The 55173-nt window shown below is 68.2% G+C and carries 62 protein-coding genes and 1 tRNA gene (2 of these 63 running past the window's edge); 47 read left to right on the top strand and 16 right to left on the bottom strand.

The genetic code is table 11. From position 1 onward, the window contains the following. Positions 1 to 59, top strand: the final stretch of a protein-coding gene (locus K3U94_RS12165) for a DUF2567 domain-containing protein (RefSeq protein ID WP_047317918.1). Its footprint begins 604 nt before the window's first position; the window shows 59 of its 663 coding nt (coding positions 605–663); its start codon lies off the left edge, out of view; its stop codon occupies positions 57 to 59. Here K3U94_RS12165 and K3U94_RS12160 read toward each other — a convergent pair. Further along, positions 25 to 1362, bottom strand: a complete 1338-nt coding sequence (locus tag K3U94_RS12160; protein ID WP_047317917.1) for a lipase family protein — start codon at positions 1360 to 1362, stop codon at positions 25 to 27. The genes K3U94_RS12165 and K3U94_RS12160 overlap by 35 nt on opposite strands. 42 nt (positions 1363 to 1404) lie before the next feature. Then, entirely contained in the window at positions 1405 to 2097 is a 693-nt protein-coding gene (locus K3U94_RS12155) for an NUDIX hydrolase (protein WP_220693883.1), read from the bottom strand. A 45-nt stretch (positions 2098 to 2142) separates the two neighbouring features. On the opposite strand from K3U94_RS12155, the gene nadA reads away from it, so the two are divergent. From nadA to nadC, 3 genes are read left to right on the top strand one after another with little or no spacing between them, the layout of a single operon-like run. Then, the gene (gene nadA / locus K3U94_RS12150; RefSeq protein WP_047317915.1) at positions 2143 to 3195 is read left to right on the top strand and encodes a quinolinate synthase NadA; all 1053 of its coding nucleotides are present in this window, start codon (positions 2143 to 2145) and stop codon (positions 3193 to 3195) included. After that, the gene (locus K3U94_RS12145; RefSeq protein ID WP_220693882.1) at positions 3192 to 4781 is read left to right on the top strand and encodes an L-aspartate oxidase; all 1590 of its coding nucleotides are present in this window, start codon (positions 3192 to 3194) and stop codon (positions 4779 to 4781) included. The genes nadA and K3U94_RS12145 overlap by 4 nt, the downstream gene beginning before the upstream one ends. Further along, entirely contained in the window at positions 4781 to 5635 is an 855-nt protein-coding gene (gene nadC / locus K3U94_RS12140; RefSeq protein ID WP_047317913.1) for a carboxylating nicotinate-nucleotide diphosphorylase, read from the top strand. Before K3U94_RS12145 ends, nadC begins: the two co-directional genes overlap by 1 nt. A gap of 8 nt (positions 5636 to 5643) precedes the next feature. Here nadC and K3U94_RS12135 read toward each other — a convergent pair whose 3' ends face one another. After that, on the bottom strand, positions 5644 to 6036 hold the full coding sequence (locus K3U94_RS12135) for a nitroreductase family deazaflavin-dependent oxidoreductase (protein WP_047317912.1): 393 nt from the start codon (positions 6034 to 6036) through the stop codon (positions 5644 to 5646). Positions 6037 to 6118: 82 nt separating this feature from the next. On the opposite strand from K3U94_RS12135, the gene hisD reads away from it, so the two are divergent. The 12 genes from hisD to K3U94_RS12075 all read left to right on the top strand — a co-directional run bounded on the left by hisD (position 6119) and on the right by K3U94_RS12075 (position 16822). After that, positions 6119 to 7465 carry a histidinol dehydrogenase gene (gene hisD / locus K3U94_RS12130; protein ID WP_220693881.1) on the top strand — a complete coding sequence of 449 codons (1347 nt, stop codon included), beginning with the start codon at positions 6119 to 6121 and terminating at the stop codon, positions 7463 to 7465. Next, positions 7462 to 8607 carry a histidinol-phosphate transaminase gene (locus K3U94_RS12125; protein ID WP_220693880.1) on the top strand — a complete coding sequence of 382 codons (1146 nt, stop codon included), beginning with the start codon at positions 7462 to 7464 and terminating at the stop codon, positions 8605 to 8607. The genes hisD and K3U94_RS12125 overlap by 4 nt, the downstream gene beginning before the upstream one ends. Continuing rightward, positions 8604 to 9212, top strand: a complete 609-nt coding sequence (hisB, locus tag K3U94_RS12120; RefSeq protein WP_220693879.1) for an imidazoleglycerol-phosphate dehydratase HisB — start codon at positions 8604 to 8606, stop codon at positions 9210 to 9212. The genes K3U94_RS12125 and hisB overlap by 4 nt, the downstream gene beginning before the upstream one ends. After that, positions 9209 to 9832, top strand: coding sequence for an imidazole glycerol phosphate synthase subunit HisH (gene hisH, locus K3U94_RS12115; RefSeq protein WP_220693878.1), 624 nt, complete (start codon positions 9209 to 9211; stop codon positions 9830 to 9832). The genes hisB and hisH overlap by 4 nt, the downstream gene beginning before the upstream one ends. 8 nt (positions 9833 to 9840) lie before the next feature. Beyond that, complete coding sequence (gene priA, locus K3U94_RS12110; RefSeq protein WP_220696776.1) at positions 9841 to 10593, top strand: bifunctional 1-(5-phosphoribosyl)-5-((5-phosphoribosylamino)methylideneamino)imidazole-4-carboxamide isomerase/phosphoribosylanthranilate isomerase PriA; 753 nt, start codon at positions 9841 to 9843, stop codon at positions 10591 to 10593. Positions 10594 to 10599: 6 nt separating this feature from the next. Further along, positions 10600 to 11415, top strand: coding sequence for an inositol monophosphatase family protein (locus K3U94_RS12105; protein ID WP_220693877.1), 816 nt, complete (start codon positions 10600 to 10602; stop codon positions 11413 to 11415). A gap of 61 nt (positions 11416 to 11476) precedes the next feature. Then, positions 11477 to 12262, top strand: coding sequence for an imidazole glycerol phosphate synthase subunit HisF (hisF, locus tag K3U94_RS12100; RefSeq protein ID WP_220693876.1), 786 nt, complete (start codon positions 11477 to 11479; stop codon positions 12260 to 12262). A 5-nt stretch (positions 12263 to 12267) separates the two neighbouring features. Further along, positions 12268 to 12618 (top strand): phosphoribosyl-AMP cyclohydrolase, encoded by a 351-nt coding sequence (hisI, locus tag K3U94_RS12095; protein ID WP_047318110.1) that lies wholly within the window; start codon positions 12268 to 12270, stop codon positions 12616 to 12618. 36 nt (positions 12619 to 12654) lie between these two features. Next, positions 12655 to 13434, top strand: coding sequence for a hypothetical protein (locus K3U94_RS12090; RefSeq protein ID WP_047317906.1), 780 nt, complete (start codon positions 12655 to 12657; stop codon positions 13432 to 13434). A 178-nt stretch (positions 13435 to 13612) separates the two neighbouring features. Continuing rightward, positions 13613 to 14587: a coiled-coil domain-containing protein gene (locus K3U94_RS12085; RefSeq protein WP_230987605.1), complete on the top strand. Its 975-nt coding sequence runs from the start codon at positions 13613 to 13615 to the stop codon at positions 14585 to 14587. A 269-nt stretch (positions 14588 to 14856) separates the two neighbouring features. After that, the gene (locus K3U94_RS12080; protein ID WP_230987092.1) at positions 14857 to 15900 is read left to right on the top strand and encodes a coiled-coil domain-containing protein; all 1044 of its coding nucleotides are present in this window, start codon (positions 14857 to 14859) and stop codon (positions 15898 to 15900) included. A gap of 88 nt (positions 15901 to 15988) precedes the next feature. Then, a complete protein-coding gene (locus K3U94_RS12075) occupies positions 15989 to 16822 on the top strand; it encodes a class I SAM-dependent methyltransferase (RefSeq protein WP_220693874.1) in 834 nt (277 codons plus the stop codon). Positions 16823 to 16847: 25 nt separating this feature from the next. Here K3U94_RS12075 and K3U94_RS12070 read toward each other — a convergent pair whose 3' ends face one another. Then, positions 16848 to 17312, bottom strand: a complete 465-nt coding sequence (locus tag K3U94_RS12070; RefSeq protein WP_220693873.1) for a peroxiredoxin — start codon at positions 17310 to 17312, stop codon at positions 16848 to 16850. 77 nt (positions 17313 to 17389) lie between these two features. Between K3U94_RS12070 and K3U94_RS12065 the strand changes: the two genes are divergently transcribed. The 9 genes from K3U94_RS12065 to K3U94_RS12025 all read left to right on the top strand — a co-directional run bounded on the left by K3U94_RS12065 (position 17390) and on the right by K3U94_RS12025 (position 26864). Continuing rightward, on the top strand, positions 17390 to 18931 hold the full coding sequence (locus K3U94_RS12065) for an anthranilate synthase component I (RefSeq protein ID WP_220693872.1): 1542 nt from the start codon (positions 17390 to 17392) through the stop codon (positions 18929 to 18931). After that, positions 18924 to 19595 carry a TIGR02234 family membrane protein gene (locus tag K3U94_RS12060; RefSeq protein ID WP_220693871.1) on the top strand — a complete coding sequence of 224 codons (672 nt, stop codon included), beginning with the start codon at positions 18924 to 18926 and terminating at the stop codon, positions 19593 to 19595. The genes K3U94_RS12065 and K3U94_RS12060 overlap by 8 nt, the downstream gene beginning before the upstream one ends. Before the next feature lie 83 nt (positions 19596 to 19678). After that, positions 19679 to 20497: an indole-3-glycerol phosphate synthase TrpC gene (trpC, locus tag K3U94_RS12055; protein WP_046286467.1), complete on the top strand. Its 819-nt coding sequence runs from the start codon at positions 19679 to 19681 to the stop codon at positions 20495 to 20497. Next, a complete protein-coding gene (gene trpB, locus K3U94_RS12050; RefSeq protein WP_220693870.1) occupies positions 20498 to 21766 on the top strand; it encodes a tryptophan synthase subunit beta in 1269 nt (422 codons plus the stop codon). Further along, entirely contained in the window at positions 21763 to 22569 is an 807-nt protein-coding gene (gene trpA, locus K3U94_RS12045; protein WP_220693869.1) for a tryptophan synthase subunit alpha, read from the top strand. Before trpB ends, trpA begins: the two co-directional genes overlap by 4 nt. Beyond that, complete coding sequence (lgt, locus tag K3U94_RS12040) at positions 22566 to 24035, top strand: prolipoprotein diacylglyceryl transferase (RefSeq protein WP_220693868.1); 1470 nt, start codon at positions 22566 to 22568, stop codon at positions 24033 to 24035. The genes trpA and lgt overlap by 4 nt, the downstream gene beginning before the upstream one ends. 45 nt (positions 24036 to 24080) lie before the next feature. Next, a complete protein-coding gene (locus tag K3U94_RS12035; RefSeq protein WP_220693867.1) occupies positions 24081 to 24476 on the top strand; it encodes an NINE protein in 396 nt (131 codons plus the stop codon). A 91-nt stretch (positions 24477 to 24567) separates the two neighbouring features. After that, positions 24568 to 25986 (top strand): pyruvate kinase, encoded by a 1419-nt coding sequence (gene pyk, locus K3U94_RS12030; RefSeq protein ID WP_047317896.1) that lies wholly within the window; start codon positions 24568 to 24570, stop codon positions 25984 to 25986. Next, entirely contained in the window at positions 25986 to 26864 is an 879-nt protein-coding gene (locus K3U94_RS12025) for an acyl-CoA thioesterase II (RefSeq protein WP_047317895.1), read from the top strand. The genes pyk and K3U94_RS12025 overlap by 1 nt, the downstream gene beginning before the upstream one ends. On the opposite strand, the gene K3U94_RS12020 is transcribed toward K3U94_RS12025, so the two are convergent. The 4 genes from K3U94_RS12020 to K3U94_RS12005 form a co-directional block, all read right to left on the bottom strand. After that, positions 26861 to 27424 carry a DUF4190 domain-containing protein gene (locus K3U94_RS12020; RefSeq protein ID WP_047317894.1) on the bottom strand — a complete coding sequence of 188 codons (564 nt, stop codon included), beginning with the start codon at positions 27422 to 27424 and terminating at the stop codon, positions 26861 to 26863. The two genes, K3U94_RS12025 and K3U94_RS12020, sit on opposite strands and share 4 nt — an antisense overlap. Positions 27425 to 27526: 102 nt before the next feature. Then, a complete protein-coding gene (locus K3U94_RS12015; RefSeq protein ID WP_047318108.1) occupies positions 27527 to 28135 on the bottom strand; it encodes an HdeD family acid-resistance protein in 609 nt (202 codons plus the stop codon). A 32-nt stretch (positions 28136 to 28167) separates the two neighbouring features. Continuing rightward, the gene (locus tag K3U94_RS12010; RefSeq protein ID WP_220693866.1) at positions 28168 to 29436 is read right to left on the bottom strand and encodes an alpha/beta hydrolase; all 1269 of its coding nucleotides are present in this window, start codon (positions 29434 to 29436) and stop codon (positions 28168 to 28170) included. 107 nt (positions 29437 to 29543) lie between these two features. Continuing rightward, entirely contained in the window at positions 29544 to 30854 is a 1311-nt protein-coding gene (locus tag K3U94_RS12005; protein ID WP_052956787.1) for an adenylate/guanylate cyclase domain-containing protein, read from the bottom strand. A 77-nt stretch (positions 30855 to 30931) separates the two neighbouring features. On the opposite strand from K3U94_RS12005, the gene K3U94_RS12000 reads away from it, so the two are divergent. Beyond that, complete coding sequence (locus tag K3U94_RS12000; RefSeq protein WP_220693865.1) at positions 30932 to 31258, top strand: YnfA family protein; 327 nt, start codon at positions 30932 to 30934, stop codon at positions 31256 to 31258. A 7-nt stretch (positions 31259 to 31265) separates the two neighbouring features. Here the strand turns inward: K3U94_RS12000 and K3U94_RS11995 are convergent, their stop codons facing one another. The 3 genes from K3U94_RS11995 to K3U94_RS11985 all read right to left on the bottom strand — a co-directional run bounded on the left by K3U94_RS11995 (position 31266) and on the right by K3U94_RS11985 (position 32452). Next, positions 31266 to 31829: a hypothetical protein gene (locus K3U94_RS11995; RefSeq protein ID WP_220693864.1), complete on the bottom strand. Its 564-nt coding sequence runs from the start codon at positions 31827 to 31829 to the stop codon at positions 31266 to 31268. 97 nt (positions 31830 to 31926) lie between these two features. Continuing rightward, complete coding sequence (locus K3U94_RS11990; RefSeq protein WP_220693863.1) at positions 31927 to 32250, bottom strand: hypothetical protein; 324 nt, start codon at positions 32248 to 32250, stop codon at positions 31927 to 31929. A gap of 125 nt (positions 32251 to 32375) precedes the next feature. Then, a tRNA-Leu gene (locus tag K3U94_RS11985) sits at positions 32376 to 32452 on the bottom strand. A gap of 80 nt (positions 32453 to 32532) precedes the next feature. Here K3U94_RS11985 and K3U94_RS11980 point away from each other — a divergent pair. The 10 genes from K3U94_RS11980 (at position 32533) to K3U94_RS11935 (ending at position 42355) form a co-directional block, all read left to right on the top strand. Then, positions 32533 to 33168, top strand: a complete 636-nt coding sequence (locus tag K3U94_RS11980) for a two-component system response regulator PdtaR (RefSeq protein WP_220693862.1) — start codon at positions 32533 to 32535, stop codon at positions 33166 to 33168. 61 nt (positions 33169 to 33229) lie between these two features. Then, positions 33230 to 34588, top strand: coding sequence for a Pup--protein ligase (pafA, locus tag K3U94_RS11975; protein ID WP_109519475.1), 1359 nt, complete (start codon positions 33230 to 33232; stop codon positions 34586 to 34588). A gap of 10 nt (positions 34589 to 34598) precedes the next feature. Then, positions 34599 to 35090, top strand: coding sequence for a hypothetical protein (locus K3U94_RS11970; RefSeq protein WP_220693861.1), 492 nt, complete (start codon positions 34599 to 34601; stop codon positions 35088 to 35090). Positions 35091 to 35127: 37 nt separating this feature from the next. After that, positions 35128 to 36123, top strand: a complete 996-nt coding sequence (locus K3U94_RS11965) for a helix-turn-helix transcriptional regulator (RefSeq protein ID WP_220693860.1) — start codon at positions 35128 to 35130, stop codon at positions 36121 to 36123. Beyond that, positions 36120 to 37085, top strand: a complete 966-nt coding sequence (locus K3U94_RS11960) for a helix-turn-helix transcriptional regulator (RefSeq protein ID WP_047317883.1) — start codon at positions 36120 to 36122, stop codon at positions 37083 to 37085. Before K3U94_RS11965 ends, K3U94_RS11960 begins: the two co-directional genes overlap by 4 nt. Then, positions 37082 to 37312, top strand: a complete 231-nt coding sequence (locus tag K3U94_RS11955; RefSeq protein WP_220693859.1) for a DUF2510 domain-containing protein — start codon at positions 37082 to 37084, stop codon at positions 37310 to 37312. The genes K3U94_RS11960 and K3U94_RS11955 overlap by 4 nt, the downstream gene beginning before the upstream one ends. Before the next feature lie 156 nt (positions 37313 to 37468). Next, positions 37469 to 37699, top strand: coding sequence for a Sec-independent protein translocase subunit TatA (gene tatA / locus K3U94_RS11950; RefSeq protein ID WP_046300863.1), 231 nt, complete (start codon positions 37469 to 37471; stop codon positions 37697 to 37699). A gap of 39 nt (positions 37700 to 37738) precedes the next feature. Further along, positions 37739 to 38647 (top strand): twin-arginine translocase subunit TatC, encoded by a 909-nt coding sequence (gene tatC / locus K3U94_RS11945; protein ID WP_047317882.1) that lies wholly within the window; start codon positions 37739 to 37741, stop codon positions 38645 to 38647. Positions 38648 to 38802: 155 nt separating this feature from the next. Further along, positions 38803 to 41562 carry a DEAD/DEAH box helicase gene (locus K3U94_RS11940; RefSeq protein WP_220693858.1) on the top strand — a complete coding sequence of 920 codons (2760 nt, stop codon included), beginning with the start codon at positions 38803 to 38805 and terminating at the stop codon, positions 41560 to 41562. A gap of 73 nt (positions 41563 to 41635) precedes the next feature. Next, positions 41636 to 42355: a DUF4333 domain-containing protein gene (locus tag K3U94_RS11935; RefSeq protein WP_220693857.1), complete on the top strand. Its 720-nt coding sequence runs from the start codon at positions 41636 to 41638 to the stop codon at positions 42353 to 42355. Between the two features lie 25 nt (positions 42356 to 42380). Here K3U94_RS11935 and K3U94_RS11930 read toward each other — a convergent pair whose 3' ends face one another. Continuing rightward, the gene (locus tag K3U94_RS11930; RefSeq protein ID WP_220693856.1) at positions 42381 to 43343 is read right to left on the bottom strand and encodes a 5'-3' exonuclease; all 963 of its coding nucleotides are present in this window, start codon (positions 43341 to 43343) and stop codon (positions 42381 to 42383) included. 32 nt (positions 43344 to 43375) lie between these two features. Here K3U94_RS11930 and K3U94_RS11925 point away from each other — a divergent pair, with 32 nt between their 5' ends. Beyond that, positions 43376 to 44521, top strand: a complete 1146-nt coding sequence (locus K3U94_RS11925; RefSeq protein ID WP_220693855.1) for a M24 family metallopeptidase — start codon at positions 43376 to 43378, stop codon at positions 44519 to 44521. Here K3U94_RS11925 and K3U94_RS11920 read toward each other — a convergent pair. Further along, positions 44518 to 44931 (bottom strand): F420-dependent biliverdin reductase, encoded by a 414-nt coding sequence (locus K3U94_RS11920; protein WP_047317878.1) that lies wholly within the window; start codon positions 44929 to 44931, stop codon positions 44518 to 44520. The two genes, K3U94_RS11925 and K3U94_RS11920, sit on opposite strands and share 4 nt — an antisense overlap. A 35-nt stretch (positions 44932 to 44966) precedes the next feature. Between K3U94_RS11920 and K3U94_RS11915 the strand changes: the two genes are divergently transcribed. The 4 genes from K3U94_RS11915 (at position 44967) to ric (ending at position 47422) form a co-directional block, all read left to right on the top strand. Further along, a complete protein-coding gene (locus K3U94_RS11915) occupies positions 44967 to 45716 on the top strand; it encodes an SDR family NAD(P)-dependent oxidoreductase (protein WP_220696601.1) in 750 nt (249 codons plus the stop codon). 144 nt (positions 45717 to 45860) lie between these two features. After that, the gene (locus K3U94_RS11910) at positions 45861 to 46193 is read left to right on the top strand and encodes a hypothetical protein (RefSeq protein ID WP_047317876.1); all 333 of its coding nucleotides are present in this window, start codon (positions 45861 to 45863) and stop codon (positions 46191 to 46193) included. A gap of 61 nt (positions 46194 to 46254) precedes the next feature. Then, positions 46255 to 46644 carry a PPOX class F420-dependent oxidoreductase gene (locus tag K3U94_RS11905; protein WP_220696600.1) on the top strand — a complete coding sequence of 130 codons (390 nt, stop codon included), beginning with the start codon at positions 46255 to 46257 and terminating at the stop codon, positions 46642 to 46644. Positions 46645 to 46723: 79 nt separating this feature from the next. After that, a complete protein-coding gene (gene ric / locus K3U94_RS11900) occupies positions 46724 to 47422 on the top strand; it encodes an iron-sulfur cluster repair di-iron protein (protein WP_220696599.1) in 699 nt (232 codons plus the stop codon). A gap of 4 nt (positions 47423 to 47426) precedes the next feature. On the opposite strand, the gene K3U94_RS11895 is transcribed toward ric, so the two are convergent. After that, on the bottom strand, positions 47427 to 48128 hold the full coding sequence (locus tag K3U94_RS11895) for a dienelactone hydrolase family protein (protein WP_047318104.1): 702 nt from the start codon (positions 48126 to 48128) through the stop codon (positions 47427 to 47429). Between the two features lie 78 nt (positions 48129 to 48206). Between K3U94_RS11895 and K3U94_RS11890 the strand changes: the two genes are divergently transcribed. The 4 genes from K3U94_RS11890 to K3U94_RS11875 all read left to right on the top strand — a co-directional run bounded on the left by K3U94_RS11890 (position 48207) and on the right by K3U94_RS11875 (position 52862). Next, complete coding sequence (locus K3U94_RS11890; protein WP_230987555.1) at positions 48207 to 48695, top strand: FxsA family protein; 489 nt, start codon at positions 48207 to 48209, stop codon at positions 48693 to 48695. Between the two features lie 115 nt (positions 48696 to 48810). Next, a complete protein-coding gene (locus tag K3U94_RS11885; RefSeq protein WP_220696775.1) occupies positions 48811 to 50343 on the top strand; it encodes an amidohydrolase in 1533 nt (510 codons plus the stop codon). Next, a complete protein-coding gene (gene lnt / locus K3U94_RS11880; RefSeq protein WP_220696597.1) occupies positions 50336 to 52117 on the top strand; it encodes an apolipoprotein N-acyltransferase in 1782 nt (593 codons plus the stop codon). Before K3U94_RS11885 ends, lnt begins: the two co-directional genes overlap by 8 nt. Next, positions 52110 to 52862, top strand: coding sequence for a polyprenol monophosphomannose synthase (locus K3U94_RS11875; protein WP_220696596.1), 753 nt, complete (start codon positions 52110 to 52112; stop codon positions 52860 to 52862). Before lnt ends, K3U94_RS11875 begins: the two co-directional genes overlap by 8 nt. 43 nt (positions 52863 to 52905) lie before the next feature. On the opposite strand, the gene K3U94_RS11870 is transcribed toward K3U94_RS11875, so the two are convergent. Beyond that, complete coding sequence (locus K3U94_RS11870) at positions 52906 to 53241, bottom strand: RNA polymerase-binding protein RbpA (protein ID WP_046284032.1); 336 nt, start codon at positions 53239 to 53241, stop codon at positions 52906 to 52908. A gap of 140 nt (positions 53242 to 53381) precedes the next feature. Between K3U94_RS11870 and K3U94_RS11865 the strand changes: the two genes are divergently transcribed. Next, complete coding sequence (locus tag K3U94_RS11865) at positions 53382 to 53720, top strand: hypothetical protein (protein WP_047317871.1); 339 nt, start codon at positions 53382 to 53384, stop codon at positions 53718 to 53720. Positions 53721 to 53723: 3 nt separating this feature from the next. On the opposite strand, the gene K3U94_RS11860 is transcribed toward K3U94_RS11865, so the two are convergent. After that, complete coding sequence (locus K3U94_RS11860; RefSeq protein ID WP_220696595.1) at positions 53724 to 54431, bottom strand: hypothetical protein; 708 nt, start codon at positions 54429 to 54431, stop codon at positions 53724 to 53726. Positions 54432 to 54584: 153 nt separating this feature from the next. On the opposite strand from K3U94_RS11860, the gene K3U94_RS11855 reads away from it, so the two are divergent. After that, positions 54585 to 55173, top strand: partial view of a carboxylesterase/lipase family protein gene (locus tag K3U94_RS11855; protein WP_220696594.1) — the beginning only. 920 nt of this gene lie beyond the right edge of the window; 589 of the gene's 1509 nt are visible here — the first part of the coding sequence; it begins with the start codon at positions 54585 to 54587; its stop codon lies beyond the right edge, outside the window.

The raw sequence follows: 55173 nt of genomic DNA, 5'->3' as shown, positions 1-55173 counted from the left end.
CCGTCCGGCGACCGCAACCGGCCGTCACAGCGGAAGTCGGCGCACCGCCCCGCCGGTGATCACCCGGGTCGCTATCACGCCCAGGCGCACCAGCCCGAGGTAGGTCTTGGGGTTCAGCAGCGCCGGCCACGCGCTGCTCACCTGTGCTTGCGGCAGCGGCCGGTTGGCGAACCGATCGCGCAGCCACTCCAGCACCATCGGTGCCGACAGCGGGTGCAACAGGATGTGCTCGCTGAGCAGGTCGCGGTGGTAGGTCAGCCGTGCGCCGCCGGCCGCGTAGGTCTCGGCGAGCGCGTCGATGTCGTCGACGGAGATCACCTGGTCGTGGATGGCCTGCAGCATCAGCACCGGCGGCGTCGGCACGGCGCCGCCCAGCCTGGTGTCATTGAAGACATGCTGTACCACCGGGGTCTCCACCAGTTCGTTCAGCGGCTTGTCGATGTAGGAGCTCAGGGAACGGTGGTGTAGCCGCAGTACCGCGGCCGCGGTACTGGTCGACTCCAGCTTGCGCATCAGCGCACGTCCGTCGGCGGTGGCGTGTTCCTCGACGAACGTGTCGAGTTCGGGGTAGACCCGCCTCAGGGCGGCGATCATGAGTGCCGGCAGGCCCGACCAGAACGATCCGTTCAGTCGTAACAGGGTGTTGCCCAGGTCGCCCACCGGTGAGCCGAGCGCAACGCCGACGATGTCGAGGTCGGGGGCGTAGTCGGCGCAGACCTCGGCCGCCCATGCCGTGGACAGGCCGCCGCCGGAATAGCCCCACAGGCCCACCGGGGCGTCGGGGGACAAGTCCAGCTGGTCGGTGCTCAGCGCGGCGCGTAGCCCGTCGAGCACGTAGTAGCCGGGTTCATACGGTGCTCCCCAGTGGCCGAATCGGCCCTCATGGTCGGGGATCGACACCGCCCACCCCTGCGACAGGATGGCCGCGATCAGCACGAATTCCAGCTGCGTGAAAGACCCGTGCGCCCGGGCGCGGCGGCGCAGCGCAAAGGACGGGAAACACCGGCCGTCGACCGCGTCGATCGCGCACTGATACGACACGATCGGACACGGCCGGGTCCGATCCCGATCGGTGGGCACCACCACGGTCGTCACCGTCACCTGCGGGACGTCGTTCCGGTCGACGGTGCGGTAGAGCAGCTGGGTGGCCTGCAGCTGCTGCGGGATCAGGCCCAGAAAGGCCAGCTCGACGTCGCGGGAGCGCAGCACGGTGCCCGGCACGGCGTGCTGGAAGCCCGCCGGTGGCTCATAGAACGGATCCTCGGCCGGCTGCAGGGGGCGTTCGCCGGATTGCAGCGGCTGATGCGGGGCCTGCCCGATCCACTCGACAGATGTTTCGCGGGCCAGACTGTCGACGTCCATCCCGGCATTGTTGCTTAAGAGGGCGTTAAGATTCCAGTCGACTCACCCGGGCGGCCGCAATGCGGCGAATTCGTCGGTGACGCGAAGTTCGGAGTCGGTGAACCGGTATCGGGCCGCCGGCCGGCCCCCGCTACGCCCCGAACGGGCGGTGGTACCGGTGCGGGTGATCACTCCGCGGCGCACCAGCACCCGCTGCAGGTTGGTGGCATCGACCTGGTAGCCCAATACGACGCTGTAGATATCCCGCAGTGTCGAGAGGATGAATTCCGTTGGCGCCAAGCCGAATCCAATGTTCGTATACGACATCTTGGCGACCAGGCGACTATGCGCGTGTGCCACCATCGGCCCGTGGTCGAACGCCATCGGCGGCAAGTCGTCGACGGGATGCCAGTGGGTGTCGCTCGGTAGCTCGGGGTCGGCAGGGGAGGGCACCAAGCCCAGAAACGTCGACGCGATGGTGCGCACGCCGGGCACCCGGCCTGGGTCGGAGAACACAGCCAGCTGCTCAAGGTGGGCGATCTCACGCAGGTCGACCTTTTCGGCCAGCTGGCGGCGGGCCGATGCCGTGACATCCTCGTCATTGCGCAGGATGCCACCGGGCAGCGACCACCGGCCAGACTGCGGTTCGCGCGCACGTTCCCACAGCAGCACGTTGAGTCGGGGTCGGCGCTGGTCAAGGCCGCCAACCTGGAAGACCACCGTGAGCACTTCGTGCGCGGTGCTAGTATGGACCATGTTTTCGATTATAAGTCGAAAACCTGTTTTGAGAAGGAGTCACTCATGACCACCCTCACCGACAGCGGTGTGCGGGCAAGCAGCCTGGCCGACCGCATCGTGAACTCGCCGGCGGGCTACAGCGGTATCGAACCCGACGAGGAGTGGGTGGACGAGGTTCTCCGACTCAAAAAGGAACGCAACGCGACGATCCTGGCCCACAACTACCAACTGCCGGCGATCCAGGACATCGCCGACCACGTCGGGGACTCCCTGGCGCTGGCCCGCATCGCGGCCACCGCCGCCGAGGACACCATCGTGTTCTGCGGTGTGCACTTCATGGCCGAGACGGCCAAGATCCTGTCACCGGACAAGACGGTGCTGCTGCCCGACACCCGGGCGGGTTGTTCGCTGGCCGACTCGATCACCGCCGAGGAACTGCAGACCTGGCGCAATGAATACCCAGACGCGGTCGTGGTGTCCTACGTGAACACCACCGCGGCGGTCAAGGCACTGACCGACTACTGCTGCACCTCGTCGAATGCCGTCGATGTGGTCAACGCGATCGATCCGGACCGTGAGGTGCTGTTTCTTCCCGACCAGTTCCTGGGCCAGCACGTCAAACGGGTCACCGGCCGTGACAACATCCACATCTGGGCCGGCGAATGCCACGTGCACGCCGCCATCAACGGCGACGAGCTCGAGGAGAAGGCGCGGGCCAACCCGGACGCCGAACTGTTCGTGCACCCCGAGTGCGGCTGCGCGACGTCGTCGCTGTACCTGGTCGGCGAGGGTCATTTCCCCGAGGAGCAGGTCAAGATCCTGTCGACCGGCGGGATGCTCGAGGAGGCGGCGCGGACCGGCGCCCGCAAGGTGTTGGTGGCCACCGAGGTCGGCATGATCCACCAGCTGCGCAAGGCTGCGCCGCAGGTCGACTTCGAAGCGGTCAACCGCAAGGCGGCCTGCAAGTACATGAAGATGATCACCCCGGCGGCCCTGCTGCGCAGCCTGACCGAAGGCGCCGACGAGATCCACGTCGACCCCGAGACGGCCCGCCTGGCCGCCCGCAGCGTGCAGCGGATGATCGCGATCGGACACTCCGTCCCGGTCAGCAAGTGACCGCTGGTCCCAGCTGGCAGCAGCGGGCCGATGTCGTCGTCATCGGCACCGGCGTCGGCGGGCTGGCGGCGGCGCGGGCCGCGCACCGTGCCGGGCGCGAGGTCGTGGTGCTCAGTAAATCCGCCGCGGGCTCGGCGGCGACGGCAACGCACTACGCCCAGGGCGGGATCGCGGTGGTACTGCCGGGCAACGACGACTCGGTGGCCGCCCACGTCGCCGACACGCTGGCCGCCGGTGGCGGATTGTGTGACCGCGACGCGGTGACCTCGATCGTGGCCGACGGCTACCGTGCGGTCTCCGACCTCGCCGCTGCGGGTGCGGTGTTCGACCGGGATTCGGACGGAAACTGGGCGCTGACCCGCGAGGGCGGGCACTCACGGCGTCGCATCATTCATGCCGGCGGCGACGCGACCGGAGCCGAGGTGCAACGTGCCCTGGACCACGCCGCGGCCGCGCTGGATGTGCGCTGCGGTCAGGTGGTGTGTGAGATCCTGCGCGACGCCGATCGGGTCACCGGTGTGCTGGTGGCCAACGCCGACGGGATCGGCGTGATCCACGCTCCGTCGGTGGTGCTGGCCACCGGCGGTCTGGGCCACCTGTACCGGGCGACCACCAATCCCGGTGGGGCGACGGGCGACGGGGTGGCGCTGGCGCTGTGGGCCGGAGTCGCGGTCAGTGACCTGGAATTCATCCAGTTTCACCCGACGATGCTGTTCTCGGGGGCCGGCAACGGCAGCGCCACCGGTGGGCGCCGGCCGCTGATCACCGAGGCGGTACGCGGGGAAGGCGCCAAGCTGATCGACGCCCGCGGCGCCTCGATCACCGAAGGGGTGCACCCGATGGGGGACCTGGCTCCGCGCGACGTGGTTGCGGGGGCCATCGACGCTCGCCTGCGCGAGACCGGCGACGACTGTGCGTATCTCGACGCTCGCGGGATCGACGGCTTCGCGGAGCGCTTCCCGACCGTCACCGCGGCCTGCCGGAACGCCGGTATCGACCCTGTGCGCCAACCGATTCCGGTGGTGCCGGGAGCGCATTACAGCTGTGGTGGCGTGATCACCGACGTCACCGGCCGCACCGAGTTGCCCGGCTTGTTCGCCGCCGGCGAGGTGGGCCGAACCGGCATGCACGGCGCCAACCGGCTGGCTTCCAACAGCCTGCTGGAAGGGCTGGTGGTCGGTGACCGCGCCGGCGCTGCGGCCGCGGCGCACTCGGCGTCCGTGGGCCGGACCGAGGCCGTGCTGCCCGAGACCGCCGGGCACGCCGTGGTGAACCGGCAGACCCTGCAGGACGCGATGTCACGCGACGCCTCGGTGGTCCGCGACGCGCACGGGCTCGCGCGGCTACAGGAGCTGCTGGCGGGCGCCGAAGCACGCCACGTCACCGACCGGGCCGGAGTCGAGGACGCCGCACTGACCCTGGCCGCCCGGGTGGTCGCAGCGGCGGCGTCGGCTCGCACCGAGAGCCGGGGCTGCCACCACCGGGCCGAATACCCGGCCGCCGACCCCGCTCAGGCCCGCAGTTCCACCATCCGGCTGCGCGACGGAGTAGTCGCGCTCGAGACACCCGCGGGAGTCGCATCGTGATGCTGTCCGAGACCGAACTCGACGAGGCGCGCCACGTCATCGCCCGCGCGCTCGACGAGGATCTGCGCTACGGGCCCGATGTCACCACCGCCGCGACGGTCCCCGCCGGCGTGACAGCCGAAGCGGCCATGGTCACCCGCGTGCCCGGGGTGATCGCCGGGGTCGACCTGGCCCTGCTGGTGCTCGACGAGGTTCTCGGAGCCGACGGCTACCGAGTATTGGACAAGGTGGCCGACGGCGCCCGGCTTCCGGCCGGCGCATCGGTGCTGAGCTTGCAGGCGGACACCCGCGGCCTGCTGACCGCCGAACGCACCATGCTCAACCTGGTCTGCCATCTGTCCGGGGTCGCCACCGCCACCGCGGCCTGGGTCGACGCCGTAGACGGCACGTCGGCGCGCATCCGCGACACCCGCAAGACGTTGCCCGGCCTGCGGGTGCTGCAGAAGTACGCGGTGCGTGTCGGTGGCGGGGTGAATCACCGGATGGGTCTGGGCGATGCCGCGCTGATCAAGGACAACCATGTTGCCGCGGCGGGTTCGGTGGCCGCGGCGCTGCGGGCGGTCCGGGCGGCCGCCCCCGACGTGCCCTGCGAGGTCGAGGTGGACTCGCTCGAGCAGTTCGACGAGGTGCTCGCCGAGGCACCCGAGCTGGTGCTGCTGGACAACTTCGAGGTCTGGCAGACGCAGATGGCGGTGCAGCGGCGCGATTCGCGCGCACCGGGTGTGCTGCTGGAGTCATCTGGTGGGCTGACCCTGGACAGCGCGGCTGCCTACGCCGCCACCGGAGTCGACTACCTGGCCGTGGGAGGCCTCACCCATTCGGTGCAGGTGCTCGACATCGGGTTGGACATGTAGGGCTGGTCTCAGCTGATATCGGTGACGAGCACCGCGACCTTGCGGTTCTGCAGGCGCACGGCCAACGGCAGCGAGGTGTCACCCGAGCCGGCCGGCAGGATGCGTGGGTTGGTGACGTGCAGTTCACTGCGGAACAGCCGGACATCGGCTTCGCCGGCGGCCAGCACATTCTTGGCCCAGTCCGTCTTGCCGTGGCCCAGCGCGATCGACAGTTGGTTGCCCTTGCGGTAGGTCGTCACCACGGTCTCGTAAGGCTTTCCGGACTTGCGTCCCCGATGGGTGATCACCGACATGCCGGGAAGAAACCGGGACAGCGGTTTCACCACCGGATTCATGTATTTGATCTGCAACCTGTCGCTCCAGCGCGGGAATACTCGCGGCAACTCTTGGTCCTGTGCCATGGCGGCTCCATTCGATCGGTCAATGAGGCGTGATCCCACTGTAATGACGCGCGGCGAAAACCGGTTGGGCTGCTCTGGGACAATGGACGACGTGAACACCGGCCTGATGGCACGCATCGATCTGCGCGGCACCGAACAGTCGGACCTTTCCAGGACCCGACTGCGCGCCGTGCTGCCGCGCGGCGGCGTGGACGTGGAGGCGGTGCTGCCCCAGGTGCGCCCGATCGTCGAGGCGGTCGCCGAACGCGGAGCGCAGGCGGCCCTGGAGTTCGGCGAATCGTTCGACCGGGTCCGGCCGGCCAGCATCCGGGTGCCGGGCGCGGCGCTGGAGCGCGCCTTGGCCGAGCTGGATCCGGCCGTGCGCGCCGCCTTGGAGGTGGCGATCAGCCGAGCCCGTGCGGTCCACTCCGACCAGCGGCGCACCGACACCACCACCACGCTGGCCCCGGGCGCCACCGTCACCGAACGCTGGCTTCCGGTCGAGCGGGTGGGCCTGTACGTGCCGGGCGGTAACGCGGTCTACCCGTCCAGCGTGGTGATGAACGTCGTCCCGGCCCAGATCGCCGGTGTCGACTCGCTGGTGATCGCCAGCCCACCCCAGGCCGCCTTCGGCGGTCTGCCACACCCCACGATCCTGGCCGCGGCCCGGCTGCTCGGCGTCGACGAGGTCTGGGCGGTCGGGGGCGCGCAGGCGGTGGCGTTGCTGGCCTACGGCGGAACCGACACCGACCAGGGCGAGCTGGCGCCGGTCGACATGATCACCGGTCCGGGCAACATCTACGTCACCGCTGCCAAGCGGTTGTGCCGGTCGCAGGTGGGGATCGACGCCGAAGCCGGGCCCACTGAGATCGCCATCCTCGCCGACAACACCGCGAATCCGGCGCACCTGGCCGCGGACCTGATCAGTCAGGCCGAGCACGACGAAATGGCCGCCAGTGTGCTGGTGACCACCAGCCCCGAGTTGGCCGATGCCACCGACCGCGAGGTGACTGCGCAGCTGCAGACCACCGTGCACCGCGAGCGGGTGACCACGGCACTGTCTGGACCGCAGTCGGCGGTCGTGCTGGTCGACGACCTGGACGCCGGCGTGCGCGTGGTGAACGCCTACGCCGCCGAGCACCTGGAGATCCAGACCGCCGACCCCGCGGCCGTGGCAAACCGAATCCGTTCGGCCGGTGCGATTTTCGTCGGTCCGTATGCACCAGTCAGCCTCGGTGACTACTGCGCCGGCTCCAACCACGTGCTGCCCACCGCGGGCAGTGCCCGGCACTCCAGTGGACTGTCGGTGCAGACCTTCCTGCGCGGCATCCACGTCGTCGACTACACCGAGGCCGCACTCAAGGACGTCAGCGGGCACGTGATCGCGCTGGCCGACGCCGAGGATCTTCCCTCGCACGGCGAAGCGGTGCGGCGGAGGTTCGAGCAGTGAGCGGCGCACCGGCCCGGCCGGGCGCTGAGATCACCCTGGCGGATCTGCCGTTGCGCGACGACCTGCGCGGCAAGTCGCCTTATGGTGCACCGCAACTGGAGGTTCCGGTGCGGCTTAACACCAACGAGAATCCGCACCCGCCGAGCGCTGCTCTCATCGACGACGTGGCACGTTCGGTGCGAGAGGCCGCGGCCGAGCTGCACCGCTATCCCGATCGCGATGCGGTGGCGCTGCGGACCGACCTGGCCGCCTATCTGACGACTCAGACCGGCGTCGAGGTGGGGCCGGAGAATGTGTGGGCGGCCAACGGCTCCAATGAGATCCTGCAACAGTTGCTGCAGGCATTCGGCGGCCCGGGCCGCAGCGCCATCGGATTCGTTCCGTCGTATTCGATGCACCCGATCATCTCCGACGGCACCCAGACGCGGTGGCTGGCCGCCAACCGTACCTCGGACTTCGGGCTCGACGTCGGTGTGGCCTGCGCCGCCATCGCCGAGCACCACCCCGACGTGGTGTTCGTCGCGTCCCCGAACAACCCTTCCGGGCAGAGCATTTCGCTCGAGGATCTGCGTGGCCTGCTCGATGCCGCGCCGGGGGTCGTGATCGTCGACGAGGCCTACGGCGAATTCTCGTCGCAGCCCAGCGCGATCGCGCTGATCGACGACTACCCGGCGAAGCTGATCGTCAGCCGCACGATGAGCAAGGCGTTCGCATTCGCCGGCGGCCGGCTCGGCTACCTGATCGCCGCCCCCGCGGTGATCGACGCCATGCTGCTGGTGCGCCTGCCCTATCACCTGTCGGTGGTGACGCAGGCGGCCGCCCGGGCCGCGCTCCGTCACGCCGACGACACCCTGGGCAGCGTCGCACAGTTGATTGCGGAGCGGGAACGCGTCTGTGCGGCGCTGAGCGCCATGGGGTTTCGGGTCATCCCCAGCGACGCCAACTTCGTGCTGTTCGGCCAGTTCGCCGACGCACCGGCTACCTGGCAGCGCTACCTCGACGCCGGCATCCTGATCCGCGACGTCGGTATCCCCGGATATCTGCGAGCCACCACCGGATTGCCGGAGGAGAATGACGCGTTGCTCGCGGCCAGCCAACGACTTGCGGCCACCGAACTGGCCCAAAGATTAGGAGCATCATGACCCGCCGCGCCCGGGTGGAACGCGCCACCCGCGAATCCGACATCACGGTCGAACTCGACCTAGACGGCACCGGCATCGTTGACATCGACACCGGTGTGCCGTTCTTCGACCACATGCTGACCGCACTGGGCAGCCACGCCAGCTTCGATCTGACCGTGCGCGCCCGCGGCGACGTGGAGATCGAGGCCCACCACACCGTGGAGGACACCGCGATCGTGCTCGGGCAGGCACTGGGGGAGGCGCTCGGCGACAAGAAGGGCATTCGCCGATTCGGCGACGCGTTCATCCCGATGGACGAGACTCTGGCCCACGCTGCCGTCGATGTGTCGGGCCGGCCCTACTGCGTGCACACCGGGGAACCGGATCACTTGATGCACACTACGATTGCCGGGACACAGGCGCCCTATCACACCGTGATCAACCGGCACGTGTTCGAGACGCTGGCGTCGAACGCGCGCATCGCGTTGCACGTGCGGGTGCTCTACGGGCGTGACCCGCACCACATCACCGAGGCCCAGTACAAGGCCGTCGCGCGTGCGCTGCGCCAGGCAGTGGAGCTCGATCCCCGCGTGACCGGCGTGCCGTCCACCAAAGGCGCCCTGTGAGCAGTTCAGCCAGGGTGGTGATCCTGGACTACGGTTCTGGGAACCTGCGCTCAGCCCAGCGGGCGCTGCAACGGGTCGGCGCCCAGGTCGAGGTGACCGCCGATGCCGACGCCGCCGCCGGCGCCGACGGACTGCTGGTGCCGGGAGTCGGGGCGTACGCGGCGTGCATGGCCGGACTGCGCAAGGTCAACGGCGACAAGATCATCGCCGAGCGAGTGCAGGCCGGCCGCCCGGTGCTCGGAGTGTGCGTCGGCATGCAGATCCTGTTCGCGCATGGCGTCGAGTTCGGGGTGGACACCGCCGGCTGCGGCCAGTGGCCGGGTGCGGTCACCCGACTGGACGCCCCGGTGATCCCGCACATGGGCTGGAACGTCGTCGATGCCCGACCCGGCAGCACGCTGTTCGCCGGACTGGACGCCGACACCCGGTTCTACTTCGTGCACTCTTATGCCGCACAGCGTTGGGACGGCCGTCCGGAGGCTTTGGTGACCTGGGCTACCCATCAGGTACCGTTCGTGGCGGCTGTCGAGGATGGGCCGTTGGCCGCCACCCAGTTTCACCCCGAAAAGAGTGGGGATGCCGGGGCGACACTGTTGAGCAACTGGGTGGAGGCACTGTGAGTACTGCTGTGAACAAGGCACTGGTTCTGTTGCCCGCCGTCGACGTGGTCGACGGGCGCGCGGTGCGCCTGGTGCAGGGCAAGGCCGGCAGCGAGACCGAGTACGGTTCGGCGCTGGACGCCGCGCTGGGTTGGCAGCGCGACGGCGCGGAATGGATCCACCTGGTCGACCTGGACGCCGCGTTCGGGCGTGGGTCGAACCGCGAGCTGCTCGCCGATGTCGTTGGGCGCCTTGATGTGAAGGTCGAACTGTCCGGTGGCATCCGCGATGACGAGTCGCTGGCGGCGGCGCTGGCCACCGGCTGCGCCCGGGTGAACCTGGGCACGGCTGCCTTGGAAAACCCACAGTGGTGCGCGCGTGCGATCGCTGAACACGGTGAGAAGGTCGCGGTCGGGCTGGACGTGCAGATCGACCCCGATCATCCCGACGGCATCCACCGGCTGCGGGGCCGCGGCTGGGAGACCGACGGCGGTGATCTCTGGCCGGTACTGGAACGTCTTGACGCCGAAGGCTGTTCACGCTACGTGGTCACCGATGTGACCAAGGACGGCACGCTGGGCGGACCCAACTTGGAGCTGCTCGGCGCAGTCGCCGACCGCACAGACGCTCCGGTGATCGCGTCTGGGGGAGTGTCGAGTCTGGAAGACCTGAGGGCGATCGCCACGCTGGTCGGCCGCGGCGTGGAGGGCGCGATCGTCGGCAAAGCCCTCTACGCCGGCCGGTTCACTCTGCCCGAGGCGCTGTCCACGGTGCAGGAGTAGCCCGACATGGCGCTGGACACCGCGGATCTGGATGCGCTGGTCGCAGCGGCATCAGAGATCCTCGATGTCGCCGCCGAGCCCTTCCTGGCCGGCCACCGGGCCGACTCCGCGGTCCGCAAGGGCGCCAACGACTTCGCCACCGAGGTCGACCTCGCCTTGGAACGCCAGATCACCGAGGCGTTGGTGGCGGCCACCGGAATCGGGGTGCACGGCGAGGAATTCGGTGGGCCGCCGATCGATTCGCCGATGGTGTGGGTGCTGGATCCCATCGACGGGACCTTCAACTACGCCGCGGGATCGCCGATGTCCGCGATCCTGCTGGGGCTGCTGCGCGACGGCGAGCCGGTCGCGGGATTGACCTGGCTGCCGTTCGCCGACCAGCGCTACACCGCGGTCGCAGGCGGCCCGCTGATGCGCAACGGGGTGACGCAGCCGAAACTGAAACCCGTCGACCTGGCCGACTCGTTGGTCGGCATCGGCACCTTCAACGTCGAGTGGCGGGGCCGGTTCCCCGGCCGCTACCGGCTTGCGGTGCTCGAAGGCCTGACCCGGGTGACCTCGCGGACCAGGATGCACGGCGCCACCGGAATCGACCTGGCCTACGTCGCCGATGGAACTCTCGGTGGTGCGATCAGCTTCGGTGACCACATCTGGGACCACGCCGCGGGCGTGGCCATGGTGCGGGCGGCCGGCGGTGTCGTCACCGACCTGGCCGGCGCACCGTGGACGTCCCAGTCGGACTCGGCGCTGGTCGCCGCGCCGGGGGCGCACGATCAGATTCTCGACATCCTCAAGCGAGTCGGCGCACCGGGGGACTACTGACATGGAACAACAACGCAGCGGTTCAGCGAGGCTCGACGCAGGAGAGGCGAAGCTGGGACCGATGCATAAGCACAGTGATGTGGCGGTACGGGTCATTCCGTGTCTGGACGTCGACGGCGGCCGGGTCGTCAAGGGCGTCAACTTCGCGAACCTGCGCGATGCCGGCGACCCGGTCGAACTGGCCGCGGCCTATGACGCCGAGGGCGCCGACGAGCTGACCTTCCTCGACGTGACGGCGTCGTCGTCGGGCCGGGCCACCATGCTCGAAGTCGTCGCGCGCACCGCCGATCAGGTGTTCATCCCGCTCACCGTCGGCGGCGGAGTGCGCACGGTCGCCGACGTCGACGTGTTGCTGCGGGCCGGCGCGGACAAGGTGTCGGTGAACACCGCCGCGATAGCCCGCCCGGAACTGTTGGCGGAGTTGTCCCGCCAATTCGGCTCCCAGTGCATCGTGCTGTCGGTGGACGCCCGCACCGTCCCGGCCGGTTCGCCGCCTACCGCGTCCGGATGGGAGGTCACCACCCACGGCGGCCGGCAGGGCACCGGTATCGATGCGGTCGAATGGGCAGTCCGCGGAGTGGAGCTCGGCGTCGGGGAGATCCTGCTGAACTCGATGGATGCCGACGGCACCAAAGCCGGATTCGACCTGTCAATGCTGCGCGCGGTCCGGGCCGCGGTGAGCGTACCGGTGATCGCCAGTGGGGGAGCCGGTGCGGCGGAGCATTTCGCCCCGGCGGTCGCCGCGGGTGCCGATGCGGTTCTGGCGGCCAGCGTGTTTCACTTCCGGGAACTGACCATCGGCCAGGTCAAAGCGGCGATGGCGGCGGAGGGGATCACAGTGAGATGAGTGCGATGAGCGGATTGGATCCGGCGATCGCGGCCCGGCTCAAGCGAAACGCCGAGGGGTTGATCGCAGCAGTGGTTCAAGAGCGGGGCAGCGGCGACGTGCTCATGGTCGCCTGGATGGACGATGACGCTTTGGCGCGCACTCTGGCAACCCGTGAGGCGACGTATTTTTCGCGATCACGAAACGAGCAGTGGATCAAGGGCGCGACCTCCGGCCACACCCAGCATGTGCATTCGGTGCGGCTGGACTGCGACGGTGACACGGTGCTGCTGACGGTCGATCAGACCGGCGGGGCCTGTCATACCGGTGATCACAGCTGTTTCGATGCGGACGTGTTGCTCGGTCCCGCAGATTGATTCGCTGATAGCGGCGGAGCGGTATGCTGGCGGACTGTGAACTCCGACGAGCCTGATGACTGGTACCGGTTGGAGCACGAGCAGCGCTCCAGGGGTTTGGAGCTGGAGCGGCTGTCGCTTCAGATCGATTCGCACTACGCGCAAGGCACCGTCAGTGACATCGAGGCGCATATGCCGCGCGATGGATCGCGGATAGTCGCGCTGACAAACCAGCTCAGTGAATCGCAAGCGAACCTGGAATCCGCCTCTGCGAAGTTCAACGCATTGGCCTCAGCGATTCCGGGCGACATTGTCGATCTAAGTGATCGACTGTCCGGAATCCTCAACGGCGCGGTTGCCGAAGCAGACGATATTCGCGCGGAGGCGCAACGCTTTGCCGACGAATTGCGGGCCGCTGCCGAGAATGAGGCGGCGGCGGTCCTTGCCGACGCTGAGGCGCAGCGCCGCGAGGCGGCTGAGCTGCGGGCCGAGCTGGAAACCCAGCACAAACACCTGCGGGCGCAGGCCGCGCACCTGCGGCGGCAGGCCGTGCTGAGCGCGGCCGAAATCATGAAGGAGGCCGAGAGTCACGCCTCGGCGATATTGACCGAAATGAACCAAGCGATCACCAGCCACGTCGCAGACGCCCAACGCCGCCTGGCCGAACTCATCGATGCGCGCGCGAAAATCGTCGACCAGATAGAACGCTCGACCACCCAAGCTCATCGGCCGACGCAAGTTAATCCCGAAACTCACGTTAATACTTCGCATCAGGCTGATCGGGAATCTGCATTGTCAGCCAGAGGAACCTGGTTTCGCGAAAATCGCCCGCGCTGAGCCCGCTTTTCTCCATTAGGTTCCTCGGTGACACCTCCGCGCACGTCTGCTACGCTTCGTCGCGCGGCGGCTTGATCGCAACGGCCGACATGCCTTTATTAGCATTTTTACCTGGTCGAATGCCTGGCATCGTCGGGCCGAAGGGCAGGCCCCGCCGTGAGGAGGAGTCGATCCGGTGATGCTGAATATTCCGGCTTTTGAAACGCAGATACGCGGTTTCGATCGCAATGAGGTTGCCGATTACATTGCGCGTCTCCACCATGAAATTGAAATCCTGCAGGACCACGCGAAATCCCTGAATGCGGTCAAGGCGCAGGCTGGGTCTGACTGCGAACAACTCATGGCCGAGGTAACGCGGCTGCAGAATGACCTCGTGCGGAGGACCGCCGACGCCGATACGAAACGACGCGAACTCATTGCCGAATTGGCGCAGCTGCGTGGGCAGTTCGAGCAAGCCACCGAGCCGGTCGACGCCGTAGCCGGGATGTCCGAACGCATCGCGCGAATGCTGCGTATCGCCTCCGAGGAGGCGCGGCGCACCCAGGATTTGGCTCGGCGGGAGGCGGAATCGCTGACCGAGGAACTGCGCGAACAGTTGGTGGCGGCCAAATATCACCGGGACGCCACCAACCACGCGATGGCCGAGTTGCACGCCGCCGCCAACGCTCGCCGGGCGAAGATCCTGGAAATGACGACCGCCGAGGCGGACGAGATCCTCCGGCTGGCGCACGAAGAACGCGACCGGATCGCTCAGGAGACCGAAGCCGCCGAACGTAGCCGGCGCGCGGTGTACCGGCGCCTGGCCGAGGAGGATGAACGAACCCGCCTGGCGGCCCAGGAAGCCCTGGACGAGCAGGTCAAGCTGGCCTGGGAAGAGGACGAACGCAATCGCCGGGAATCGCAGCACTGGCTGGACCAGCAGCTCAAGGCGGCGTGGGAGCGGGCCGAGGCCACCATCGACGAGCTCGACAAAGCGGCGCGTTCCGAGGCTGCAGTACGGATCGCCACCGCCGAGCGCGAGGCCGGAATGCTCGGCGAACGCGCCCAGCGGGAAGTGAGTCTGCTGAAGCGCGAACGCGGCGGGATCGTCGCCGACCTCGATGAAATCAGGAACTGGATCGACACCGCCGTCGGCGACGACGCCGCGGGCTAGACGAGCGAATACAGCTGTCGACGCCGGGAACCAACCGCATATCCGGTCGACCGGCAAAGGAGTCCTTGTTTCGCGAAAACCGTCCGCGATCAAGGGGACGTTTACCCATTGTGAGACCGGTGACATGGACTGGCAGGTCTGATACGCTCCGTCGCACGGTGACTTTGAGTGAGCATGCCCATTTGGCTTCGCGCACAAGCCAACTCGGTTGAACGCTGGTTGCCCATCGAACCGAAGACCGAAACTGTCAGGTGCTTAGGAGTACGCCGGTGGCGCTAGAGATTCCCGAATTCGAAACGCAGATGCGCGGTTTCGATCGCAACGAGGTCTCCGATTACATCGCGCGTCTACACCACGAAATCGATATCCTGCAGGACCGCAACAAATCCCTCGAAGCGACCAAATCGCAAACGCTCCTCGACCGCGAACAGCTCGCCGCCGAGGTCACCCGGTTGCAGAACGACGTCGTGCGGATGACCGCCGAAGCGGAATCGGAGCGCCAACGCCTCACCGCCGAGCTGGCCCAACTGCGAACGCAGTTCGAGCAGGTCACCGGACCGGTGGACTCCGTCGAGGGCATGTCCGACCGCATTGCGCGGATGATGCGCATCGCCTCCGAGGAGGCGCGGCGGACCAAGGAACTGGCACGCCAGGACGCCGAAGCGCTGACCGGGGAACTGCGTGAGCAGTTGGAAGCGGCCAAACACGACCGAGCCGCGGCCAGTGAGGCGCTCGCCGAGTTCCAGGCATCCACCAACGCCCGCCGGACGAAGATCCTCGAAGCCGCCACCCAGGAGGCCGAGCAGATCCTGCGCATCGCGCACGAGGAGCGCAGCCGCATCGCCCAGGAGATCGAGGAGGCCGAACGCAGCCGCCGCGAGCTGTACCAGCGCCTGGCCGAAGAGGACGAGCGCAACCGCCGCGCGGCCCAGGAATCCCTGGACGAACAGATCAAGCTGGCCTGGGAAGAGGACGAACGCAACCGTCGGGAGGCCCAGCACCGCCTGGACCAGAAGATGAAGACGGCGTGGGAGCAGGCCGAGGCCAACATCGCCAAGCTCGACAAGGAAGCCCGCCTGGAGGCCTCCTCATTGATCGCCAGCACCAAGCGCGAAGCCAAGGTGCTCACCGAGCGCACGCAGGCCGAAGTGGATCTGCTGAAGCGCGAGCGGGCCGGAATCGTCACCCACCTCAGCGAGATCAGAAACTGGATCGACACCGCCGTCGGCGACAGCCCGAAACTGGCCGACCCTTCCGACCCGCCCGCTGCTGAGGAGGCGGAAACGTCCGAAGCGGAGCAGGACGCCGGCTAGGGGCGTCCGATGACTCCTTGCTGGCTGTAGGCGACCGCCAGGCTAATCATTTCCGGTGCTCGAAGCCGAGTCGTGATAGCGTCCGCGGATGCCTGACCTGCCCTACTTCGACTTGCTGATTGATGACCGCTCAAACCGTGGCAAATTCGGCCAACTGTGGGAAGACCAGGTGCACTGGGGCTATTGGGAGAGCCCCAAGGTCGCTGACGGCACCCTGACCGACTACGTCGCCGCCATGGAGCAGATGAACGGCGTGCTGTTCGCGGCCGGAAAGGTTGCCGACGGACAAAGGTTGCTGGATGTCGGCTGCGGATTCGGCGGAACCATCCGCCAGATCAACGCCACGCATTCCGACATGGATCTCACGGGCCTGAACATCGACCCGCGCCAGCTCGCAATCGCCGAGGCTGAGAGCAAGCCTTCCCGCGGCAACGCAATTTCCTGGGTTGAAGCCGACGCCTGTCAGTTGCCGTTCGAGGACAGCTCCTTCGACCGCGTCCTGGCTGTCGAGTGCATTTTCCACTTTGCGTCCCGCGCGCGTTTCCTGACGGAAGCTTCGCGGGTGCTGAAACCGGGTGGCTACCTGGCGGTTTCCGACTTTGTGCCGATCATGATGGTGTTCGGCAAGACGCCGATCTGGATGGCGATCCGCACCCGGATCGCGAAATCCTACGGAACGCTCGGGAATGTCCCCCTTCGCTCCTACAAGAGCATGGGCTCACGTGCGGGACTGCAACTGGAAACCAAGCGCAACATCCGGAAGCACACCATGCCTACGTACCCATTCCTGCTCAAATACTTGCGCGCTCAAGAGTCAGCGCATACCCGGAAGACAATGATCGTCGGTACCCGATGGATGAAGTGGTTGTCCAAGCTCGGCCTTCTTCAGTACCGCGTTTACACGTTCCACAAGCCCGCCTGACCGCTCCGCCCGAAAAGCCAGGCGCTTAGGCCGATGACCGCGCCCGCAACACCTCCAGCGCCTTGTCGGCGTGGGTGTCCATCGAGAACTCGCTGGCGATCACGTCCAATACGGTGCGGTCGGTGTCGATGACGAACGTGGTCCGCTTCACCGGGATCAGCTTGCCCAGCAGGCCGCGCTTGACCCCGAACTGGGTGGCCACCGTGCCCTCGGTGTCGGACAGCAGGGGATAGTCGAAGCCCTGCTGATCGGCGAATTTGGCCTGCTTGGCCACCGCATCGGCGCTGATGCCGACCCGGGTGGCCCCGACGGCGGCGAACTCGCCGGCCAGGTCGCGGAAGTGACAGGCTTCCTTGGTGCACCCCGGCGTCATGGCGGCTGGGTAGAAGAACAGCACCACCGGCCCGTCGGCCAGCAGGTCGCTGAGTTTGCGCGGCGCCCCGGTCTGGTCGGGGAGCTCGAAGTCGGCCACGGTGTCACCGGTTTTCATGGCGGTCACGCTACTCCGGGTGCGACCGCGGCGGCGGCGATAGTGGTGGGCGCGCTCGGGTCTGGGAAGATGGCCGCGTGCAAACCACGAGCACTTCTAGCGCCGGCGTCACGTCCCGGGCAGACTTCCGGGCGCTGGCGGCTGAGCACCGGGTGGTCCCGGTGACCCGCAAGGTGCTGGCCGACGCCGAAACGCCGCTGTCGGCATACCGCAAGCTGGCGGCCAACCGGCCCGGCACCTTCCTGCTGGAGTCGGCCGAAAACGGCCGGTCGTGGTCGCGGTGGTCGTTCATCGGGGCGGGCACCACCTCGGCGCTGACCGTGCGAGACGGCGAAGCGGTGTGGCTGGGCGCTGCACCGCAGGGCGCACCCACCGGCGGAGACCCGTTGCAGGCGCTGCGCCAGACGTTGACGCTGCTGGAGACGGCCGCCATTCCCGGGCTGCCACCGCTGTCGAGCGGCCTGGTGGGCTTCTTCACCTACGATCTGGTGCGCCGTCTGGAGCGGCTGCCCCAGCTGGCTGTCGACGACCTGCAACTGCCCGACATGCTGCTGCTGCTGGCCACCGACATGGCCGCCGTCGACCACCACGAGGGCACCATCACCCTGATCGCCAACGCGGTCAACTGGAACGGCACCGACGAGCACGTCGATGAGGCCTACGACGACGCGATCGCCCGCCTCGATGTGATGGCCGCGGCGCTGAGTCAGCCGCTGGAGTCCAGCGTCGCCACCTTCGACCGACCCGAACCGGTCTACCGCGGCCAGCGCACCCCCGAGGAGTACGGGGCGATCGTCGAGCGGCTGGTCGGCGAGATCGAGGCGGGCGAGGCGTTTCAGGTGGTTCCCTCGCAGCGTTTCGAGATGACGACGCCGGCAGACCCTCTCGATGTCTACCGGATGCTGCGGGTGTCCAATCCGAGCCCGTACATGTACCTGCTGCAAGTGCCCGACGATGACGGGGGACTGGCCTTTTCGATCGTGGGTTCCAGCCCCGAGGCGCTGGTGACCGTGCAGGACGGCCGCGCGACCACCCACCCGATCGCCGGAACCCGGTGGCGCGGGGCCACCGAGGACGAAGACCAGCTACTGGCCAAAGATCTTTTGCACGACGAGAAGGAACTCGCCGAACACCTGATGCTGGTCGATCTGGGCCGTAACGACCTAGGGCGGGTATGTGTTCCGGGCACGGTGCGGGTGTCCGACTACAGCCACATCGAGCGCTACAGCCACGTCATGCACCTGGTGTCCACCGTCGCCGGAGAGCTCGCTGAGGATCGCACGGCGCTGGACGCGGTGACGGCGTGCTTCCCTGCGGGCACCTTGTCCGGGGCGCCCAAGGTGCGCGCGATGGAACTGATCGAGGAGGTCGAAAAGACCCGGCGTGGCCTCTACGGCGGCGTCGTCGGTTATCTGGACTTCGCCGGCAATGCCGACTTCGCGATCGCGATCCGCACGGCGCTGATGCGTGACGGGACCGCCTACGTACAGGCGGGTGGCGGAGTGGTGGCCGACTCCAACGGCCCTTACGAATACACCGAGGCATCCAACAAGGCCCGGGCAGTGCTGGCCGCAATCGCCGCCGCCGAGACCCTGGCGGCGCCCGGGACCGATGGCTGACGGCCGCGAACGCAACGACACCCGTGCGCTACGCGGGGCACAACTGCTGCTGGTGGCAGCCGCCGGTGGGCTCTGGGGCGCCGCACGGCTGCCGTGGGTGCTGATCCGCTCGTTCGACGGACTCGGGCAGCCCAAGCAGATCACCGTCACCGGAGCTTCCTGGTCGACAGCGCTGCTGCCGCTGGCGCTGCTGTGCCTGGCTGCCGCGGTCGCCGCGATGGCGGTGCGCGGATGGCAGCTGCGGGTGCTGGCGGTGGTGCTGGCCGCGGTCAGTCTGGCGTGCGGATATCTGGCCATCAGCATGTGGGTGGCCCGCGACATCACCCTGCGGGCCCTGGACATCGCCGAGATTCCGCTGACCTCGCTGCTGGGCACCGACCGCCGTCTCACCGGCGCGGTGTTGAGCCTGGTGGCAGCCCTGGGTGTGCTGGCCGCGGCGGTGCTGTTGATGCGCGTCGCCGCACACAGCGCCGGCCGCGTCACCAGATACTCGGCGCCTGCGGAGCGCCGTGCGGCTGCGCGTGATCTCGAGGCAGGCAAGCCCGCCGACCCGGATGGCCCGCAGGTGTCGGAACGCATGATGTGGGACGCGCTCGACGAGGGGCGCGACCCCACCGGGGATCCCGATGACCGAGCACCCGGCCCCGACGTCGAGGGCCGGTGACACCGCGGGCTGCGACGGTCGTTACCCTTCGATAAAGGTCTTCGACGTAAGGTCCACCGGACGCGGGAGAGGAAGCGGCAGTCATGACTTCGGCATCCGTTCTCGACTCCATCATCGAAGGAGTCTGCGCCGACCTTGCCGCGCGAGAGGCCCTCGTCCCCTTGGCGGAAGTCAAGGCGGCGGCCGAGGCCATGCCTCCGCCACGGGATGTGATGGCGGCGCTGCGTGAGCCCGGCATCGCGGTCATCGCTGAGGTGAAGCGGGCGAGCCCGTCGAAAGGCCAACTGGCGCCCATCGCCGACCCGGCAGAGCTCGCCAGCTCCTACGCGGACGGCGGGGCCCGCGCGATCAGCGTGCTGACCGAGCAGCGGCGTTTCAACGGCTCGCTGGCCGACTTGGACGCGGTACGCGCAGCGGTCTCGGTTCCGGTGCTGCGCAAGGACTTCATCGTGCGGCCGTACCAGATTCACGAGGCCCGCGCCCACGGCGCGGACATGCTGCTGCTGATCGTGGCGGCGCTCGAACAACAGGCCCTGGAGTCGATGCTGGACCGTACCGAGTCGCTCGGCATGACCGCACTGGTCGAGGTGCACACCGAAGAAGAGGCCGACCGTGCATTGACCGCCGGCGCCAAGGTGATCGGCGTCAATGCGCGTGACCTGACCACCCTGGAGGTCGACCGCGACTGCTTCGCGCGGATCGCGCCCGGACTGCCCACCGAGGTGGTCAAGATCGCCGAGTCCGGGGTGCGGGGCACCGCCGACCTGTTGGCCTACGCCGGCGCCGGCGCGGACGCCGTCCTGGTCGGCGAGGGACTGGTCACCAGTGGCGACCCGCGAGCGGCCGTTGCCGATTTGGTCAGTGCGGGTAAGCATCCGTCCTGCCCGAAATCGGCTCGCTAAATGTCAGACATTTCGCACCCGAGCCTTCCGCGTGCCAGCGCCGGAGTGGCCGAGCCGACCGCGCATGATCCGGATGCCCGCGGGCACTTCGGTGTCTACGGCGGCCGCTACGTCGCCGAAGCGCTGATGGCGGTCATCGAAGAGGTCACCGCCGCCTACGACAAGGTGCGCAACGACCGTGAGTTCCTCGACACCCTCGACGACTTGCAGACGCACTACACCGGCCGGCCCTCACCACTGTATGAGGCCGAGCGCCTGACCGCGCACGCCGGCGGCGCCCGCATCTTCTTGAAGCGAGAGGACCTGAACCACACCGGTTCCCACAAGATCAACAATGTGCTCGGCCAGGCACTGCTGGCGCGACACATGGGCAAAACCCGGGTGATCGCCGAGACCGGCGCCGGCCAGCACGGGGTCGCCACCGCGACCGCGTGCGCCCTGCTCGGCCTGGAATGCGTGATCTACATGGGCGCCGTCGACACTCGCCGTCAGGCCCTCAACGTGGCCCGGATGCGGCTGCTGGGCGCCGAGGTGGTCTCGGTCGAATCCGGTTCGCAGACCCTCAAGGACGCCATCAACGAAGCCTTCCGGGACTGGGTCACCAACGCCGACCACACCTATTACTGCTTCGGCACCGCGGCCGGTCCACACCCGTTCCCGACCATGGTGCGCGACTTCCAGCGGATCGTCGGCCTGGAGACGCGCGTCCAGATTCAGCAGATGGCGGGCCGGCTGCCCGACGCCGTGGTGGCGTGTGTGGGCGGGGGATCGAACGCCATCGGCATCTTCCACGCGTTCCTCGACGATCCGACGGTGCGGCTGATCGGTTTCGAAGCCGGCGGCGACGGCGTCGACACCGGCCGGCACGCCGCGACATTCGCCGGTGGCTCCCCGGGTGCTTTCCAGGGGTCGTTCTCCTACCTGCTGCAAGACGACGACGGTCAGACCATCGAGTCGCACTCGATCTCGGCCGGTCTGGACTACCCGGGTGTGGGACCGGAGCACGCCTGGCTGCGTGAGACCGGGCGCGCGGAATACCGGCCGATCACCGACACCGAGGCGATGGATGCCTTCGGAATCCTTTGCCGCACCGAGGGAATCATTCCGGCGATCGAATCGGCGCACGCGGTGGCCGGAGCACTCAAGCTGGCGACCGAGCTGGGACCCGGCAAGGTCATCGTGGTCAACGTGTCGGGTCGCGGCGACAAAGACGTGGAGACCGCGGCCAAGTGGTTCGGTCTGTTCGACGAGGCAGGAGACGCGTCGTGACCGACCACGCCGGCGACCGGCTGGCCCCGCTGTTCGCCGCGTGCCGTGCCGAGGGCCGCGCTGCGCTGATCGGTTATCTGCCGACCGGCTACCCGGATGTGCCGGGCTCTATCGCCGCGCTGACTGCCCTGGTCGAATCCGGTTGTGACCTCATCGAAGTCGGCGTGCCCTATTCCGATCCGGGAATGGACGGCCCGACCATCGCACGCGCCACCGAGACCGCCCTGCGGGGCGGGGTGCGGGTGCGCGACACACTGACCGCGGTCGAGGCGATCGCAGGCGCCGGTGGACGCGCCGTGGTGATGACCTACTGGAATCCCGTGCTGCGCTACGGCGTCGACGCGTTCGCCCGCGACCTGGCGTCAGCCGGCGGACTGGGTCTGATCACCCCCGACCTGATCGTCGACGAAGCCGACGACTGGATGGCCGCATCCGAGCAGCACGCGCTGGATCGGATCTTCCTGGTGGCCCCTTCCTCGACGCCGCAGCGACTGTCCGAAACCGTCAAAGCGACCCGCGGATTTGTCTACGCCGCTTCCACGATGGGCGTCACCGGCGCCCGAAACACGGTGTCGAACACGGCGCCGGAACTGGTGGCCAGGGTGCGCGAAGTCTCCGACATCCCCGTCGGCGTGGGACTGGGCGTGCGCTCGGGCGCACAGGCCGCCGAAATCGGTGCCTATACCGACGGTGTCATCGTGGGTTCCGCGCTGGTCACCGCGCTCACCGATGGCCTGGATGAGCTGCGGTCGTTGACGCAAGAGCTTGCTTCCGGTGTACGTCAAAAGGTTTCAACGCAATGACGTTGGATTGGCTCACCTACTTTCCCAGTCCTGCGCGAGGGGTCTGGCACCTCGGACCGGTGCCGATCCGGGCCTACGCGCTGTGCATCATCATCGGCATCGTCGTAGCCCTGCTGCTCGGTGATCGGCGGTGGCGGGCCCGTGGCGGAGAGCCGGGTGTCATCTATGACATCGCGCTGTGGGCGGTGCCGTTCGGGCTGATCGGTGGTCGGCTGTATCACCTGATGACCGACTGGCGGACCTACTTCGGCGAGGGCGGCGTCGGATGGGAAGCGACGCCGCGGATCTGGGACGGCGGTCTGGGGATCTGGGGTGCGGTGGCACTCGGTGGAGTCGGCGCGTGGATCGGCTGCCGCCGCCGTGGGATCTCCCTGCCGGCGTTCGGCGACGCGGTCGCGCCAGGGATTGTGTTGGCCCAGGCGATCGGGCGCATCGGGAACTACTTCAATCAGGAGCTCTACGGCAGAGAGACGACGCTGCCGTGGGGCCTGGAGATCTTCTGGCGAGAAGACGCCGCCGGGGTCCGCGATCCACACCTGCTCGACGGCGTGTCGACCGGGGAGCTGTACAAGATCGTTCAGCCCACGTTCTTGTACGAGTTGTTGTGGAACCTCGTGGTGTTCCTCGTGTTGATCTATGCCGACCGACGGTTCCGCATGGGGCACGGACGGTTGTTCGCGCTCTACGTCGCCGGCTACTGCATCGGCCGGTTCGGTATCGAGTTGCTCCGTGACGACGCGGCCACCCATATCGCCGGCATCCGGGTCAACTCGTTCACCTCGACGTTCGTCTTCATCGGTGCGGTGGTGTACATCCTGCTCGCGGCCAAGGGGCGGGAAGATCCCGAAGCCATCCGTCGGGCATGGCAACCCGAGGACACCGCCGAGCCTGACGCTGCCGAATCGGCAGAGCCCGAAGCGGAGCCGCACGAAGAGCCCGACGAGAAGGAGTTGGTGGCCGCAGGCGTCGCCAACGGTGTCGGGTCCGTGGTTCGGGTGCCGAAAAGGCTTACCGGCGAAGCCGAATCGGCAGAGAACGAGACCGACGACGAATCCGAGACTTCCGAAGAGGAAGAGCCGGAAGCCGTGCCCGCCGAGTCGGACGTCGACGGGGACACCGAAGCCGACGAGGAAACCGCCACCGAGGACACCGGTGACGCCGAGGAGGCCGAGGAGGCCGAGGACGCTGAGGCCTCCGAGGAGCCCGAGGTAGTCCAGGCGGACGCCGCAGAGGCCGAGCCGGAAGCGGCTGGGGATGCCGACGAAGACGAAGCGGCTGAACCCGAACCGGACGCCGACGCCTCAGCCGACGGCGAACTCCCCGACGAGCCCGTTGACGAGCCCGTTGACGACGTCGCCGACGAGCCCGAAGCCGTCGAAGCCGAATCAGACGAAGCCGAAGCCGAATCGGGCGAGGCCGATGAGTCAACCGACGCGGACGCCTCGGACGAAGCTGACCAGCGCTGATCGCGGGCCACGCGCCCTATCTGACATTTCTGGCATGCTGCAGACATGACCGTTCCGTCGTGGCCCCCCGCGGGGCCGCAGGGCGGGGGACAGCCCTACCCGCCACCGCCGGGCTATCCGGGCTTTTATCCGGGCTACCCGGACATCTGGGCGCCCTACGGCCGTCATCCGAGGACTGGGCAGCCCTATTCGCCGAAGTCGAAAGTCACCGCCGCGCTGCTACAGCTGTTGGGGTTCTTCGGTTTTCTCGGGTTCGGTCGCATGTACCTGGGCCAGACCGGCCTGGGCTTGCTGCAGCTGTCGATCGGTGTGTTGGCCACCATCACCACATATGGGCTTGGGATCGTCGTGCCGTTCGTCTGGGGTGTCGTCGACGCGATCCTGATGCTGACCGGGCGGGTGCACGACAAGCAGGGTCGACCGCTGCGCGACGTCACCTGATCGGCCGCCGCACCCGTGCGTCACACGGTTTTTCGCTTGCGGCAACCATTCCTGAGGAAGGCAGCTCAGCCGGCCCGACTATGCTGGCGCCGTGAATAGACGCGGAAAGATCGTCTGCACTCTTGGTCCTGCGACCCACTCCGCGGAGATGGTCCGGGCATTGGTCGACGCGGGCATGGACGTGGCCCGCCTGAACTTCAGCCACGGTGCTCACGAAGACCACCAGGCGTCCTACGAGTGGGTGCGCAGCGCCTCGGACGCCACCGGGCGAGCAGTCGGTGTGCTCGCCGACCTTCAAGGCCCCAAGATCCGATTGGGGCGTTTCGCCGACGGCCCCACCTACTGGGCGAACGGCGAAACGGTGCGTATCACCGTCGAGGACTGCCCCGGCGACCACGACCGGGTGTCGACCACCTACAAGCAGCTGGCTGCCGATGCCGCCCCGGGCGACCGGGTGCTGGTCGACGACGGCAAGGTCGGGCTGGTCGTGGAGCACATCGACGGCAACGACGTGGTCTGCACGGTCACCGAGGGTGGTCCCGTCAGCAACCACAAGGGCATGTCGCTGCCGGGCATGAACGTCTCCGCGCCGGCGCTGTCGGAGAAGGACATCGACGACCTGGAGTTCGCGCTGAAGCTCGGCGTCGACATCGTGGCGCTGTCGTTCGTGCGCTCACCGTCGGACGTGGAACTGGTGCACGAGGTGATGGACCGGGTCGGCCGCCGCGTTCCGGTGATCGCCAAAATGGAGAAGCCGGAAGCCATCGAGAATCTCGAGGCGGTGGTCCTGGCCTTCGACGCGGTCATGGTGGCCCGAGGTGACCTGGGCGTGGAGCTGGCACTCGAAGAGGTGCCGCTGGTGCAGAAGCGCGTCATCCAAGTGGCACGCGAGAACGCGCGCCCGGTGATCGTGGCGACCCAGATGCTGGAGTCGATGATCGAAAACTTCCGGCCCACCCGGGCCGAGGCCTCCGACGTGGCCAACGCAGTGCTCGACGGCGCCGACGCGGTGATGCTGTCCGGGGAGACCGCGGTGGGCAAACACGCCCTCGACGCCGTGCGGACCATGAGCCGGATCATCTGTGCGGTGGAGCAGAACTCCACTGCGGCACCGCCGTTGACGCACATTCCGCGTACCAAGCGCGGCGTTATCTCGTTTGCCGCGCGGGAGATCGGCGAGCGCCTGGACGCCAAGGCGCTGGTGGCGTTCACCCAGTCGGGGGACACCGTGCGCCGGCTGGCCCGCCTGCACACTCCGCTGCCGCTGTTGGCGTTCACCGCGCTGCCCGAGATCCGCAGCCAGTTGGCGATGACCTGGGGCACCGAGACATTCATCGTCCCGCAGGCACACACGACCGACGGCATGATCCGCCAGGTGGACAAGGCCCTGCTGGATCTGGGTCGCTACGAGCGCGGTGATCTGATGGTCATCGTCGCAGGCGCGCCGCCGGGAACCGAGGGCTCGACCAACATGATTCACGTGCACCGGATCGGGGAGGACGACATCTAGTGTCGTCCGAGCCGAACACGGATCTCGAGGAGCTGCTGGCCGTACTGGATCTCACGGGTGTCGACGACGACGTCTTCGTCGGATCGCACCCGAGCAAGACACCGTTGCGCACCTTCGGCGGTCAATTGATGGCACAGTCGTTCGTCGCGGCCAGCCGCACAGTGGCCGAGCACCTGCCGCCCGGTGCGCTGTCGGTCCATTTCATCAATGGTGGTGATCCGGCCCGCGACATCGAATTCCGGGTGCACCGGCTACGCGACGAACGCCGGTTCGCCAATCGCCGCGTCGACGCGATGCAGGGCGACACTTTGATCGCCACCTCAATGGTTTCCTACCTCTCCGGGGGGAGCGGACTCGAGCACAGCGTGGAGGCGCCCGCGGTCGCCGAGCCGGAGACGCTGCCCAGGCTGCGCGAACTACTCAGTGGCTACGAGGAAGTCGTCCCGGGTTTCGTGAAGGCGCCCCACCCGATCGAGTGGCGCTATACCAACGACCCGGCCTGGGTGATGCGCGATAAGGGCGGACAGCTCGGCCACAATCGGGTTTGGGTCAAGGCCGACGGAGTGATCCCCGAGGACCAGCTGCTGCACACCGCGATGATGGTCTATTCGTCGGACACCACGGTGCTCGATTCGATCATCACCACCCACGGGCTGTCGTGGGGCTTCGACCGGATCTTCGCGGCCAGCGCCAACCACACGGTGTGGTTTCACCGGCCGGTACGGTTCGACGACTGGGTGCTGTATGCGACGTCGTCACCGGTGGCAACGGACTCCCGCGGATTGGGCACCGGACACTTCTTCGACCGATCCGGGCAACTGCTGGCCACCGTCACACAGGAAGGCGTGCTGAAGTACTTCCCCAGCTCTAAGCGCTAGGCCGGCATCAGCGCGGTGTCCGATTCCTCCTGCACCATCGGGGCGTCGGCACCGCTGCCGAAGGTGTTCTCGAAGTGCTCACGGAATCGTTCGGTGCACTGCTGCTGGGCGTCGGTGTCCGAGCCGGCCTTCGTCATGCACGCCACGTAGTCGCCGCCGCCGGCGGTCCGCCAGATTCCGACATAGACGAAGATGCAGCCGATACCGGCGATCACCGCAAGCGCGCCCAAGACGATCCCGGCGAGTGCGACGCCGCCGTTGTCGGCTTCCCCGCGCTTGGCTCGGCCGCGCCCGATGAATCCGAGCACGATGGCCGCCAGGCCCAGTCCGACGCCACCGACCACCGACAGCGCGGTCACAATGCCGGCGATCGCCACGATCAGGGCCGCGATGCCCGCACCGTTCTTGAGTATCGGAGCCGCCCCGGGCGGGGGATAGCCGGGGTATTGCCCGGGCGCCGGATACGGGTACGGATAGCCCGGCGGAGGGTAGCTACCGCCGGGCGACGGCCAGGACGGCTGAGACTCGGGCGACAGCGAGGGCATGCCGGACTCGGGCATTGAGCAGACTCCACATCAGAGCTTTAGGCAGGTGTGAAAACGGATCAGGACTCAAGGGTACCCGCGACAGCGCCTAGGGGGCCGCCGCACGTTAGGCGCAGGCTATCCGGCCGACAGCGCGGTGGCGACCTCGCGGGATGCGCTCCGAATCTTGAGCGCGGTGGCGATCTCGACGACGCCGATGACGATCAGCCAGCTGCCGACGACGACCGCCAGCACCCACAGCGACGCGAACGGCGATGCCAACGTCACCAGACCGGCCAGCAGACTGATGACGCCCATGAAGATCTGCCAACCCCGGCCCGGCAGCGCCGGGTCGCTGATGGCCGCGACGGCGGTCGCCACCCCGCGGAAGATGAAGCCGACTGCGATCCAAATGGCCAGCAGGAGCACCGCCAAGGCTTCTTCGTCGGAGTTGAAGTGCCGGAAACACAGGACGGCCAGGATCACCGACGCGGTGCCGCTGAGGAACAGCAGCACCCGCCCGCCGGCGGACATGACGGGCAGGCTGAAAGCGAAGATCAACTGGGCGATTCCGGTGACCACCAGGTACACACCGAACAGCACCGCAGCAGCAAGGATGGACCGGCCCGGCCAGACCAAGACCAGCACACCCAGGACGAGGGCCAAGACACCGGAGACCAGTGTCGACTTCCACAGATTCGGCAGCAGGCTCGAAACCGTTGTTTCCATGGCCGCAGTCTGGCACAGATACCGCATTCCGGCCGGGTATTGGCTGCCGTTCAGCGACTGGAGATGACCTGCGTGGTCTGGCGGGCGTAGATCTCGGCCAGGAACTGCTCGACGGCTACGGCGGTGTGCGCAGCCCGGGGCGAGCCGAAGATATCGAACGCGTGCTGAGCCAACGGCAACTCGGCATAGACCACCGGGCTCGTGCTGATCTCCCGCAGCCGGTCGGCGAATGCGCGGCCCTGCTCCACCGGCACCAACGAATCATTGGTCCCGTGCAGCACGAAAAAGGGTGGGGCTTCGGAAGATAAATACGTCATCGGGGAGGCGTCCCGGTAGGTGTCCGGGAAGCGCCGCCGGCTCTGCTTGAACACGTAGGCCCCCAATGCCGGGGTCAGCAGCGGATGCAGCCCGGTCTCGCCGGTGAAGTCATAGATCCCGTAGAACGGCACCGCCGCGCGCACGCTGGTATCCGCGTCGGCGAAACCCGGCTGAAAACGCGGATCGTTTGCGGTCAGCGCGGTGAGAGCGCAAAGGTGACCACCCGCCGAACCACCGGTCGCCGCGACCCAGTCCGGGTCGCCGCCATAGTCGGCGATATGCGCTTTGGTCCATGCCAGGGCCCGCTTGACGTCGATGATGTGGTCGGGCCAGGTGGAACGTGGGCTCAGCCGGTAGTTGATCGACACACACACCCAACCGCGTTCCACCAGGTGGGCCATCAGCGGATGTGCTTGGCCGCGTTTGCTTCCCACCATCCAGGCACCGCCGGGTATCTGGAGGAGAACCGGTGCGCGGCCGTCGCGGGGGAGGTCGCGATGCCGCCACACATCGAGGGTGTTGCGGCCGCCGTATTCGCCGTAGGGGATGTCGGAGTCGGTGGCGTAGTCCTGGTAGACCCGCATCATTCGCACCACGCCGGGCGCCTTGGCGATTTCCGCGTCCGGGCCCGGCCGCTCCCACAAGTCGCGGCTTTCGGTGCGCCGTCCTGCACCGAGTTCGGCATCCAGCGCCGCGGTCAGCGGCTTATTGGCGGTGCGCCCGGCATAGTTCAGCCCCAGCAGGCCCAGCCACGAGAGCGCCGACAGCAGCCAGCCGGTCCGCCGAGCCCGCGGTGACAGCCGCCGGGTCAACGCCGCCAACGCCGCGGACTGACCGGCGATGAGCGGCAGCGGCAGCTCCGAGGCGAACAGGCCGAAGGCGAACGCATACAGCGACGGATAACCGCGCTTGGTCAGCGGGCGGTAACCATTGATGGTGTTGGCCAGACCGGCCAGCGAGCCGAGCACGGCCAAAAGCCTTGTCATTGCGCTCCTCAGCATTGTGGGACGACCTGATCCGGCACCCTACCGAAGCCGGTCGGACCACCCGATCTGTGCGGCGGTCCCAGCTTCGCCTCTCCTGCGTCGAGGCTCGCTGAACCACCGGGTCAGCCCGCGGGGGTCGCCGATAGAGAGCGGGACGCCGGACCGTGTGAGGCCGGGGTACGGGCATCGACCAGAAACCAGGTGTGCATAACGCCTTTGCCTTTGACTTCGACGTCGCCGCGCTCCTCGAACACGAAGTCCTCGTTGAGTCGCTCGTAGACCGCTTGCGGCACTTGGATGCGGTTCTGGGTGCCGGTCGACTCCATCCGGGAGGCAAGGTTCACCGCGTCGCCCCACACGTCGTAGAAGAACCGGCGGTTACCGACGACGCCGGCCACCACCGGCCCGGTGGCCAGCCCGATCCGCAGCGACACCGGCCGCCCCAGCGGATCGCGCAGTTCGGCGACGGTGGCGGCGATGTCCAGTGCCAGTCGAGCCAGCGCGTGCAGGTGATCAGGCCTCGGGTCGGGAACTCCGCTGACCACCATGTAGGAGTCGCCGCTGGTCTTGATCTTCTCCAGGCCGTGCTGGTCGACGAGCCGGTCCAGCCCGCTGTAGAGCTCGTTGAGAAACTCGACCAGTTGCCCCGGGTCGGTCTGGCTGGCCCGTCGGGTGAAGTCGGCGATGTCGGCGAACAGCACCGAGGCGTCCGGGTAGCTGTCGGCGATCACGTCCACCGCCGGGTTCTTCAGTCGGTCGGCGACCGCCGTGGGCAAGATGTTGGCCAGCAGGGCTTCGGACCGTTCGTATTCGGCCTCCATCGCCGCTTCGGCGTGGGAGATCTCGCGCAGTGCGAACCAGACCGTGGCGACCACCATGAAGCATGCCGAGACGACGACCAGCACGTAGGACAGGTTGTGCAGCCACTCCGGTTGGTGCAGGTTGTCGGCGGGGACCAGGAACTGCAGGGCGATGGTCAGCGCTGCGCCGATGCCTGCCACGACGGCGGCCAGCTTGATCCGGTCCACGCCGAGAATGAGCACGCTGATCGACGCCGAGGCCAGAAAGTAGAACTGGATGCCCGACCCGGTGCCCACCACCCAGCAGACGACGGCGGTCGTCAGGTAGGCGATACCGACGAAGGTCAGCGGCGCGATGAGCTCGCCGTAGCGGTAGAGCAGCGGAGTCAGGGCCAGCGCGGCGGCGGCCACCAGGTTCAGGGCACCGATCCACCAGTAGGTGGGGTCGGCCCAGATCTCCAGCATTCCCCACCCCGCGCTGATGATCGCCGCCAGTCCCGCGGACACCTTGAGGATCCGCAGCCGCTGCGACAGCCGCGCCGCGTAATGCCGGGTGCGGGCCGGTATGCAGTGCGTGCGCCGGTAGGGGGTCTGAGCCTCGGCCGGTACCGCGAGGAACCGCTTGACGGACACAACCGACAGCCTAATCCGCTGAGCTGGGCCGTTGGCGGTTTCACCAGGTCGGGGGCTTGCGTCTAGGGTCAGCGCTCATGGTGATGCGTTCCGTCGCGCTGTTCGTGCTGGCTGCTGTCGCCGAAATCGGCGGGGCCTGGCTGGTGTGGCAGGGGGTGCGGGAGCACCGCGGCCTGCTGTGGGCCGGCGCCGGGGTGATCGCCCTGGGGTTGTACGGCTTCGTGGCGACCCTGCAGCCCGACGCCCAATTCGGCCGGATCCTGGCCGCCTACGGTGGGGTGTTCGTCGCCGGCTCGCTGGCGTGGGGCATGGCGTTCGACGGGTTCCGGCCTGACCGCGCCGACGTCCTGGGTGCGCTGATCTGTCTGATCGGGGTGGGCGTGATCATGTATTCGCCGCGCTGACGCGGTGTCAGCCGACGGGTTCGATACCCGAACTTGAGATCACAAAGCCGCGCCCTGACGGCTCCACAGTGCAGGTGACGCCGCTGGCGTCCGACTGGCAGGTGAACGGTCCGGCACCCGCGCTCTGGCCGAACGGAAGAATCGGTTGATCGAACGGGGGATTGGACAAGCAGTTGATGCTGTCACGGCAAATCGACAACTCCCCGTCGGTGTCCATCGATACGTGCTGCGGCGGATTTACCGTCATGCAGTAAGCCGAATCGGGCAGTTCTCCTCGCCGGTAATTGATTTCGCAGTTCATCCCGGCCCGCGTCCCGAAGAACGGCACAAAGGGCAGGTGGCACGATTCGCAGTCGTCGTAGCTGGGTTCGCGGGCAATCTCTTGCAGCGGGTCGCGTTGCAACAGGTTGCCGCCGACGCCGCCGTCATGTCCGGATGATGCGTCCTCGTACTGTCCGCGAGCCTTGGCCGGCACGTGCTTGGTGTCTTGCGGGTGGTTCGAGGTCCATAGAACAAAGCCGACCGACACGCCCAGAAGCACCACCAGCACACCCAGCACGGATTTCCTCAATGGCCCTCCTCGGCTGCCGCAACCCCGGCGCCGCCGAGTCTAGGTTCGCTGAGGTCCGTTGGTGGCGACAATGGTGAACCATTCGGGACTCGCGGGCTCAGCCTTCGAGTGGGGAACCGGCTGTGGCGCGCAGCGCCCACTGCTTGATCAACGGGATGTGCTGCGGGCACATGGTCTGGACGGCATGGGCGATCCGGACCCCGACATCGTTGGCTGACGCCGCGTAAGGGAGTAGCGCCGAACCGACTTGCGTAACCCCGTCGAGGGTCGGGTTCATGTTCAGGTGGGCGCAGATGTCGTCGTTGGTGGGGATGGCCCTGGCGGCCGACGCCTTGGTCATCGCGTACCCGCCGAGGAGCAGCAAGATTCCCAGGCCGAAGGCGAGGAGCTGCAGCAGGCGCTTGATGTCGGGGGCGTTCATGGGCAATCCTTTCGGCCGGTCCGGGTGAACGGAGGGCGGGCCATACGGGCCACTACCTGGCCGTACCAGATCTTCCGACCGGCCGTCAGGTGATCGGGTGACTCGTGCGCAATGCAATGTACCGATGGTGCCCTCGGTGAGATTCGAACTCACACTGCACGGGTTTTGAATCCGTTTCCTCTGCCAGTTGGGATACGAGGGCCCGGCGCGGACGCGCGGCTTCCTACCTTAGACGATGCCCCTCACTGTTGCCCCAGCCGGCAGTCACGACAGAATGGGGGGATGACTGCGTCAGACCACGCGCCAGAGTCCGAGCCGACCCCGCGCCCGGCTCGGCGGGTGCTGATCGCCGAGGATGAGGCGCTGATCCGGCTGGATCTCGCCGAGATGCTGCGCGAAGAAGGCTACGAGGTGGTGGGCGAGGCCGGCGACGGCCAGGAAGCCGTCGAGCTGGCCGAACTGTTGCACCCGGACCTGGTGATCCTCGACGTGAAGATGCCGCGCCGCGACGGCATCGACGCGGCCTCCGAGATCGCCGCCAAGCGCATCGCGCCGATCGTCATCCTGACCGCTTTCAGCCAGCGCGACCTGGTGGAACGTGCCCGCGACGCCGGGGCGATGGCCTACCTGGTCAAGCCGTTCACCGCAGGTGACCTGGTCCCGGCCATCGAGCTGGCGGTCAGCCGGGCCGACGAGATCACCGCCCTGGAGCGCGAGGTCAGCAACCTGTCAGAGCAGCTGGAGACCCGCAAGCTCGTTGAGCGGGCCAAGGGCGTGCTGCAGACCGCGCACGGCTTCACCGAGCCCGAGGCCTTCAAGTGGATCCAGCGCGCCGCGATGGACAAGCGGACCACCATGCGGCAGGTGGCCGAAGTGGTGCTGGAAAACGTCGAGGCCCCGGTCAACCCACCGGCCTGACCGCCACGCCACCATCGGCGCTGAGCCCCGCCGCGCTGGTTCAACCAGTACGCTCGATGGCGTGCAGCGCAGAATCATGGGCATTGAGACTGAGTTCGGTGTCACCTGCACCTTCCACGGCCATCGGAGGTTGTCGCCCGACGAGGTGGCGCGCTATCTGTTCCGCCGGGTGGTGTCGTGGGGGCGTAGCTCGAATGTGTTCCTGCGCAACGGAGCTCGGCTGTATCTCGATGTCGGCAGTCATCCCGAGTACGCCACCGCCGAGTGCGACAACCTGATTCAGCTGGTCACCCACGACCGGGCCGGGGAACGGGTGCTCGAAGACCTGCTGATCGACGCCGAGCAGCGGCTGGCCGATGAGGGCATCGGCGGCGACATCTACCTGTTCAAGAACAACACCGACTCGGCCGGCAACTCCTACGGCTGCCACGAGAACTACCTGATCGTGCGGGCCGGGGAGTTCTCCCGGATCTCCGACGTGCTGCTGCCCTTCCTGGTGACCCGCCAGCTGATCTGTGGCGCCGGCAAGGTGCTGCAGACCCCCAAGGCCGCCACGTTCTGCCTGTCCCAGCGCGCCGAGCACATATGGGAAGGCGTCTCGAGCGCGACCACCCGCTCTCGGCCGATCATCAACACCCGCGACGAGCCGCACGCCGACGCCGAGAAGTACCGGCGCCTGCACGTCATCGTCGGCGACTCCAACATGTCCGAGACCTCGACCCTGCTCAAGGTCGGCAGCGCGGCGCTGGTGCTGGAGATGATCGAGGCCGGAGTGCCCTTCCGGGACTTCTCGCTGGACAACCCGATCCGGGCGATCCGCGAGGTCAGCCACGACGTCACCGGCCGGCGGCCGGTGCGGCTGGCCGGCGGACGTCAAGCGGGCGCCCTGGACATCCAGCGCGAGTACTACGGGCGGGCCGTGGAGTACGTGCAGACCCGGGCCAGCAACCCCCAACTCGAGCAGGTCATCGATTTGTGGGGCCGTCAGCTCGACGCCGTCGAAACCCAGGACTTCGCCAAGGTGGACACCGAGATCGACTGGGTGATCAAGCGAAAGCTGTTCCAGCGCTACCAGGATCGCTACAACATGGAGCTGTCGGATCCCAAGATCGCCCAGTTGGACCTGGCCTATCACGACATCAAGCGCGGCCGCGGGGTGTTCGACCTGCTGCAGCGCAAGGGGTTGGCCACCCGCGTCACCACCGACGAGGACGTCGATGAGGCCGTCGACACCCCGCCGCAGACCACCCGCGCCAAGCTGCGCGGCGAATTCATCAGCGCCGCACAGGCAGCCGGCCGCGACTTCACCGTCGACTGGGTGCACCTCAAGCTCAACGACCAGGCTCAGCGCACCGTGCTGTGCAAGGACCCCTTCCGGTCGGTCGACGAGCGCGTCAAGCGCCTGATCGCCAGCATGTAGCGCACCAGCGATGACTCGGATCAGCGGCCTGGCCGCGCTCATCACGCTGGGGATCGCGCTGACCGCAGCGCCGGCCGCGCACGCAGACGGCGTCGTCAGCTGTCAGTTCAGCGTGGCCAAGCCGTTCGTCTACTCGGTCAACGGGGCCGACTACATGGGCAGCCGTGTCGATGTGAGCGATTGCCGGACCGATCTTCCCGCTGCGCCGCTGACCCTGCAGATGCACCTGACCGCCTCCGGCGCGCCGCTGGAGCTGGCCGGTCCGTCGCATACCCTCACTTACTCCGAGACCCGTGAGGTGCACAACGGGGACAGTTTCTCGGTGTCGTTTCCCAACGATGACCGATTGATGCCGCTGTACCCGGGGGTCTACGGCGCGAAAGCATCGGTACGCACCGATCTTCCGGGCGAGCCGAGGGCCGACGACCCCGCATTCGCGGACTACCAGTGCAGCACCTGGGACTTCCCGGGTATGACATGCACGCCGGCAACCCACATCTGAACAACCAGGCAACCCGCGAGGCATATCCTCTCTTGTCATGGCGACCGCCAAAGTCGAACGACTCCTGAATCTCGTCATCGCGTTGCTGGCTACCCGCAGCTACCTGACCGCCGAGCGGATTCGGGCCACCGTCGTCGGCTACGGCGACAGCCCTAGCGACGACGCGTTCTCGCGGATGTTCGAGCGCGACAAGAACGAGCTGCGTGACCTGGGCATTCCGCTGGAGACCGGCAAAGCCTCGGGGTTCGACACGGTGGAGGGCTACCGCATCAACCCCGACGCCTACGCCCTGCCGGCCATTGACCTGACCCGCGAAGAGGCCGCCGCGGTCGCGGTCGCGGTTCAGCTGTGGCAGTCCCCGGAGTTGCGCGCCAACGCCGAGGGCGCGGTCGCCAAGCTGCACGCCGCCGGCGTCGAGGTGGACCCGGACCGGGCCGACGTGCTGGTTGCGGCGCCGGCCGCGCTCCCGGGAATCCACCGGGCCGAGCCGGCGCTGGGCGCCTTGATGGATGCCGTCCAGGCCGGGCAGGCCGTGCAGTTCGAGCACCGACCCTCACCGGTCGAGCCGTCCGTCACCCGCACCGTGGAGCCGTGGGGAGTGGTCACCCACGCCGGCCGCTGGTATCTGGTGGGCCATGACCGCGACCGGAACGCGGTGCGCACCTTCCGGATGTCGCGGATCGGGCCGGAGGTACGGCCGATCGGGCCGACCGACGCCGTCACCCGACCCGACACCGCCGATCTGCGAGCGATCGTCGCCGATGCCGTCGGCGATGCGCCCAGCGGGGTGCAGGCACGCATCTGGGTCGCCGATGGCCGCGCCGTGGCGCTGCGCCGGGCCGGTACGGTGCTGGCTCGTCAGGAGCTCGCCGGCCGCGACGGCGACGTCATCGGCGTCGACATGGGCACCCATGACCGGCTGGCCCGGGAGATCGCCGGGTACGGAGCCGACGCGGTCGTGCTGGACCCGCCGTCGCTGCGCGACGATGTGGTGGCGCGACTGAGTGCTCGCGTGGGGGAGGTGCCGGTGTGACCCAGCTGTCGAAGCGCCTGGTCCGGCTGCTGAACATGGTGCCGTATCTGAAGGCTCGCCCCGGGATCAGCAAGGAGCAGGCCGCCGCCGAACTCGGCGTGAGCCTGAGTCAGCTGCAGACCGATCTGGAGCAGTTGGTGATGTGCGGCCTGCCGGGCTACGGGCCCGGCGAACTGATCGACGTGACGTTCTACGACGACCGCCTAGACGTGTTCGAGTCCGCCGGCGTGGATCGGCCGCTGCGGCTGACGTCGCGGGAGGCCACGGCCATGCTGATGGCGTTGCGCACCCTGGTCGACATGCCCGGCATCGTCGACCCGCGGGCCGCACGCAGTGCGATCGCCAAGGTTGAGGCGGCGGCCGGAGCCGCGGCACCGGCGGCGCCCGCCTCCGCCGTGCACGACGAGTCCGCCGCCGACTTTGTCCGACAAGACGTCGTCCGCGACGGCGTCCGGCAGCGTCGCGCGCTGGCAATCGACTACTACGCGGCATCCCGGGACAGCGTGTCGCATCGGATCGTGGATCCGATCCGGGTGGTGCTGATCGGGGCGCACAGCTACCTGGAGGCCTGGTGCCGCGAATCCGAGGGCGTGCGATTGTTCCGGTTCGACCGCATTGACGACGCCCGGCTGCTCGACGAGCCGTCGGCGCCGCCGGAGCCGGTGCGCCAGGCCGAGACCGACACCTCGCTGTTCGACGCCGACCCGTCGCTGCCGGTCGCCATCGTGCGGGTGGCGCCGTCGGCGGCGTGGATGTTCGAGTACTACCCGATGCAGGCCCTCGGGGAGCTGGCCGATGGCTGGCGCGAAGCCCAGCTGACGTACGCGTCGCAGGAGTGGCTGATCCGGCTGCTGCTGGGTATGGGCGACGAGGTGCAGGTGATGGCGCCCGAATCGGTGGTGGCCGGGGTACGCGAGGCGTCGGTGGCCGCGTTGGCGATGTATGAGCAGGTACGCCCTTGACGCTGTATAGCGTCGGAGCCCTCGTAGCCGACATCGCCTTCCTGGCCCTGATGGCAGGAGTGGTGGTAGGCATCGTTTTCCTGGTCAAGGCCAAAGCGAAGAGCGCTGGTCAACTACCTGCTGTGCCGAATTGGTATCCCGATCCGGATGACCCAGAGCTGCTGCGCTACTTCGATGGTCAGAACTGGACGGGGGCCACCCGGCCACGGGATGCACCGCCGGGTTAATGCGGCGGTCCCAGCTTCGCCTCTCCTTCGTCGAGCCTCGCTGAACCGCCGGGTTAATGCGGCGGTCCCAGCTTCGCCTCTCCTTCGTCGAGCCTCGCTGAACCGCCGGCTTCCTGAGCTGCGGTAGCATCGTGGCGACGTCTGGAGGTAACCAAAGTGAACGCTTTAGGACCGTCGCACCTGGCGATCCTCGCCGTCGCCGTGATCATTCTGTTCGGCGCCAAGCGACTGCCCGATGCGGCACGCTCGCTGGGTAAGTCGCTGCGCATCTTCAAGTCCGAGGTCCGCGAGCTGCAGAACGAGAGCAAGCCGGATTCGACTGCCACCTCGACCACCGTCCAGTCCGAGCGGATCGATCCGCCGGCGGCCGGCGGCCAGTCGGCGTAACCCGGTCCCGCCGTCGCGGCGACCGCGCCCCATTCGACTGTGCGCACGCTCGGAGTTCTGCGGCGGCTCGACCCCCGTCAGCGGCGTAGCCGCACCAATCCCGACGGGACGATGTCGCTCGTCGACCACCTGCGGGAGCTACGAACCCGGCTGCTGATCTCGATGGCCGCGATCGTGCTCACCACGATCATCGGCTTCGTCTGGTACACCCAACCGCTCTTCGGGCTGGAAAGCCTCGGCGAGTGGCTGCGCCACCCGTACTGCGAGCTGCCGGCCTCATCACGTGCGGCGATCGGGCCTGACGGACAGTGCCGGCTGTTGGCCACCGCGCCGTTCGACCAGTTCATGCTGCGGCTCAAGGTGGGGTTGGCCGCCGGAATCGTGCTGGCCTGTCCGGTCTGGTTCTACCAGTTGTGGGCGTTCATCACCCCGGGGCTCTACCGCAAGGAGCGGCGCTTCGCGGTGGCCTTCGTGGTCTCGGCGGCCGTGCTGTTCGTCACCGGCGCCATCCTGGCCTATCTGGTGCTGTCCAAGGCGCTCGGATTCCTGCTCACCGTCGGCAGCGACGTCCAGGTGACCGCCTTGTCGGGTGATCGCTATTTCGGGTTCTTGCTGAATCTGCTGGTGGTGTTCGGGATCAGCTTCGAGTTCCCGCTGTTGATCGTGATGCTCAACATGGTCGGTGTGGTGAGCTATGCCCGGCTCAAGGAGTGGCGACGCGGGCTGATCTTCGCGATGTTCGTGTTCGCCGCGTTCTTCACCCCGGGCTCGGACCCGTTCTCGATGATCGTGCTCGGCTGCACCCTGACCCTGTTGCAGGAGTTCGCCATCCAGATCGCCCGGCTGCACGACAAGCGCAAGGCCAAGCGGGAAGCAGCCACCGCGCTTGCCGACGACGAAGCGGCGCCCATCGAAGCGCCCACACCGGTCACCGCGCCGCATGAGTAGTCTCGTATCCCCGCCCCTATCCCCGCCGCTATCCCCGCGAGGTGGGGGCACCTCCCGCTTGCGGGGGAGCGTGTTTGTACGGCGACACGCCGGTTTGGCTGTACAACTGTGCACGCTCAGCCGACCTCGGCACACAACACCGGCGGCTCGTCGGCATGACTGAGCTAAGTCGGTTCACCGCGGAACTCCCCTTCGGCCTCGATGACTTCCAGCGTCGGGCCTGCGAGGCCCTCCAGGACGGTCGGGGAGTGCTGGTGTGTGCGCCCACCGGCGCCGGCAAGACCGTCGTCGGCGAGTTCGCGGTCCACCTGGCTCTGGCCGGGGGCGGAAAATGCTTCTACACCACGCCGATCAAAGCGTTGAGCAACCAGAAGCACACCGACCTGGTGGCCCGGTACGGCAAGGACCGGGTGGGGCTTTTGACCGGTGACCTGTCGATCAACGCGAATGCGCCGGTGGTGGTCATGACCACCGAGGTGCTGCGCAACATGTTGTACGCGAATTCGTCTGCGCTGCAAGGTCTTTCCCACGTGGTCATGGACGAGGTGCACTTCCTGGCCGACCGGATGCGCGGTGCGGTGTGGGAGGAGGTCATCCTGCACCTGCCCGAGGAGGTGCGACTGGTCAGCCTCTCGGCGACGGTCAGCAACGCCGAGGAATTCGGCGGCTGGATTCAGACGGTGCGCGGCGACACCACCGTCGTGGTCGACGAACATCGCCCGGTGCCGTTGTGGCAGCACATGATGGTCGGCAAACGGCTTTTCGATCTGTTCGAATCCGGGTCCGACGCCCGTGCGGCCGGCGGCCGGCCACGAGTCGATCCCCAGTTGCTACGCCACATCGCCCATCGCCGGGAAGCCGACCGGCTTACCGACTGGGGCAGCTCCCGGCGACAACGGCACGGAGGCTCGGGCCGCCCTGATCGGCCGACCTACCGGCCGCCGATGCGCCCGGATGTGATCGCGGTCCTGAACTCCGCAGGTCTGCTGCCGGTGATCACGTTCGTGTTCTCCCGGGCCGGCTGCGACGCCGCGGTCAAACAGTGCCTGCGCTCACCACTGCGGCTGACCACCGAGTCCGAACGGGCCCGGATCGCCGAGGTGATCGACCATCGCTGCGGGGATCTGGCCGACGACGACCTGGAGGTGCTGGGTTACTACGAATGGCGGGAGGGTCTGCTGCGCGGCCTGGCCGGCCACCACGCCGGACTGCTGCCGGTGTTTCGCCACACCGTCGAAGAGCTGTTCGCCGCGGGCTTGGTCAAAGCCGTGTTCGCCACCGAAACCCTGGCGCTGGGCATCAACATGCCGGCCCGCACGGTGGTGCTCGAACGGCTGGTGAAGTTCAACGGTGAGCAGCACGCCGCGCTGACACCGGGGGAGTACACCCAGCTGACCGGACGAGCCGGCCGACGCGGCATCGACGTCGAAGGCCATGCGGTGGTGCTGTGGCACCCCGGGGAGAGCACCGCCGATCCCGACCAGGTCGCCGGGCTGGCGTCCACCCGTACCTTTCCGTTGCGCAGCTCGTTCGCGCCGTCGTACAACATGACGATCAACCTGGTTCAGCACATGGGGCCCGAGCAGGCCCACCAGCTGCTCGAGCAGTCGTTCGCCCAGTTCCAGGCCGACCGGTCTGTCGTCGGCCTGGTGCGCAGCGCCGACCGCGGCGAGCGCACCCTCGACGAGATCGCCGCCGAATTCGGCGGGCGCGACTCCCCGGTGCTCGACTACGCCCGGCTGCGGGCGAAGATCTCCGAACGCGAACGCGCCCAGGCCCGCGCCTCGCGGTTGCAGCGGCGGCGGGCGGCCAGTGATGCGTTGGCGGCGCTGCGCCGCGGCGACATCATCAACCTCAGCCACGGCCGTCGCGGAGGATTGGCGGTGGTGCTGCAGGCCGACCGGGATTCCGATGAGCCGCGGCCGCTGGTGCTCACCGAGCATCGCTGGGCCGGTCGTATCTCCTCGGCGGACTATTCGGGCACCGCTCCACCGATCGGCACCATGAGCCTGCCTAAGCGGGTGGAGCACCGCCAGCCGCGGGTGCGCCGCGACCTGGCCTCGGCACTACGGTCGGCGGCCGCCGGCCTCGATGTACCCAGCTCGCGCAAACGCCGCGGCGATGCAGAGGACGCACCGGTAGATCCGGAGCTGGCGGCCCTGCGTCAGCGCATGCGCGACCATCCCGTGCACGACGCGCCGGATCGCGAAGCCCAGGTGCGTGTCGCCGAGCGCTACCTGCGGGTGGAGGCCGACAACGCGCAGTTGCGCAGGAAAGTCGAGGCCGCCACCAACTCGCTGGCGCGCACCTTCGACCGGATCGTCGGGCTGCTGTCCGAACGCGGCTTCATCGGTGAAGGCGCCGAGGATGGCGATCCGAAAGTCACCGACGACGGCCGGATGCTGGCCCGGATCTACAGTGAGAGCGACCTTTTGGTGGCCGAGTGCCTGCGTACCGGGGCGTGGCACGACCTCAAGCCGCCGGAACTGGCTGCGGTGGTCTCCGCGGTGCTCTACGAGACACGCGGCGCCGATGGCCCCGGTGGGCCGCCGACGCTGCAGCCACCCACCGAAGCAATACGCAAGGCGCTACAACAGACCCGCAAGCTCTCGGCGGCGTTGCGGGCCGACGAGCGCCGGCACGGCATCAACCCGACCCGGGAGCCCGACGACGGGTTCGTCGCCGCGGTCTACCGGTGGGCTCGCAGCGGCGATCTGGCGTCGGCGCTGGCCGCCAGCGACGCGGCCGGTGGGGGGACGCCGCTGTCGGCGGGTGATTTCGTGCGCTGGTGCCGCCAAGTGCTCGACCTGCTGGATCAGCTGCGCAACGCGGCGCCCAGTCCGGAGTTGCGGGCCACAGCAAAACAGGCGATCGACACGGTTTTGCGCGGCGTCGTTGCCGTTGACGCCGGGTAGGCTGGTCCGGGCGCTACGGTGGAGAGCCGGCGGTGATCAGCACCCGCTACGTGAGAGGACTTGAGGAACAACGATGAGCGGACCGCAGGGATACGACCCGACGCAGCCGTGGCAGCCTCAGCAGCCCGGTCAGCCCGAGGACCAGCCGGGCACCGGACAGGGTCCCGCAACCGGCGCTGAGCAGCAGTGGCAGCCTCCGGCCTACACGCCGCAGCAGTACCCCCAATACCCCCAGCAGGGCGCGTACCCCTCGGCGCCGCAGCAGTATCCCGGCTACGGACAGCCCGAGCAGTACGGTCAGCAGTCTCCGTACGGCCAGCCCAGCCAGTACGGCCAGCCGTCTCCGTACGGCCAGCCCGGACAGTATGGCCAGCCCGGGCAATACGGTCAGCCGGGCCAGTACGGTCAGTACCCGCAGCAGCCGGGCCAATACCCTGCGCCGGGCACCGCGACCAAGCGCCCGTCCGGGCTGGTCAGCACGGTGCTCGCCGCGTGCGTGGGAATCGCGGTGCTGGTGCTGCTGGTGCTGGGATTCTGGAAGCCCGGTTTCTTCGTCACCACGAAGCTCGACATCGACAAGGCCCAGGAAGGCGTGCAGCAGATCCTGGCCGACCAGACCAACGGCTACGGCGCCAAGAACGTCAAGGACGTCCGCTGCAACAACGGGCAGAGCCCGGTGGTCAAGCAGGGCGACACGTTCAACTGCGAGGTCAGCATCGACGGGACCAAACGCCAGGTGACCGTCACCTTCCAGGACAACTCGGGCACCTACGAGGTCGGCCGGCCCAAGTAGTCCTGGCCTCTAGCCCCGGCCTCGCCTAGTCCGGGAGCGTGTCGAGGGCCCGCTGGAGCCGGGCGATCGAGGATCCGACCCCCAGGCGCTCCGCCAATTCGGCGACCCGCGCCGGGTCGGCGGCGACCCGCGGCAGGGTGTCCGACGGTGTGGACAACGTGACCGGCGCGTCGGTGGCCACCCGCACCACCGGACCGGCGGCCTTGATGTAGTCCTGCCCGGCCTGCAGTTTGGCCCGAACCCCCTTGGCCATCGCCGATCCCGGGTCGGCGGCGGCGGCCAGCACCGCAGCCAGCGAGCCGTACTGGGTCAGCAACCCGGCCGCTGTCTTTTCGCCGATGCCGGGCACCCCGGGCAACCCGTCGGAGGGGTCGCCGCGCAGCAGCGCCATTTCGGCGTAGGCCGCCCCGGCGCGCTCGGCCGGCACACCGTATTGCTGTGCCACCTCTTTCGGGCCGAACAGGGTGGCCCGCGCCAACCCCCGGCCCAGGTAGAGCACCGATACCTCGACGGGCTGCTCGGCGACCACCTGCAGTAGGTCGCGGTCACCGCTGACGACGATCACCGGGTCACGTCGTTCGGCGGCCGCCAAGGTGCCCAGCACGTCGTCGGCCTCGAAGTCCGGCGCCCCGCCCGTGGCGATCCCGAACGCGTCGAGCAGCTCGGCGATCATCTCCACCTGCGGGCTCAGCTCGTCGGGCACTTCCTCGATGTCGGGGGCGTCGGCACCGGCGGGCGCTTCTTCCGCCACCCGGTGCGCCTTGTAGGACTCGACCAGGTCCACCCGCCACTGCGGCCGCCAGTCCAGGTCCAGACAGACCACCAACCGTCCCGGACGCTGACGGGTGATCAGGGTGGCCACCGAGTCGAAGAAGCCGCGCACCGCGTTCACTGGCCGGCCGTCGGGTGCGGTGATCGAGGACGGCACCCCGAAGTAGGAGCGGAACCACATACTGGCACCGTCGAGCAGCAACACGGGAGCAGTCATGGGTGCCAGCCTATTTCCCGCCCGATAGCCTGATGTGCGTGACTTCCCGGTTCGACAGCAGCGTCTACGCCCACCGATTGACCGCCGCAGCCTCCGCCGCCGCGAACGCCGGGCTGGCCGGCCTGGTGATCACCCCCGGCTACGACCTGCGCTACCTGATCGGGTCGCGGGCCCAGACTTTCGAGCGGCTCACCGCGCTGGTGCTGCCGGCTGCGGGTTCGCCCACCATGGTGGTGCCGCGCCTGGAGCTGGCGGCGCTGCGCGAGTCCGCGGTGGCCGACCTGGGTGTGGCGGTGCGGGACTGGGTCGACGGTGAGGACCCCTATCGCATGGTGGGCGAGGCGCTGGGTGGAGTTTCGTCGTCGGCGGTCGCTGTCACCGACTCGATGCCGGCTCTGCATCTGCTACCACTGGTCGACGTGCTCGGCACCACGCCCGTCTTGGCGACGGGAGTCCTGCGTGATCTGCGAATGATCAAGGACCCCAGCGAGATCGATGCCCTACGCAAGGCCGGTGCGGCGATCGACCGGGTGCACGCCCGGGTGCCGGAGTTCTTGGTGCCGGGCCGCACCGAGGCCGACGTCGCCGCCGATATCGCCGAAGCGATCGTGGCCGAAGGACATTCGGAGGTGGCCTTCATCATCGTGGGCTCGGGCCCGCACGGCGCCGATCCGCACCATGAATGCTCCGAGCGGGTACTGCAAGCCGGTGACATCGTGGTCGTCGACATCGGCGGACCGGTGGAGCCCGGATACAATTCCGACTCGACCAGGACCTACAGCCTGGGTGATCCGAGTCCAGATGTGGCACACCACTATTCGATACTGCAGGAGGCGCAGCGTGCCGCCGTTGCCAGTGTTCGCCCGGGGGTGACGGCACAGCAGATCGACGCCGCAGCGCGCGACGTGCTGGCCGGCGCCGGGCTGGCCGAATACTTTGTGCACCGCACCGGGCACGGCATCGGCCTGTCCGTGCACGAAGAGCCCTACATCGTCGCCGGCAATGAGGAGGCGCTTCGGGCGGGGATGGCGTTCTCGGTCGAACCCGGCATCTATTTTCCCGGCAAGTGGGGTGCCCGCATCGAAGACATCGTGATCGTCACCGCCGACGGTGCGGAGTCATTGAACAATCGGCCGCACGAGCTGGTGGTGGTGCCGGTGCCAGAGTCGGCTGACTAGCGGGTGCCGCGGTCGAGCAGATCGGCAGAACCCAGCACCCGTTCCACCTGGACTTCGATCACCACACGCTGCGGATTCACCCGGGGCGTGCGGTAGCGCTGGGCGTAACGGAGTTCGGCGTCACGAACCGCTGCGGGGGCGTCGTTGACGGTGGCGCTGCCTTCCAGCGAGAGCCAGCGCGCCCCGTCGACTTGGCTCAGCACGGCGACCCCGGCCCGTTCGGCGTTGACTGCCTTCTGCGAACCGCCGGTGGTGATCACGCGGGCAATGTGGGTTTTCGGGTCGAAGGTGAAGCCCACCGCCACTACGTGCGGCGAATTGTCGGCCCGCAGGGTGGTCAGCATCGCCAGGTGACGTTCGGTGAGAAACGCCAACGCGTCACTGGTGAGTCGAGTCGTCGCGTTCGCCATCACCGCCCACGCTAGCGCAGGCGATAATCTCAGCCGTGAACGACACGGTGCACGGGCCGGTGGTGATTTTCGGCGGACGCAGTGAGATCGGCCTCGAACTGGCGCAGCAGCTCGCGCCGGGCGCGACGGTGGTGCTGGCGGCCCGGTCCGCCGATCGGCTCGACTCCGAAGTCGCCGCGGTGCGCGACGCGGGCGCGGTCGCGGTGCACACCAAAGAGTTCGATGCCGACGACCTGACCGCCCACGGGCCTCTGGTGGCGGCACTGATTGCCGAGCACGGCCCGATCGGTACCGCCGTGTTGGCATTCGGCGTCCTGGGCGATCAGGCCCGCGCGGAGTCCGACGCGGCGCACGCGGTGGCCGTCGTGCATACCGACTACGTCGCCCAGATCAGCTTGCTCACCCATCTGGCCACGGCTATGCGCGCCGCCGGCCGGGGCCGCATGGTGGTGTTCTCCTCGGTGGCCGGGGTGCGGGTACGACGGGCCAACTACGTCTATGGCTCGGCCAAAGCCGGTCTCGAGGGCTTCGCCAGCGGGCTCGCGGACGCACTGCACGGCACGGGTGTGCGACTGCTGACCGTGCGACCGGGTTTCGTCGTCGGCCGGATGACCGTCGGCATGGATCCCGCACCGCTGGCGAGCACCCCGCAGCAGGTGGCGCTCGCGGCGGCCCGGGCCCTGCGCAGGGGCCGCCGCACCGTGTGGGTGCCGTGGGAGCTGCGCCCGCTGTTCGCCGCACTGCGACTGCTGCCGCAGGCCGTCTGGCGCCGGATGCCGCGTTAACAAAGCGGGACCCGGCCTAGGGCCGCGACTGGGCGTTACGTACGATGTCACGGAACCCGACATTCCCAGGTTGTGGGAATACCCGAAGAATTTCGATATAATTTACTGACCTATTCCAGCCTGACAGGACTAGCGTGTAAAACCATGGACGATCGTAAAAAGGATCCGTCGGTTGTGCTGCCCTACCTGGTCGGTAGGCCGCTCCCGGCGACCGAGGTATACGAGGCCTTCGGCTATCGGAAGTCTGCCTACTACAAGGCTGCGCATGAAGGGCGTCTGATCACCGCCGACAACCTGATCCGGGTTGCCACCCATTTCGGTCTGAACGCGGTTGATCTGCTGGTCCGCTACGGACTGATCACGCTTGATGCCGTAGCCGCATTCGTGGATGCCGAGCAGCCGAAAGCCGAGCAGCCCAAGTCCGAGCTGCCCAAGCTCGCCGACTTGCATCCAATCGCGAGCCGCCCACCGCTGTAGCCGTTCGGCTGTTCGGTGTGCGTCGCTGTCGCCGGGGCTCCGGGCGGGTAGGTTCGCGGGCATGGCCCCCACTTTCGCCCAGATCGCCAAGTCCGACTATCTGCTGCTGACCACTTTCACCAAGGACGGCCGGCCCAAGCCGACCCCGGTGTGGGCCGCGGCCGACGGAGACCGGCTGTTGGTGATCACCCAGGAGTCATCCTGGAAAGTCAAGCGAATCCGCAACACCTCGCGAGTCACCTTGGCGGTCTGCGATGTGCGAGGCCGACCCAAGAGCGAGGCGATCGAGGCCGTCGCCACGGTCTTGGACAAGTCGCACAACGGCGCCGTCTATGCGGCGATCGGCAAGCGCTACAAGCTCATCGGGCCCGTGTTCAACTTTTTCAGCAAGCTGCGTGGTGGCATGCGCACCAACGTCGGGCTGGCCCTGACCCCGGCCGACCCTGCGTGATCGACTGCGTCACATATAATGGATTTTGCTCATCAAAATTAGCATTGTTAGATCGGAACCCCGACCGCTAGGAGCCACCATGGTCACCGTCACTTCCGATCAGATCCTGGGCGACATCGTCACCGCCGACCCGTCCAGCACCCGCATCCTGAGCCGATTCGGGATCGATTTCTGCTGCCACGGTCAGCGCTCCCTGGCCGCGGCGTGCGCCGCCGACGGAGTCGACGCCGACGAACTGCTGGCCGCGCTCAACGCCAACGAACCAGGCCGGCCGGCCGACTGGGCGCAGTACGACGACACCTCGCTGATCGCCCACATTGTCAGCACCCACCATCGGTTCCTGTGGGACGAGTTCCCGCGGTTGGCGGAGTTGGTCGACAAAGTGGCGCGCGTGCACGGCCCCAAGCACAGCGAACTGCGCCGGGTCCGCGAGGTCTTCCACCAGCTTCGAGCCGGCATGGAGCCGCACCTGCGCACCGAAGAGACGCTGTTGTTCCCCGAGATCAGCTTGCACGCCGGGCGCCCGGACCGCCCGCTGCCCGACGAGGTGCGCACCGAACTGGCGGAGAACCAACAGGAACACGACAATGCCGGTCATCTGCTGGCCGAACTGCGTGAGCTCACCAACGGCTACACCGTCCCGGCGGACGCCTGCGCCAGCTACACCGCGATGCTGGCCGGTCTTGCAGACCTGGAGTCCGACATCCATCTGCATGTGCACAAGGAGAACAACGTGCTGTTCCCGCGGGTGCTCGCAGCGGCCGGCGGTCCGGCCTGACCGGTCAGGCCGTGGCGTGCAAGTGCTCGCCGAAGAAGCCGAACACGCGTGCCCAGGCATCGGCGGTCGCGGCCTCGTCGTAGCCGAAGCCGGCGATGCGGATCAGCGGCTGGGCCGGCAGCTGATTGGCGAAGCTGTGACCGACGCTGGGATACACCTTGATGTCGTGCGCGATGTCCTTGTCCTCGACCACCCGGCGTAGCCGATCGGCGGCGCCGCGGCCCATCAGGTCGCGGCCCCCGAAGCTGGCCACGATCGGGCAGGCGCCGTCGAGGGTCTGCTCGAGGTGGCGGGGCAGCGGCACACCGTAGAACGGCGCCGAGGCCCCGAACCCCTTGGGCGCCAGGATCAATGCGAACTGGCCGCCCATGCAGAAGCCGGCGATACCGACCGCGCCGGAGCACTCCGGCATGGCCTGCAGGTGATCGCGGGCGGCCAGGATGTCATCGAGTGCACGGCCACGCTGGGTGAGCAGCTCCCGCATCACCCGGGTGATGCAGCGCGCCCGGCCGCCCCGGGAGTACAGGTTCGGCGACAGCGCGAGGTAGCCCGCGCCCGCGACACGTCCGGAGATGGACTGCATGTCCCTGCCGTAGCCGATCGCGTCGTGGATCACCACCACACCGGGCCACGGCCCGGGCCCGGCGGGAATGTCGAGCAGCGCGTCGATGGGTCCGGCGGGCGCGTCGATGTGGATCGTCGTCATCGCATCAGTATTGCCGTCCCAGTGCGTCGCCGCGACGGTCTGGAACCACATGACCGGCCCGAACGTTGGGATGGCATGGTGAGCACTGTGCTGCGAATGTTCGGTCTCTACGCCCTGGTCGAGGTGGCGGCGGTTGTCGCGTTGATCTGGACCATCGGGTTCGGCTGGACGACGTTGGTGCTGCTGGGCACCTTCCTGGCCGGCCTGGTGCTGGCGAGCGGGCAGATCAGGCGCCAGATCCGTCGCCTGCGCAAGCCCGCCGACCCCGGCGTTCTCGCCGACAGCGGGCTGGTCACGGCCGGCACCCTGCTGGTCCTCGTTCCGGGACCCGTGACCTCGCTGGTGGGTTTGCTGCTGTTGGCGCCCCCGACTCGGGCCGCGGCCCGCCCGCTGCTGGCCGCGGTGGCCGCCACCGCGCTGGGCAGGCACACCCCGCTGGTGGCTGCGGCCGCGGTCGGTCGGCAGTGGTACACCACCCGGCGCACACCCGGGAGCCGAGCCGACTACATCGACGCCGAATTTGTCGACGTCACCGAGGTCGGGCAGCGCGCCCTTCCGGTCGCCTGACCCGCAGCCTCCGCCAACCCGTACTTTCTACGTCGTGACCGTTGTGACCGGCAGACCTGTCTCTTTGCTGCTCGGCGGGCGAATCCACAGCCCGAGTCATCCGGACGCCACCGCGATGGCGGTCCGGGACGGTGTGGTGGCCTGGCTGGGCAGTGACGACGTCGGCCGTGAGCAGTTCCCGCAGGCCGAGGTGATCGAACTCGACGGCGCGCTGGTGACACCGGCTTTCGTGGACAGTCATCTCCACGTCACCGATACCGGGCTGTGCCGCATCGGGCTGGACCTCCGGCCGGCGACCTCGGCACAGCACTGCCTGCAACTCATCGCCGACTACGCCGCGGCCCATCCTGGCGAGCCGATCCGCGGGCACGGCTGGGACGAATCCGGTTGGCCTGAGGGCCGTGCCCCGGACACCGCGGCCATCGACGCCGCGGTGGGGGATCGACCGGCATACCTGTCTCGCGCCGACGTCCACTCCGCGCTGGCCTCGACCGCGCTGCGGAACCTGGTCCCGGGATTGCCGCCGAGTATCGACGCCGACGCCCCGCTGTCCGGCGACGCCCACCACCGCGTCCGCACCGTGGCCGGCACCCTGCTCACCGCCTCGCAGCGCGCCGAAGCCCGGGCGGCGGCACTGGATGCCGCCGCCGCGGCCGGGATCGTCGCGGTACACGAATGCGCAGGCCCGGACATCGGCGGCCTCGACGACTGGCGCGAACTACGGGCCCGCAGCGATGCAGGCCACGGTGTCGAGGTCGTCGGCTACTGGGGCGAAGCGGTCACCACCGCAGCCCGGGCACGCGAGTTGATCGCCGACACCGGCGCCCGCGGGCTCGGCGGCGATCTGTTCGTCGATGGGGCGTTGGGCTCGCACACCGCCTGGCTCCACGAGCCCTACGCCGATGCACCCGGCTGTACCGGGGTGAGTCATCTGGATATCGACGCGGTCACCGCCCACTTGTGCGCCTGTACCGAGGCGGAGGTGACCGCCGGATTTCACGTGATCGGCGACGCCGCGGTCGCCACGGTGGTTTCGGCACTGGAACGGGCGGTGGAGAAATTCGGGGTGCCGGCGGTGGCCCGGTGCGGGCACCGCCTGGAGCATCTGGAGATGGTCAGCGCCGAACAGGCCGCGAAGCTGGGTTCCTGGGGCGTGATCGCCAGCATGCAGCCGGCTTTCGACGCCCTGTGGGGCGGCGAGGACGGCATGTACGCTCAGCGGCTGGGCGCCGAGCGAGCCGCCGGGCTGAACCCGTTCGCGCTGTTAGCATCCCAAGGCGTGCCCCTCGCGTTCGGTTCTGACAGCCCGGTGACCGCACTGGATCCGTGGGCTGCCGTGCGCGCAGCCGCCCACCACCGCACGCCGGGCAGTGCGGTGTCGATGCGGGCCGCTTTCGCCGCGTCGACGCGGGGTGGCTGGCGGGCAGCCGGTATCAACGACGGCATCACCGGGACGCTGGTGGCCGGCGCACCCGCGTCGTACGCAGTGTGGGAGACCAGCGCCCTGGCCGTCGAGGCGCCCCGCGACAAGGTCCAGCGGTGGTCGACCGATCCGCGCGCACGGGTGCCCGTGCTGCCGGTGATCGAGTCCGGCGCCAGCCCCCGATGCCGTCGCACTGTGCACCGTGGTGTGGTTCTGCATGGCTGAGACCACCGACGAACCGGCTGCCGAAACCCCCGCCGACCCGGCCGATGGGGTGCCAACCCAATCGGCCGGTGACGTTCTCACCCACGCCGACCCGCCGGGGCCGAACCGACTGGAACGGCTGGGCTTCGCCGCCGCGGATCGCTGGGCGCAGCTGGCCGCCTCGGTGGGCGCGGGCATGCTGTTGCGTTCCAGCTTTCCCCCGCTGAACTGGTGGTGGGCCGCGATTTTGGCCTTCGCGCTGCTGAGCTGGGTGCTCGTTCGCCGCGAGACCACCGTGGCCGGAGGTTTCGGCTACGGCCTGCTGTTCGGCCTGGCGTTCTATCTGCCGCTGCTGCCGTGGGTGGGCGGGCTGGTCGGCGCGCTGCCCTGGCTGATGCTGGCCCTGATGTGTGCACTGTTTCCCGCGCTGTTCGGATCGGCGGCGGTCGCCGTGCGCTCTTTGGCCGGCTGGCCGATCTGGTTCGCGCTGCTGTGGGCGGCCCAGGAATGGGCGAAGTCGGTATTCCCGTTCGGCGGGTTCCCTTGGGGTGCCGCGGGATACGGCCAGACCGCCGGACCGTTGCTGCCCTTGGTGGCGCTCGGCGGCGTTCCGCTGTTATCGACCGGAGTGGTGCTGATCGGTTGCGCCGGCACCGCTCTGACCATCGAGATCGTGCGCTGGCTGCGGCATCCACCGGCACCCGGATCCGCCGACCGCCCACCGGCGGTGCTGGTGCCCGGACTGTGTATCTGCCTGGTGATGCTGACCGCCGTCGTGGTGTGGCCGGGGGTGCGCCGTTCCGGGGTGGGCGCGGGCGACGAACCGACGATCACGGTGGCCGCCGTGCAGGGCAACGTGCCGCGGCTCGGCCTCGATTTCAACGCCCAGCGCCGCGAGGTGCTCGACTATCACGTCCGCGAAACCCTGCGGTTGGCAGAGGATGTCGCGGCCGGGCGCGCCCCGCAGCCATTGTTCGTGATCTGGCCGGAGAACGCCTCGGACATCGATCCGCTGACGAACATCGATGCCGCGCAGCAGATCACCGTCGCCGCCCAAGCGATCGACGCCCCGATCCTGGTGGGCACGGTACGTGCCGCGTCCGGCTGGAGCCGGGACAATCCGGTGGCGTCGAATTCGGTGCTGGTGTGGGATCCGCGCACCGGGCCGGGGGAGAGCCACGACAAGCGGATCGTGCAGCCGTTCGGTGAGTACCTGCCGTGGCGCGGGTTCTTCCGCCACCTGTCCGACTATGCCGACCGGGCAGGGTATTTCGTTCCTGGCCACGGCAACGGGGTGGTGCATGTCGCCGGCGTCCCGATCGGGGTGACCACCTGCTGGGAAGTGATCTTCGATCGCGCGCCGCGCCAGTCGGTGCTCGCCGGCGCCCAGCTGCTGGCCGTACCGACCAACAACGCGACGTTCGACGAGACGATGAGCGACCAGCAGCTGGCGTTCGCCAAGGTGCGCGCAGTCGAGCACGACCGCTACGTCGTGGTCGCCGGGACCACCGGAATCAGTGCCGTGATCGCCCCCGACGGACGCGAGCTGGCCCGCACCGCCTTCTTCGAGCCCGCCTATCTCGACAGCCACCTGCGGCTCAAGACCACGCTGACGCCCGCGACCCGGTGGGCGCCAGTGATCCAATGGGTGCTGCTCGGAGCGGCCGTTGCGGCCCTGCTGGCCGCCATACGGCAAAATGGAACGTTCATGCGCGGTCGGATTACGCGACGTCATGTCAAGCGGGGCCGCACCGGCGCCGATGCGGAGAACGGGAGGAACGGCGCCGATGAGTGAGCGTCCCAGCCTGCACACGCTGGTGGTCATCCCCACCTACAACGAGTTGGAGAACCTGCCGCTCATCCTGGACCGGCTACAGCAGGCTCGCCCCGACGTGCACGTCCTCGTCGTCGACGACGGCAGCCCGGACGGAACCGGGAAGCTGGCCGACGAGCGGGCGGCCGCCGACCCCGCCCGCATTCACGTGATGCACCGGACCTCCAAGGCCGGCCTGGGCGCGGCCTACCTGGCCGGTTTCGCCTGGGGGCTGGAGCGCAACTACGAGGTGATCGTGGAGATGGATGCCGACGGCAGCCACGCACCCGAGCAGCTCTACCGATTGCTGGACGCCATCGACGCCGGAGCCGACGTGGCGATCGGCTCGCGCTACGTCGACGGCGGGACGGTGCGGAACTGGCCGGTGCGCCGGCTGGTGCTGTCCAAGACCGCCAACACCTATGCGCGTCTGCTGCTCGGCGTCGGAATCCACGACATCACCGCCGGCTACCGCGCGTACCGTCGCGGGGTGCTGGAGAAGATCGGCCTGGACGCGGTCGACTCGAAGGGCTACTGCTTCCAGGTCGACCTCACCTGGCGGGCCGTCAACAGCGGCTTCACCATCACCGAGGTGCCGATCACGTTCACCGAGCGTGAGCTGGGCGTGTCGAAGATGAGCGGTTCCAACATCCGCGAAGCGATGGTCAAGGTCGCGCGGTGGGGGATCGGCGGCCGGGTGAACCGGCTCCGGAGCGCCCGCGGCTAGTTCGCCGCGGGCACAGCGCCGGGGCCGAAAGAGCGGCGAAGGCTTAGCCGCGCCGCTTCGTCTTGATCAGCTCCAGGCGCTCCTTGAGCAGCTCTTCGAGCTCTTCGACCGAGCGGCGCTCCAGCAGCATGTCCCAGTGGGTGCGCGGCGGCTTGACCTTCTTCGGCTCGGGCAGGTCGCCCTCGAGCAGGGTGCCTTCCAGGCCGTTACGGCACATCCAGGTGCCGGGGATCTCCGCGTCGTCGGCGAAGGGCACCTCGAACTCTTCACCGTTGTCAGTGCGGTAGCGCGCCATGCGGCGCGGCGCCAGGTCGTGGTTGCGGTCGGTCTCGTAGCTCACGGCTCCCAGCCGACTGCCCCGCAGAACACGATCAGCCATGACCCACTCTCCTTATGCCTATTGGTGAAAAATGCCTCGCGAGTGTCAACGCGAGCGGACCCTGTGAAGTTCCCGGCGCACGTGGCGCGACCTCTCATGATACCGGGAACGTCGCGGTCCCCGGACTAAGGTGTGCAGACGTGCCCCGCAGCCCCCGCCCGCAGCCGTGCCGATGGTGTGGCCGCGACGTGGGTGATGCCGGGATCGGTCGGCGCCGGCAATACTGCCGACAGTCGTGCCGGCAGCGCGCCTACGAGCAGCGCGCCCTGATCAGCAGCGGGAAGACGACCGCGCTGACGCCGGATTCCGTGGTGCTCTCGGCCGACGAAGCGACCGCACTGTCCGACCGGGTCTATCAGGTGCGGTGCGCGGCCGAGGACATCGCAACCGCGCTGTCCGAAAACGCTCCCCACGACGAGCTGCGGCAGCTGTGCGACATCCTGCTGCAGGCCGTCGATTCGGCCGACCGCTGGCGCTGACGGTCAGCTTGCGCAGCTGAACAGCTCGCCGGCGTCGGCCGGTGGCGGCACCGGGTGCAGGCAGCCGAATGTTCCGATGCCCTGCGGGCTGAACAGCACCGCCGACCGGTGGGCGTAGTTCACGCAGATCAGCCCGACTCGATCCGCCCGGCAGCGATAGTCGCCGAACGACAAGGCCGATCCGTCCGGCAGCTGCGCCCCCTCGCCGTGCACGAACCGGCCCGGATCGCCGTGCGCGGATCCCACCCGCAGCGTGTTGCCGCCGAAGTCGACCCAGCCGCCCTTCCACTCCCCGTAGACGTCGGCGGGCTGCGCGGGCGGGTTCGCCAGGTCCACCACACAGGCCAGGGCACTGTCGGGGGAACCGGCATCGGTGATGCAGGTAGTGGCACGGCGGGGCGCAGCGGGCACCGTGAAGGCGACATCGTCGATGAGGTCGGTGACCTCACCGTCGCGGGTGGTCTTGTGGTACTCGGCGGCGTCGACCGGCCGGCCGGCCTCGATCCAGGCGATGACGTCGGCGATCGCCGCGCCCGCAGCAGGGGGAGCCAGTGGCCCCGCCGGCTTGGCTGAGGTTGACGTCCCCGACGTCGACGGCGGTGCCGCGCTCGAGGTGACCGGCCCAGTCGAAGTGGGCTCCGGCTCTTCGACCTTGGCGCCAGAACATCCGGCGATCAACAGCAGTACGGCGATCAGCCCGGTGAGACGCATGCCGTTAGGCTAACCGGCCCTGCTTATGCGGCGGTCCAGCCTCACCTCTCCTTCGTCGAGGTTCGCTAACCACCGGGCTCAAGCGGCGGTCCAGCCTCACCTCTCCTTCGTCGAGGTTCGCTAACCACCGGGTGATTCGCTACCGTTCGCCTCATGCATAACCACCCTGTGCAGGCCCGCATCGCCACCGGCGTTGTGGAGGGTTTCGTCCGTGACGGGGTGCGCAGATGGCGGTCCATCCCCTATGCCCGCCCGCCGGTCGGCCCGCTGCGGTTCCGCGCGCCCCAGCCGGCCGAGCCGTGGTCGGGGGTGCGCCATTGCCACGGATTCGCCAACTGCGCGCCGCAGGAGCGGTTCTACACCGTCTTGGGCCCCGGCCGGTTCCAGCCGACCAGTGAGGACTGCCTGACGCTGAACGTGGTGGCCCCGGAGGACACCGGCGCGGGCCCACTGCCGGTCATGGTGTTCATCCACGGTGGCGGCTACATCATGGGCAGTTCGGCCACCCCCATCTATGACGGCGCGACGCTGGCCCGGCGCGGCTGTGTGTACGTGTCGGTCAACTACCGGTTGGGTGCGCTCGGGTGTCTGGACCTGTCGTCCCTGTCGACTGCCGACGTCACCCTGGACAGCAACCTGTACCTGCGTGACCTGGTGCTCGCCCTGCGCTGGGTTCAGGAGAACATCGCGACGTTCGGCGGCGACCCCGGCAACGTCACCATCTTCGGGGAAAGTGCGGGTG

It is taken from the genome of Mycolicibacter heraklionensis (genome assembly GCF_019645815.1).
GTDB lineage: Bacteria > Actinomycetota > Actinomycetes > Mycobacteriales > Mycobacteriaceae > Mycobacterium > Mycobacterium heraklionense.
The sequence above is the reverse complement of the archived record's forward strand: the minus strand, read 5'-3'. Positions and strand labels throughout refer to the sequence as shown.

Bases quoted from the DNA above. Each gene is read 5' to 3' on its own strand.
- K3U94_RS12070 (WP_220693873.1), bottom strand. From the start codon at position 17,312: ATGAAAACCGGTGACACCGTGGCCGACTTCGAGCTCCCCGACCAGACC.
- K3U94_RS11860 (WP_220696595.1), bottom strand. From the start codon at position 54,431: ATGCGTCTCACCGGGCTGATCGCCGTACTGCTGTTGATCGCCGGATGT.
- K3U94_RS11990 (WP_220693863.1), bottom strand. From the start codon at position 32,250: ATGAACGCCCCCGACATCAAGCGCCTGCTGCAGCTCCTCGCCTTCGGC.
- K3U94_RS11870 (WP_046284032.1), bottom strand. From the start codon at position 53,241: ATGGCTGATCGTGTTCTGCGGGGCAGTCGGCTGGGAGCCGTGAGCTAC.
- K3U94_RS11920 (WP_047317878.1), bottom strand. From the start codon at position 44,931: ATGGCGAACGCGACGACTCGACTCACCAGTGACGCGTTGGCGTTTCTC.
- K3U94_RS11875 (WP_220696596.1), top strand. From the start codon at position 52,110: ATGAGTGAGCGTCCCAGCCTGCACACGCTGGTGGTCATCCCCACCTAC.
- K3U94_RS12020 (WP_047317894.1), bottom strand. From the start codon at position 27,424: ATGCCCGAGTCCGGCATGCCCTCGCTGTCGCCCGAGTCTCAGCCGTCC.
- K3U94_RS11905 (WP_220696600.1), top strand. From the start codon at position 46,255: ATGGCCCCCACTTTCGCCCAGATCGCCAAGTCCGACTATCTGCTGCTG.
- K3U94_RS12160 (WP_047317917.1), bottom strand. From the start codon at position 1,362: ATGGACGTCGACAGTCTGGCCCGCGAAACATCTGTCGAGTGGATCGGG.
- K3U94_RS11925 (WP_220693855.1), top strand. From the start codon at position 43,376: ATGTGCGTGACTTCCCGGTTCGACAGCAGCGTCTACGCCCACCGATTG.
- K3U94_RS12075 (WP_220693874.1), top strand. From the start codon at position 15,989: ATGCCTGACCTGCCCTACTTCGACTTGCTGATTGATGACCGCTCAAAC.
- hisF (WP_220693876.1), top strand. From the start codon at position 11,477: ATGCATAAGCACAGTGATGTGGCGGTACGGGTCATTCCGTGTCTGGAC.
- trpB (WP_220693870.1), top strand. From the start codon at position 20,498: ATGTCAGACATTTCGCACCCGAGCCTTCCGCGTGCCAGCGCCGGAGTG.
- K3U94_RS12010 (WP_220693866.1), bottom strand. From the start codon at position 29,436: ATGCTGAGGAGCGCAATGACAAGGCTTTTGGCCGTGCTCGGCTCGCTG.
- K3U94_RS11935 (WP_220693857.1), top strand. From the start codon at position 41,636: ATGAGCGGACCGCAGGGATACGACCCGACGCAGCCGTGGCAGCCTCAG.
- nadC (WP_047317913.1), top strand. From the start codon at position 4,781: ATGCTGTCCGAGACCGAACTCGACGAGGCGCGCCACGTCATCGCCCGC.
- K3U94_RS12060 (WP_220693871.1), top strand. From the start codon at position 18,924: ATGGCTGACGGCCGCGAACGCAACGACACCCGTGCGCTACGCGGGGCA.
- K3U94_RS11980 (WP_220693862.1), top strand. From the start codon at position 32,533: ATGACTGCGTCAGACCACGCGCCAGAGTCCGAGCCGACCCCGCGCCCG.
- K3U94_RS11910 (WP_047317876.1), top strand. From the start codon at position 45,861: ATGGACGATCGTAAAAAGGATCCGTCGGTTGTGCTGCCCTACCTGGTC.
- K3U94_RS12085 (WP_230987605.1), top strand. From the start codon at position 13,613: ATGCTGAATATTCCGGCTTTTGAAACGCAGATACGCGGTTTCGATCGC.
- trpC (WP_046286467.1), top strand. From the start codon at position 19,679: ATGACTTCGGCATCCGTTCTCGACTCCATCATCGAAGGAGTCTGCGCC.
- K3U94_RS11940 (WP_220693858.1), top strand. From the start codon at position 38,803: ATGACTGAGCTAAGTCGGTTCACCGCGGAACTCCCCTTCGGCCTCGAT.
- K3U94_RS12000 (WP_220693865.1), top strand. From the start codon at position 30,932: ATGGTGATGCGTTCCGTCGCGCTGTTCGTGCTGGCTGCTGTCGCCGAA.
- nadA (WP_047317915.1), top strand. From the start codon at position 2,143: ATGACCACCCTCACCGACAGCGGTGTGCGGGCAAGCAGCCTGGCCGAC.
- lnt (WP_220696597.1), top strand. From the start codon at position 50,336: ATGGCTGAGACCACCGACGAACCGGCTGCCGAAACCCCCGCCGACCCG.
- K3U94_RS12035 (WP_220693867.1), top strand. From the start codon at position 24,081: ATGACCGTTCCGTCGTGGCCCCCCGCGGGGCCGCAGGGCGGGGGACAG.
- K3U94_RS12135 (WP_047317912.1), bottom strand. From the start codon at position 6,036: ATGGCACAGGACCAAGAGTTGCCGCGAGTATTCCCGCGCTGGAGCGAC.
- hisB (WP_220693879.1), top strand. From the start codon at position 8,604: ATGACCCGCCGCGCCCGGGTGGAACGCGCCACCCGCGAATCCGACATC.
- hisI (WP_047318110.1), top strand. From the start codon at position 12,268: ATGAGCGGATTGGATCCGGCGATCGCGGCCCGGCTCAAGCGAAACGCC.
- K3U94_RS12155 (WP_220693883.1), bottom strand. From the start codon at position 2,097: ATGGTCCATACTAGCACCGCGCACGAAGTGCTCACGGTGGTCTTCCAG.
- K3U94_RS11895 (WP_047318104.1), bottom strand. From the start codon at position 48,128: ATGACGACGATCCACATCGACGCGCCCGCCGGACCCATCGACGCGCTG.
- K3U94_RS11965 (WP_220693860.1), top strand. From the start codon at position 35,128: ATGGCGACCGCCAAAGTCGAACGACTCCTGAATCTCGTCATCGCGTTG.
- ric (WP_220696599.1), top strand. From the start codon at position 46,724: ATGGTCACCGTCACTTCCGATCAGATCCTGGGCGACATCGTCACCGCC.
- K3U94_RS11970 (WP_220693861.1), top strand. From the start codon at position 34,599: ATGACTCGGATCAGCGGCCTGGCCGCGCTCATCACGCTGGGGATCGCG.
- K3U94_RS11930 (WP_220693856.1), bottom strand. From the start codon at position 43,343: ATGACTGCTCCCGTGTTGCTGCTCGACGGTGCCAGTATGTGGTTCCGC.
- hisD (WP_220693881.1), top strand. From the start codon at position 6,119: ATGGACGACGTGAACACCGGCCTGATGGCACGCATCGATCTGCGCGGC.
- K3U94_RS12105 (WP_220693877.1), top strand. From the start codon at position 10,600: ATGGCGCTGGACACCGCGGATCTGGATGCGCTGGTCGCAGCGGCATCA.
- K3U94_RS11885 (WP_220696775.1), top strand. From the start codon at position 48,811: ATGGCGGTCCGGGACGGTGTGGTGGCCTGGCTGGGCAGTGACGACGTC.
- lgt (WP_220693868.1), top strand. From the start codon at position 22,566: ATGACGTTGGATTGGCTCACCTACTTTCCCAGTCCTGCGCGAGGGGTC.